The 56,784-nt window shown below is 38.1% G+C and carries 61 protein-coding genes and 2 riboswitches (1 of these 63 only partly in view); of the genes, 40 read left to right on the plus strand and 21 right to left on the minus strand.

Annotated elements, in window-relative coordinates; genetic code table 11:
- Positions 1 to 128: 128 nt before the first annotated feature.
- Complete coding sequence (locus tag ACFQZ9_RS23825; RefSeq protein WP_198308785.1) at positions 129 to 569, plus strand: cell wall hydrolase; 441 nt, start codon at positions 129 to 131, stop codon at positions 567 to 569.
- A 179-nt stretch (positions 570 to 748) separates the two neighbouring features.
- Here the strand turns inward: ACFQZ9_RS23825 and ACFQZ9_RS23830 are convergent, their stop codons facing one another.
- Both ACFQZ9_RS23830 and ACFQZ9_RS23835 read right to left on the minus strand, forming a co-directional pair.
- On the minus strand, positions 749 to 2,215 hold the full coding sequence (locus ACFQZ9_RS23830) for a cbb3-type cytochrome c oxidase subunit I (protein ID WP_498945849.1): 1,467 nt from the start codon (positions 2,213 to 2,215) through the stop codon (positions 749 to 751).
- The gene (locus tag ACFQZ9_RS23835) at positions 2,205 to 2,753 is read right to left on the minus strand and encodes a cupredoxin domain-containing protein (RefSeq protein WP_498945851.1); all 549 of its coding nucleotides are present in this window, start codon (positions 2,751 to 2,753) and stop codon (positions 2,205 to 2,207) included. The genes ACFQZ9_RS23830 and ACFQZ9_RS23835 overlap by 11 nt, the downstream gene beginning before the upstream one ends.
- A gap of 279 nt (positions 2,754 to 3,032) precedes the next feature.
- On the opposite strand from ACFQZ9_RS23835, the gene ACFQZ9_RS23840 reads away from it, so the two are divergent.
- The 11 genes from ACFQZ9_RS23840 (at position 3,033) to ACFQZ9_RS23890 (ending at position 13,743) form a co-directional block, all read left to right on the plus strand.
- Positions 3,033 to 3,161, plus strand: coding sequence for a hypothetical protein (locus ACFQZ9_RS23840; protein ID WP_269320962.1), 129 nt, complete (start codon positions 3,033 to 3,035; stop codon positions 3,159 to 3,161).
- Positions 3,162 to 3,433: 272 nt separating this feature from the next.
- Positions 3,434 to 4,432, plus strand: coding sequence for an ABC transporter substrate-binding protein (locus tag ACFQZ9_RS23845; RefSeq protein WP_198308782.1), 999 nt, complete (start codon positions 3,434 to 3,436; stop codon positions 4,430 to 4,432).
- A 116-nt stretch (positions 4,433 to 4,548) separates the two neighbouring features.
- Positions 4,549 to 5,580, plus strand: coding sequence for an ABC transporter permease (locus ACFQZ9_RS23850; protein WP_498945852.1), 1,032 nt, complete (start codon positions 4,549 to 4,551; stop codon positions 5,578 to 5,580).
- The gene (locus ACFQZ9_RS23855; protein WP_198308780.1) at positions 5,555 to 6,349 is read left to right on the plus strand and encodes an ABC transporter ATP-binding protein; all 795 of its coding nucleotides are present in this window, start codon (positions 5,555 to 5,557) and stop codon (positions 6,347 to 6,349) included. The genes ACFQZ9_RS23850 and ACFQZ9_RS23855 overlap by 26 nt, the downstream gene beginning before the upstream one ends.
- Positions 6,350 to 6,580: 231 nt before the next feature.
- Positions 6,581 to 7,696 (plus strand): 4-hydroxyphenylpyruvate dioxygenase, encoded by a 1,116-nt coding sequence (hppD, locus tag ACFQZ9_RS23860; RefSeq protein ID WP_498945854.1) that lies wholly within the window; start codon positions 6,581 to 6,583, stop codon positions 7,694 to 7,696.
- Between the two features lie 117 nt (positions 7,697 to 7,813).
- Positions 7,814 to 8,437 (plus strand): flavin reductase family protein, encoded by a 624-nt coding sequence (locus ACFQZ9_RS23865; protein ID WP_498946036.1) that lies wholly within the window; start codon positions 7,814 to 7,816, stop codon positions 8,435 to 8,437.
- A complete protein-coding gene (locus tag ACFQZ9_RS23870; RefSeq protein ID WP_498945856.1) occupies positions 8,434 to 9,357 on the plus strand; it encodes a fumarylacetoacetate hydrolase family protein in 924 nt (307 codons plus the stop codon). Before ACFQZ9_RS23865 ends, ACFQZ9_RS23870 begins: the two co-directional genes overlap by 4 nt.
- Positions 9,358 to 9,372: 15 nt before the next feature.
- Entirely contained in the window at positions 9,373 to 10,533 is a 1,161-nt protein-coding gene (locus tag ACFQZ9_RS23875; protein ID WP_498945858.1) for a homogentisate 1,2-dioxygenase, read from the plus strand.
- Between the two features lie 103 nt (positions 10,534 to 10,636).
- A riboswitch (SAM riboswitch) is annotated at positions 10,637 to 10,745 on the plus strand.
- A gap of 122 nt (positions 10,746 to 10,867) precedes the next feature.
- A complete protein-coding gene (locus tag ACFQZ9_RS23880) occupies positions 10,868 to 11,449 on the plus strand; it encodes an O-methyltransferase (RefSeq protein ID WP_198308776.1) in 582 nt (193 codons plus the stop codon).
- A gap of 135 nt (positions 11,450 to 11,584) precedes the next feature.
- A complete protein-coding gene (locus ACFQZ9_RS23885) occupies positions 11,585 to 12,199 on the plus strand; it encodes an NUDIX hydrolase (protein WP_498945860.1) in 615 nt (204 codons plus the stop codon).
- 182 nt (positions 12,200 to 12,381) lie between these two features.
- Complete coding sequence (locus tag ACFQZ9_RS23890; RefSeq protein ID WP_498945862.1) at positions 12,382 to 13,743, plus strand: aspartate kinase; 1,362 nt, start codon at positions 12,382 to 12,384, stop codon at positions 13,741 to 13,743.
- A gap of 54 nt (positions 13,744 to 13,797) precedes the next feature.
- Here ACFQZ9_RS23890 and ACFQZ9_RS23895 read toward each other — a convergent pair whose 3' ends face one another.
- Together ACFQZ9_RS23895 and ACFQZ9_RS23900 are read right to left on the minus strand one after the other, a co-directional pair.
- Positions 13,798 to 14,373, minus strand: a complete 576-nt coding sequence (locus tag ACFQZ9_RS23895) for a DUF2238 domain-containing protein (protein ID WP_498945864.1) — start codon at positions 14,371 to 14,373, stop codon at positions 13,798 to 13,800.
- 17 nt (positions 14,374 to 14,390) lie between these two features.
- Positions 14,391 to 14,957 (minus strand): DUF2238 domain-containing protein, encoded by a 567-nt coding sequence (locus tag ACFQZ9_RS23900; protein WP_498945866.1) that lies wholly within the window; start codon positions 14,955 to 14,957, stop codon positions 14,391 to 14,393.
- Between the two features lie 167 nt (positions 14,958 to 15,124).
- Between ACFQZ9_RS23900 and ACFQZ9_RS23905 the strand changes: the two genes are divergently transcribed.
- A complete protein-coding gene (locus tag ACFQZ9_RS23905; RefSeq protein WP_498945868.1) occupies positions 15,125 to 15,742 on the plus strand; it encodes a GntR family transcriptional regulator in 618 nt (205 codons plus the stop codon).
- Between the two features lie 38 nt (positions 15,743 to 15,780).
- Here the strand turns inward: ACFQZ9_RS23905 and ACFQZ9_RS23910 are convergent, their stop codons facing one another.
- Both ACFQZ9_RS23910 and ACFQZ9_RS23915 read right to left on the minus strand, forming a co-directional pair.
- On the minus strand, positions 15,781 to 17,343 hold the full coding sequence (locus tag ACFQZ9_RS23910; RefSeq protein WP_498945870.1) for an ABC transporter permease/substrate-binding protein: 1,563 nt from the start codon (positions 17,341 to 17,343) through the stop codon (positions 15,781 to 15,783).
- Positions 17,343 to 18,467 carry an ABC transporter ATP-binding protein gene (locus tag ACFQZ9_RS23915; RefSeq protein WP_198308769.1) on the minus strand — a complete coding sequence of 375 codons (1,125 nt, stop codon included), beginning with the start codon at positions 18,465 to 18,467 and terminating at the stop codon, positions 17,343 to 17,345. The genes ACFQZ9_RS23910 and ACFQZ9_RS23915 overlap by 1 nt, the downstream gene beginning before the upstream one ends.
- Before the next feature lie 193 nt (positions 18,468 to 18,660).
- On the opposite strand from ACFQZ9_RS23915, the gene ACFQZ9_RS23920 reads away from it, so the two are divergent.
- The 3 genes from ACFQZ9_RS23920 to ACFQZ9_RS23930 all read left to right on the plus strand — a co-directional run bounded on the left by ACFQZ9_RS23920 (position 18,661) and on the right by ACFQZ9_RS23930 (position 21,274).
- Entirely contained in the window at positions 18,661 to 19,332 is a 672-nt protein-coding gene (locus ACFQZ9_RS23920; protein WP_498945872.1) for a response regulator transcription factor, read from the plus strand.
- Positions 19,333 to 20,712, plus strand: coding sequence for a sensor histidine kinase (locus ACFQZ9_RS23925; protein WP_498945874.1), 1,380 nt, complete (start codon positions 19,333 to 19,335; stop codon positions 20,710 to 20,712).
- 157 nt (positions 20,713 to 20,869) lie between these two features.
- Positions 20,870 to 21,274: a hypothetical protein gene (locus tag ACFQZ9_RS23930; RefSeq protein WP_498945875.1), complete on the plus strand. Its 405-nt coding sequence runs from the start codon at positions 20,870 to 20,872 to the stop codon at positions 21,272 to 21,274.
- A gap of 64 nt (positions 21,275 to 21,338) precedes the next feature.
- Here the strand turns inward: ACFQZ9_RS23930 and ACFQZ9_RS23935 are convergent, their stop codons facing one another.
- A complete protein-coding gene (locus ACFQZ9_RS23935) occupies positions 21,339 to 21,467 on the minus strand; it encodes a hypothetical protein (protein WP_327834216.1) in 129 nt (42 codons plus the stop codon).
- Positions 21,468 to 21,627: 160 nt separating this feature from the next.
- Between ACFQZ9_RS23935 and ACFQZ9_RS23940 the strand changes: the two genes are divergently transcribed.
- From ACFQZ9_RS23940 to ACFQZ9_RS23985, 10 genes are all read left to right on the plus strand, one after another.
- On the plus strand, positions 21,628 to 22,113 hold the full coding sequence (locus tag ACFQZ9_RS23940; protein ID WP_198308766.1) for a nitroreductase family protein: 486 nt from the start codon (positions 21,628 to 21,630) through the stop codon (positions 22,111 to 22,113).
- Positions 22,114 to 22,231: 118 nt separating this feature from the next.
- Entirely contained in the window at positions 22,232 to 23,479 is a 1,248-nt protein-coding gene (locus ACFQZ9_RS23945; RefSeq protein ID WP_498945877.1) for a DHH family phosphoesterase, read from the plus strand.
- Positions 23,480 to 23,643: 164 nt separating this feature from the next.
- Positions 23,644 to 24,423, plus strand: coding sequence for a sugar phosphate isomerase/epimerase family protein (locus ACFQZ9_RS23950; protein WP_498945878.1), 780 nt, complete (start codon positions 23,644 to 23,646; stop codon positions 24,421 to 24,423).
- Positions 24,411 to 25,370 carry a sugar kinase gene (locus tag ACFQZ9_RS23955; RefSeq protein WP_498945879.1) on the plus strand — a complete coding sequence of 320 codons (960 nt, stop codon included), beginning with the start codon at positions 24,411 to 24,413 and terminating at the stop codon, positions 25,368 to 25,370. Before ACFQZ9_RS23950 ends, ACFQZ9_RS23955 begins: the two co-directional genes overlap by 13 nt.
- A 1-nt stretch (position 25,371) precedes the next feature.
- Complete coding sequence (locus ACFQZ9_RS23960; RefSeq protein WP_498945880.1) at positions 25,372 to 26,652, plus strand: MFS transporter; 1,281 nt, start codon at positions 25,372 to 25,374, stop codon at positions 26,650 to 26,652.
- A gap of 117 nt (positions 26,653 to 26,769) precedes the next feature.
- Positions 26,770 to 27,408: a bifunctional 4-hydroxy-2-oxoglutarate aldolase/2-dehydro-3-deoxy-phosphogluconate aldolase gene (locus ACFQZ9_RS23965; RefSeq protein ID WP_498945882.1), complete on the plus strand. Its 639-nt coding sequence runs from the start codon at positions 26,770 to 26,772 to the stop codon at positions 27,406 to 27,408.
- Positions 27,409 to 27,588: 180 nt separating this feature from the next.
- On the plus strand, positions 27,589 to 28,572 hold the full coding sequence (locus tag ACFQZ9_RS23970) for a LacI family DNA-binding transcriptional regulator (RefSeq protein WP_498945884.1): 984 nt from the start codon (positions 27,589 to 27,591) through the stop codon (positions 28,570 to 28,572).
- A gap of 157 nt (positions 28,573 to 28,729) precedes the next feature.
- A complete protein-coding gene (gene hxlA, locus ACFQZ9_RS23975; RefSeq protein ID WP_498945886.1) occupies positions 28,730 to 29,383 on the plus strand; it encodes a 3-hexulose-6-phosphate synthase in 654 nt (217 codons plus the stop codon).
- Entirely contained in the window at positions 29,376 to 29,924 is a 549-nt protein-coding gene (hxlB, locus tag ACFQZ9_RS23980; protein ID WP_498945887.1) for a 6-phospho-3-hexuloisomerase, read from the plus strand. Before hxlA ends, hxlB begins: the two co-directional genes overlap by 8 nt.
- A gap of 328 nt (positions 29,925 to 30,252) precedes the next feature.
- Positions 30,253 to 31,272 (plus strand): acyltransferase family protein, encoded by a 1,020-nt coding sequence (locus tag ACFQZ9_RS23985; RefSeq protein WP_198308757.1) that lies wholly within the window; start codon positions 30,253 to 30,255, stop codon positions 31,270 to 31,272.
- A 52-nt stretch (positions 31,273 to 31,324) separates the two neighbouring features.
- Here ACFQZ9_RS23985 and ACFQZ9_RS23990 read toward each other — a convergent pair whose 3' ends face one another.
- Both ACFQZ9_RS23990 and ACFQZ9_RS23995 read right to left on the minus strand, forming a co-directional pair.
- Complete coding sequence (locus ACFQZ9_RS23990; protein ID WP_198308756.1) at positions 31,325 to 31,837, minus strand: MerR family transcriptional regulator; 513 nt, start codon at positions 31,835 to 31,837, stop codon at positions 31,325 to 31,327.
- A 54-nt stretch (positions 31,838 to 31,891) separates the two neighbouring features.
- The gene (locus ACFQZ9_RS23995; protein ID WP_498945888.1) at positions 31,892 to 32,857 is read right to left on the minus strand and encodes a MerR family transcriptional regulator; all 966 of its coding nucleotides are present in this window, start codon (positions 32,855 to 32,857) and stop codon (positions 31,892 to 31,894) included.
- 242 nt (positions 32,858 to 33,099) lie between these two features.
- Between ACFQZ9_RS23995 and ACFQZ9_RS24000 the strand changes: the two genes are divergently transcribed.
- A complete protein-coding gene (locus ACFQZ9_RS24000) occupies positions 33,100 to 33,936 on the plus strand; it encodes an EamA family transporter (protein ID WP_498945890.1) in 837 nt (278 codons plus the stop codon).
- 48 nt (positions 33,937 to 33,984) lie between these two features.
- Here ACFQZ9_RS24000 and ACFQZ9_RS24005 read toward each other — a convergent pair whose 3' ends face one another.
- The gene (locus ACFQZ9_RS24005; RefSeq protein ID WP_498945891.1) at positions 33,985 to 34,773 is read right to left on the minus strand and encodes an HAD family hydrolase; all 789 of its coding nucleotides are present in this window, start codon (positions 34,771 to 34,773) and stop codon (positions 33,985 to 33,987) included.
- Between the two features lie 170 nt (positions 34,774 to 34,943).
- Between ACFQZ9_RS24005 and ACFQZ9_RS24010 the strand changes: the two genes are divergently transcribed.
- The 4 genes from ACFQZ9_RS24010 (at position 34,944) to ACFQZ9_RS24025 (ending at position 38,125) form a co-directional block, all read left to right on the plus strand.
- Positions 34,944 to 35,585 (plus strand): VC0807 family protein, encoded by a 642-nt coding sequence (locus ACFQZ9_RS24010; RefSeq protein WP_198308752.1) that lies wholly within the window; start codon positions 34,944 to 34,946, stop codon positions 35,583 to 35,585.
- A gap of 22 nt (positions 35,586 to 35,607) precedes the next feature.
- Positions 35,608 to 36,204 carry a TetR/AcrR family transcriptional regulator gene (locus ACFQZ9_RS24015; protein ID WP_198308751.1) on the plus strand — a complete coding sequence of 199 codons (597 nt, stop codon included), beginning with the start codon at positions 35,608 to 35,610 and terminating at the stop codon, positions 36,202 to 36,204.
- Between the two features lie 275 nt (positions 36,205 to 36,479).
- Entirely contained in the window at positions 36,480 to 37,214 is a 735-nt protein-coding gene (locus ACFQZ9_RS24020; RefSeq protein ID WP_498945892.1) for a polysaccharide deacetylase family protein, read from the plus strand.
- An 86-nt stretch (positions 37,215 to 37,300) separates the two neighbouring features.
- Positions 37,301 to 38,125: a DUF2935 domain-containing protein gene (locus ACFQZ9_RS24025; RefSeq protein WP_498945893.1), complete on the plus strand. Its 825-nt coding sequence runs from the start codon at positions 37,301 to 37,303 to the stop codon at positions 38,123 to 38,125.
- A gap of 111 nt (positions 38,126 to 38,236) precedes the next feature.
- Here the strand turns inward: ACFQZ9_RS24025 and ACFQZ9_RS24030 are convergent, their stop codons facing one another.
- On the minus strand, positions 38,237 to 39,598 hold the full coding sequence (locus ACFQZ9_RS24030; RefSeq protein WP_498945895.1) for a PFL family protein: 1,362 nt from the start codon (positions 39,596 to 39,598) through the stop codon (positions 38,237 to 38,239).
- A gap of 18 nt (positions 39,599 to 39,616) precedes the next feature.
- On the minus strand, positions 39,617 to 39,892 hold the full coding sequence (locus ACFQZ9_RS24035) for an ACT domain-containing protein (protein ID WP_498945896.1): 276 nt from the start codon (positions 39,890 to 39,892) through the stop codon (positions 39,617 to 39,619).
- Positions 39,893 to 39,977: 85 nt separating this feature from the next.
- A riboswitch (glycine riboswitch) is annotated at positions 39,978 to 40,055 on the minus strand.
- A 361-nt stretch (positions 40,056 to 40,416) separates the two neighbouring features.
- Between ACFQZ9_RS24035 and ACFQZ9_RS24040 the strand changes: the two genes are divergently transcribed.
- Both ACFQZ9_RS24040 and ACFQZ9_RS24045 read left to right on the plus strand, forming a co-directional pair.
- Complete coding sequence (locus ACFQZ9_RS24040) at positions 40,417 to 40,764, plus strand: hypothetical protein (protein WP_498945898.1); 348 nt, start codon at positions 40,417 to 40,419, stop codon at positions 40,762 to 40,764.
- 127 nt (positions 40,765 to 40,891) lie between these two features.
- Complete coding sequence (locus tag ACFQZ9_RS24045; RefSeq protein ID WP_198308746.1) at positions 40,892 to 42,397, plus strand: aminotransferase class V-fold PLP-dependent enzyme; 1,506 nt, start codon at positions 40,892 to 40,894, stop codon at positions 42,395 to 42,397.
- A gap of 45 nt (positions 42,398 to 42,442) precedes the next feature.
- Here ACFQZ9_RS24045 and ACFQZ9_RS24050 read toward each other — a convergent pair whose 3' ends face one another.
- The 3 genes from ACFQZ9_RS24050 to ACFQZ9_RS24060 all read right to left on the minus strand — a co-directional run bounded on the left by ACFQZ9_RS24050 (position 42,443) and on the right by ACFQZ9_RS24060 (position 44,500).
- The gene (locus ACFQZ9_RS24050) at positions 42,443 to 43,138 is read right to left on the minus strand and encodes an LrgB family protein (RefSeq protein WP_198308745.1); all 696 of its coding nucleotides are present in this window, start codon (positions 43,136 to 43,138) and stop codon (positions 42,443 to 42,445) included.
- A complete protein-coding gene (locus tag ACFQZ9_RS24055; protein WP_198308744.1) occupies positions 43,135 to 43,503 on the minus strand; it encodes a CidA/LrgA family protein in 369 nt (122 codons plus the stop codon). The genes ACFQZ9_RS24050 and ACFQZ9_RS24055 overlap by 4 nt, the downstream gene beginning before the upstream one ends.
- A 103-nt stretch (positions 43,504 to 43,606) precedes the next feature.
- Positions 43,607 to 44,500: a LysR family transcriptional regulator gene (locus tag ACFQZ9_RS24060; RefSeq protein WP_198308743.1), complete on the minus strand. Its 894-nt coding sequence runs from the start codon at positions 44,498 to 44,500 to the stop codon at positions 43,607 to 43,609.
- Between the two features lie 205 nt (positions 44,501 to 44,705).
- Here ACFQZ9_RS24060 and ACFQZ9_RS24065 point away from each other — a divergent pair, with 205 nt between their 5' ends.
- On the plus strand, positions 44,706 to 45,194 hold the full coding sequence (locus ACFQZ9_RS24065; RefSeq protein ID WP_498945900.1) for a L,D-transpeptidase family protein: 489 nt from the start codon (positions 44,706 to 44,708) through the stop codon (positions 45,192 to 45,194).
- A 49-nt stretch (positions 45,195 to 45,243) separates the two neighbouring features.
- On the opposite strand, the gene ACFQZ9_RS24070 is transcribed toward ACFQZ9_RS24065, so the two are convergent.
- Positions 45,244 to 47,643 (minus strand): immune inhibitor A domain-containing protein, encoded by a 2,400-nt coding sequence (locus ACFQZ9_RS24070; protein WP_498945901.1) that lies wholly within the window; start codon positions 47,641 to 47,643, stop codon positions 45,244 to 45,246.
- A gap of 362 nt (positions 47,644 to 48,005) precedes the next feature.
- Between ACFQZ9_RS24070 and ACFQZ9_RS24075 the strand changes: the two genes are divergently transcribed.
- Positions 48,006 to 48,947 carry an ATP-grasp domain-containing protein gene (locus tag ACFQZ9_RS24075; RefSeq protein WP_498945902.1) on the plus strand — a complete coding sequence of 314 codons (942 nt, stop codon included), beginning with the start codon at positions 48,006 to 48,008 and terminating at the stop codon, positions 48,945 to 48,947.
- A 91-nt stretch (positions 48,948 to 49,038) separates the two neighbouring features.
- Here ACFQZ9_RS24075 and ACFQZ9_RS24080 read toward each other — a convergent pair whose 3' ends face one another.
- Positions 49,039 to 49,569: a YceI family protein gene (locus ACFQZ9_RS24080; protein WP_133337822.1), complete on the minus strand. Its 531-nt coding sequence runs from the start codon at positions 49,567 to 49,569 to the stop codon at positions 49,039 to 49,041.
- 156 nt (positions 49,570 to 49,725) lie between these two features.
- On the opposite strand from ACFQZ9_RS24080, the gene ACFQZ9_RS24085 reads away from it, so the two are divergent.
- Together ACFQZ9_RS24085 and helD are read left to right on the plus strand one after the other, a co-directional pair.
- Positions 49,726 to 49,872, plus strand: coding sequence for a hypothetical protein (locus tag ACFQZ9_RS24085; protein WP_498945904.1), 147 nt, complete (start codon positions 49,726 to 49,728; stop codon positions 49,870 to 49,872).
- Between the two features lie 77 nt (positions 49,873 to 49,949).
- Positions 49,950 to 52,268, plus strand: a complete 2,319-nt coding sequence (gene helD / locus ACFQZ9_RS24090) for a HelD family protein (protein ID WP_498945906.1) — start codon at positions 49,950 to 49,952, stop codon at positions 52,266 to 52,268.
- A 37-nt stretch (positions 52,269 to 52,305) separates the two neighbouring features.
- Here the strand turns inward: helD and ACFQZ9_RS24095 are convergent, their stop codons facing one another.
- The gene (locus tag ACFQZ9_RS24095; protein ID WP_498945908.1) at positions 52,306 to 52,449 is read right to left on the minus strand and encodes a BA3454 family stress response protein; all 144 of its coding nucleotides are present in this window, start codon (positions 52,447 to 52,449) and stop codon (positions 52,306 to 52,308) included.
- 142 nt (positions 52,450 to 52,591) lie between these two features.
- Here ACFQZ9_RS24095 and ACFQZ9_RS24100 point away from each other — a divergent pair, with 142 nt between their 5' ends.
- A complete protein-coding gene (locus ACFQZ9_RS24100; RefSeq protein WP_498945910.1) occupies positions 52,592 to 53,065 on the plus strand; it encodes a GNAT family N-acetyltransferase in 474 nt (157 codons plus the stop codon).
- 6 nt (positions 53,066 to 53,071) lie between these two features.
- On the opposite strand, the gene ACFQZ9_RS24105 is transcribed toward ACFQZ9_RS24100, so the two are convergent.
- Positions 53,072 to 53,302 carry a hypothetical protein gene (locus ACFQZ9_RS24105; protein ID WP_498945912.1) on the minus strand — a complete coding sequence of 77 codons (231 nt, stop codon included), beginning with the start codon at positions 53,300 to 53,302 and terminating at the stop codon, positions 53,072 to 53,074.
- 237 nt (positions 53,303 to 53,539) lie between these two features.
- Between ACFQZ9_RS24105 and asnS the strand changes: the two genes are divergently transcribed.
- Positions 53,540 to 54,931, plus strand: a complete 1,392-nt coding sequence (gene asnS, locus ACFQZ9_RS24110) for an asparagine--tRNA ligase (RefSeq protein ID WP_498945913.1) — start codon at positions 53,540 to 53,542, stop codon at positions 54,929 to 54,931.
- Between the two features lie 64 nt (positions 54,932 to 54,995).
- On the opposite strand, the gene ACFQZ9_RS24115 is transcribed toward asnS, so the two are convergent.
- Positions 54,996 to 55,169, minus strand: a complete 174-nt coding sequence (locus ACFQZ9_RS24115) for a hypothetical protein (protein ID WP_498945914.1) — start codon at positions 55,167 to 55,169, stop codon at positions 54,996 to 54,998.
- Positions 55,170 to 55,336: 167 nt separating this feature from the next.
- Between ACFQZ9_RS24115 and ACFQZ9_RS24120 the strand changes: the two genes are divergently transcribed.
- Positions 55,337 to 55,555, plus strand: coding sequence for a helix-turn-helix domain-containing protein (locus ACFQZ9_RS24120; protein WP_327834184.1), 219 nt, complete (start codon positions 55,337 to 55,339; stop codon positions 55,553 to 55,555).
- A 134-nt stretch (positions 55,556 to 55,689) separates the two neighbouring features.
- Here the strand turns inward: ACFQZ9_RS24120 and ACFQZ9_RS24125 are convergent, their stop codons facing one another.
- Positions 55,690 to 56,784, minus strand: partial view of an amino acid permease gene (locus ACFQZ9_RS24125; protein ID WP_498945916.1) — the 3' portion only. Its footprint extends 387 nt past the window's final position; only the last 1,095 of its 1,482 coding nucleotides appear in the window; its start codon lies beyond the right edge, outside the window; the stop codon is at positions 55,690 to 55,692.

Here is a 56,784-nt window from a genome sequence, read left to right on the forward strand (position 1 = left end):
AAAAGACCTAAGTCCGGTAGAATACCGAGCTCAGGTCCTCAAAGTAGCCTAAAATATTTGTCTAACTTTATTGGGTCAGATCACATGAATGTAGGCTTTTTTTCATACTATGTTCTTGGGGTGATAAAATGCCAAGAGTAAATTATCGAAGTTATGAAGTAGATGAAATGGCAAGAATGATGAGAGCAGAAGCCGAGGGTGAAGGAAAACAAGGAATGTTGTATGTTGGAAATGTAATTGTAAATCGGTGTGTAGCAACCTGTTTAGACTTCGAAGATGTAAAAACTATACATGATGTAATATTTCAAGTACAAGGAGGAAATTATTCTTTTGAAGCAGTTCAAAAAGGGAATGTTTTTTATCAAAGATCGAGAACTGCTGAAAGAAGATTAGCAAAACAAAATTTGGATTATTGGAGAGACCACCCAGCGAAATATGCCCTTTGGTATTTTAATCCGCATGCTCCATGCCCTCCAACATGGTACGGTCAACCTCAATCCGGTCAATTTAAGCAACATTGTTTTTATGAACCAAAAGCTGGAACATGTGATAGTGTTTATAGCGGTTAATCTAATACAGCATAAAAAAAATCCGGCCAAATTTTAGCCGGATGTCAAAGGGGGGAAGTGATTGTCCTACAAAAAATATCTTACAAAACAAAAATGAATAAATTATGAATAAAAGATTACTAGTCTATTAATTTTATAAAAAAATCCAGTCATATCTCACTGACTGGATTTTTCGCATGCTATGAAACTTTTTTAAATGACTTTGTTGGTGTATTTTTACCAACATTTCTTAAGCCAATGAAAAATCTAGTTGTAAAAATAATTGCAGCAATTATGATAAAGACTCCGCAAAGTGCACCTACTTGGTCAGAGCCGGTCCATTGCGGCAGATGTTCAGCCCATCTTCTTGGCGCACTAATTTTTCCAGCATAGAGGAATGAGCCGGTTAAACCGGAAAAGAAAACGAAATAAGTGAAAATTGCATACTTATCAATACCTTTTTGTTTCTGGGTTCCTTCCATTTTATTGAAATAGTACATGAAACCGAAAATCATTGCGACTACTCCCATCCCCATATAAGTATGGAAGTGACCGGGAACCCATTTTGTATTATGCATTACATGGTTAACAACGATTGTTGCGTCAATAATCGCTGGAACGGCACCTGCAACCCAGCCAAACATGGAAAGGAAAAACATACTTGAAGCAAAATCCCATTTCATGCCTGAGCGGAAAACAATCATTAAGGCACCATATGCGGTTACAACCATAACTGGAAGACCGTTAGCATAGGAGAAAATTTGCCCGATAATTAACATCCATTCTGGAACGGCAAAGTCCATTAATAAATGGTGAGTATAAATCATTAAAGTAAACAAGGTCGAAAAGTTCCAAGCGATTAAAAATACTTTATTTGATTTCCAAGGGCGCCCTGTATACTCAGAAAGAACTTCGTAAACAGCAATAACCGCCATATAAATTGTACAGTTAGCAAAAATATGACCAAAAGCATAGGTTAAGTGTTTCGCCATCATTGGGTCGAAAGCAAAATTCGGATTAAGAATGTTTAAAATCGATTCTACTAATGCAGTTGCACCAGCTAGAATTCCGACAGAGTTAGCGATAATCACCATGGTTGTAGCAACGACTGCAGCTGGTGGACCATAGCCCTTTTTACCTCGGAAAATATAGTCCCACCCAAGTGATTTACCTAGACCTCCGTATTCTTTAATAAGTCTTGCTGCTAAATAAAAATACATCACTAGATAACCAACGCCTAGTAATAATAAACCAAACAAGAATAATAGTGCACCTGTTAAACCGTTCAGTTTAGCTGAAAAAGATGGCAACGGGTAAAGAAAAGTCCATCCATCAGAAAAATTAAATCCAAAAATCGCTACAAGAATCATGACTACTCCGATAAGCGAAAAAATTAAATTAGCAAAAAGAATCTTTGGATTTAAATGGATATACTTTGATAGGAAGTACCAAAGGATAGCGCTTCCACCTAAAGACGCAATTCCAACCATTCCAGTTCCATGAATCGTCATCACCTTATAAAAGGTTTGGGCGGAAATTTTAATAACATTCCCTTGATTTAACAGCATCATAACACCGAAAATCATCATTAGAACAAGAACAACCGAGGTAACCATGAGGTAAATAGAAACACCCTTTTTGATGGCATTCCGTGCATTAGTTTCCATTGCTGCTTCCTCCTTTAGGCTCCACAACGATGTCCTTCATCATTAAATGATGTCCGGTGCTGCAATATTCTAAGCATAGGACTTTATAGGTTCCAGGTTTTTTAAAGGTAACCTGAAGCATGTTTGTATATCCAGGCATTGCCTGTGTTTGGCCTATAAGATGAAGATTTTCATCATACAACCCGAACCCATGTGTAACATCTTTACTTGTGACATGAAACATGACCGGCTCCCCAACCGTAAAATGATCGTCACTTAATTCCCATGAAAACTGCATTCCGGTAACTTTAACTACTTTCCCCATTTCTTTTGCCTGCGCATGTTGAGCATGATAAGGCAGTCTGCTTAGCGATATGGCAGATGCAAATCCTAAAATGGCGATTAAACCTAGAAAATAAAATTTACGAATTTTGTAGCCTTTCTCTTGGATTGGCCCATAATCTTTGAGTTTTCTCGATTCCCCATACACGAAGGAAAATGCCAGTGCAATTAGGAAAACGAAAAAGAGTGTAGCGTACCATGCAATCGATTGGTACATAATAACCCCTCCCATTAATTTTTCATCAAGCAAGGAGTCCCCCAACTTCTTACTTGATTTCCCATTATCATTTTAATGAACAAATTGTGAAATAAAAGTGAAATAAATCATACCTTACTAGTGCATTATTATAAGGGCTAATACTTTAGTACTGATTATCTGTCGGGATAAAGAAAAACAATTATTTTAGAAAAAACACCCCCATAACAATCCAAGAAGTTTCGAAACGTTTAGCAAGATAAAAATTTCCTAATTAAATTAAAACTTGGAGGTTAGATAATGGGAATCATTTTGATTGATATTGACAAATTACTAGAATCTACATCAGATCTAACATCTGAAAAGAACAGTTATAAGATAAAGCCAATAGAAATTGATCAATTACTAGAAAAAACAAGAGAATGGTAGAATCTTTGGTTCTGAAATTTACCCATTAATATACATTTCTGTAAAAACCTTCTTTATTAAAAGAAGGTTTTTTGGTTTTAAAAAAGAGAATAATGACGGTTTTCTAAAATATTTTTCAATTCAAAGTAATTTTGGTGGAAATTGCCGCTTTAAAGCAGAAAAATATTTTTCAATTTTCTATTGATTTTAACTCAAAGAAATACTAGAATAATTTTTAATATAAGAATTTTTTGAATATTGGTTTTAGAGAAATTTAAGGGGGATTTTTACTTATGAAGAAGTCAGTTCGATCGCTATCCTTTGTGTTAGCGGGAATGCTGATGCTTGCAGGCTGCGGCAGCAAGGATTCAGCTGGAAGTGGAAAAAAAGAAGAGGGTCAAAAGGAATATACAATTGGTATTACCCAATTTGCCGTACACCCATCATTAGATGCAGCAACTGAAGGTTTTAAAAAGGCACTTGCTGATAGAGGTCTAAAGGTTAAGTACGATGACCAAAATGCGCAGGCGGATATGAATAATACCCAGACAATTGCACAGAATTTTGTCGGCAACAAGGTAGATTTGATTTTTGCTAATGCAACTCCAAGTGCAACAGCAGCATTAAATGCAACAAAGGATATTCCGATTGTTTTTACATCTGTTACCGATCCAGTTGGGGCTAAATTGGTAAAATCCTTCGATCAACCAGGACCAAACATCACCGGTACGACGGATAACCACCCAGATGCTACCAAAAAAACAATCAGCTTTATTACAGATGAAGTGAAAGCAAAGAAAATCGGTGTTATCTATAATTCCGGTGAGCAAAATTCAGAAGTCCAGGTAAAAGCAGTAAAAGATTTGGTAGAGTCAAAAGGTGCTAAGTTAGTTGAAGTTTCTGTTTCTACCTCTGCAGAAGTAAAACAAGCTGCTGAATCATTAGTTGGACGTGTCGATGCAATCTATGTTCCAACAGATAATACCGTTGTATCCGCACTTGAGTCGGTTATTTCAGTTGCAAACAGCAAGAAAATACCGTTATTCGTTGGTGAACTTGATTCAATGAAGCGCGGAGCTGTGGCGGCAAGCGGATTTAACTACTACGACATTGGCTATCAATCGGGTGAAATGGCTGCTGACATTTTAACCGGTAAGAAAAAGCCTTCTGAAATTCCTGTGGAGCTTCCTAAATCTTTGAAACTTGTTATCAATAAAAAAGCGGCAGAAGCTCAGGGATTAACTGTAAAAGATGAATGGAGTAAGCTTGGAGAGTTTTACGAAGGAAAATAATTATTTTCAAAATTGTACGATTGGAGGAGGCCTTATTAGGTCTTCTCCCAAAATTTTTTACATATAGGTTTCTATACCTATTCTTTTAGGACTTAGATAAAGAAAGGATGAACTCAATGTTTACAGCCATATTTGGATCATTCGAAGCAGGTATCATCTATGCGATTATGGCACTGGGCGTCTATCTTTCCTTTCGAATTCTGGATTTCCCAGATTTAACGGTGGATGGGAGTTTTGTTACAGGGGCAGCGATTTCAGCGGTAATGATTGCAGGTGGAGCCAATCCGTTTTTTGCTACAATCATGGCCTTATTCGCGGGTTTTATTGCAGGTTGTTTGACCGGATTGATCCATACTGTTGGGAAGATAAATAATTTACTTTCAGGAATTTTAATGATGATTGCTCTTTATTCCATTAACTTGCGAATCATGGGCAGATCAAACATACCATTATTAAATTCGGACACATCATTCACAAAAATAAGCAGTCTGTTTGAAAAAACAGGAATCGATTCCTTTTTCAACAAATTATTATCACTTGTCGGTTTAGGAGACAGCCTTCCTTCTACATGGGGAATTCTGATTTCTATGATCATCATTACCTTCATCATTAAAGGGTTTACTGATTGGTTTTTACAAACGGAAATTGGTCTTGCAATCAGGGCGACAGGAAATAATAAGCGAATGATTCGCAGTCTTTCAGCCAATACGAACCTTCTTGTTGTACTTGGTTTGGGGATTTCTAACGCATTAGTGGCTTTTTCCGGGGCATTAATTGCACAGCAGGGCGGATTTGCAGATGTTGGTATGGGAATTGGGATGATTGTCATCGGGCTTGCTTCGGTTATCATTGGTGAAGCACTGTTTGGAACCAAAACCATTGCCAGAACAACACTTGCAGTGATTGGCGGATCCATCGTATATCGTATTGTGGTTACGCTTGCACTACGAATTGAGTTTTTGGATCCGGGAGATATGAAATTGATTACGGCCGTAATTGTGTTGATTGCTTTAATCGCTCCAAAAATTATTGACAGTACCAAAGAGAAAAAGCGAAAAGCGCGCAAAAAAGCAGAAAGAATGAACATCTTAAAGGCTTCAGGTGATCAAAGGGGTGAAAGTCATGCTGCAATTAAATCAGATTCATAAGATATTTAACGAAGGGACACCTGATGAAAAAATTGCAATTGACCAAATCAATTTACATTTAAAAAAGGGAGACTTTGTCACGATCATTGGAAGTAATGGTGCCGGTAAGTCAACCTTAATGAATATCATATCTGGTGTGATTACGCCGGATATAGGCGATATTTATATTGCCGATAAAAATGTTACATCCATGACGGAATATAACCGTTCAAAGATGATAGGCCGGGTTTTTCAGGACCCTATGGCAGGCACTGCTCCTAGTATGACCATTGAAGAAAATCTTGCTATGGCCTATTCACGGAATAAAACAAGAACACTTAGAAGTGGAGTTACAAAAAAGCGCCGGGAATATTTTCGTGAGGTGCTTGAAACATTACATTTAGGTTTGGAAAACCGCCTAAGTGCAAAGGTTGGTTTACTATCCGGCGGGGAGCGGCAGGCGCTATCTCTGTTGATGGCTACATTTACTGAACCATCCATTCTTCTTCTCGATGAACATACTGCTGCTCTCGACCCGTCAAGAGCTGAACTGATTACAAATCTAACAAAGGAAATTGTCGATCGATACAAGCTCACGACCTTAATGGTTACACATAATATGCAGCAGGCGATCGACCTTGGCAACCGTTTAATCATGATGGATAAGGGCCAAATCATCCTTGAAGTAGATGAGGAAAATAAGAAGAATTTAACCATCGAGGGCTTATTACTAGAATTTAAACGCATTCGCGGCGAACAAATGGCAAGTGACAGAGCCATCCTGGCTTAATGAAATTCAAGCGAGATTTTGTCGATAAAAAAATATTTTGTTAGTTGGAAAAGGAACAGCCGGCAACAGGCTGTTCCTCTTTTGATTTATAAAGGATTTATCACTATAGGTGTGTTGTTTTCTTTACTGCCTAAAAGCGTTATTGCTTTACACCCTATTCTTGAGAGGACGAAAAACCTTCAGATAAAATAAAATCAGAAAAGCTTAAATTTTCCATTTGGAGGTTTTCGTATGAAAGAACAAAGAATGAGAGCTGAACAGCTGGCGGATGACTTCTTTCCAGTACGTGATGTTGACTATATTGAAATTTACACAGGTAATGCTAAGCAAGCCTGTCATTATTTTTGTACGGCATTTGGGTTTAAGCCAGTGGCTTATTCTGGTCTAGAAACGGGAAATCGGGAGTCAGTATCTTACGTCCTTAAGCAGCGAAATATTCGTTTAATTATCACAGGCTCCTATACGGAAGATAGCAGGATTGCCCAATTTGTAAAGAAACACGGTGATGGTGTCAGGGATGTGGCCTTACTGGTAGATGATGTTGAAAAGGCTTACAGCGCTGCAGTCGAAAGAGGGTCGATAGCCATTATTGCACCTTTTGAAATGAAGGATGAAAAGGGAGTTTTAAAAAAGGCCGTTCTTGGTACATATGGGGATACCATCCATACGTTAATAGAACGGAAAAATTATCAAGGCGTATTCATGCCGGGCTTTGACCCTTATTCAACCGATTTGCCAATCGAGGATGCCGGATTAATAGGTTTCGACCATGTTGTCGGCAATGTGGAACGGATGGAGGAATGGGTGGAATACTATTCGAAGGTCATGGGATTTAAGGAAATGAAGCATTTTACGGATAAAGATATTACGACGGAATATTCTGCTCTCATGTCTAAGGTCATGCACAATGGCGGCCGGATTAAATTCCCGATAAATGAACCTGCAGAAGGAAAACGGAAATCACAAATTCAAGAATATCTGGAATTTTATAATGGCCCTGGTGTTCAGCATTTGGCGATTTTAACAGAAGATATTGTATCGACTGTAACAACATTGAAAAAGCATGGTGTTGAGTTTTTAAAAACCCCGGGATCCTATTATGAAGCATTAGGCGGGCGGATTGGAAAAATTGATGAAGAAATAGAAAAGCTCCGTGAGCTGAATATTTTAGTCGATCGGGATGATGAAGGATATTTACTGCAAATCTTTACGAAACCGATTGTGGATCGCCCGACTTTGTTTGTGGAAATTATCCAGCGTAAAGGTGCAAGAGGTTTTGGGGAAGGGAATTTCAAGGCTTTATTTGAGTCGATTGAACGTGAGCAGGCTAAACGGGGAAATTTATAATGACTAGATAAAGAGTGTAATATTTTTAATGGGATCACCATATGGTCGGTAAAAAGGGAGGAAGGACTTTCTCCCTTTTTTCAAAGTTTATGTTGATAAGGAAGAGTGGTGGATGCAGTGGAAATCACCCCAGAGACACTTGAATGGAAAGAAGCCTATAAACTATTAGTTGGGTCTATTTTGCCTAGGCCGATCGCATTTGTATCAACCTTGGCGGAGAATGGAACAGCGAATGCGGCGCCGTTTAGTTTTTTTACCGCTATTTGTGCCAGTCCAATGCTGGTCTGTTTCTCCCCAATGCGGAGAGGGAAGGACGGGGCGAAAAAGGATACACTTGTTAATATTGAAAATACCCAACAGTTTGTTATTAATATTGTCAGTGAGGGAATAGCATTACAAATGAATGACTGTGCGATTGAATTCTCCCCTGAAATTGATGAAATTAATGAGACAGGTTTAACGAAAGAACCTAGTAAAAAGATCAATGTCCCACGAATAAAGGAATCGCTTGTCCATTTAGAATGTGAGTTGTACCAAGTACTGGATTTTGGTGATCAGCCAGGGGCCGGAAGCCTTGTTATTGGCAAAGTGGTCCATGTACATGTGAACGATGACCTTTATAACAATAACCGGATTGATTCTGAAAAACTAAAGCCGCTTGGCAGGATGGCGGGAAACACCTTTACGGATCCGTTAGTGCGGACCTTTGATATGGTAAGAAAAACGGAGGCTGGAAAATGAAATTTGTAACTTTTGAAAAAAGTAATAAAACGGTTCGGGCCGGCCTCTTGTTAAACGAAGAGTATGTTGTTGATCTGATTGAAGCAACAGGCGATGAACTTCCTGCTAACTTACTAGACTTTATCATTTCCCATGAGCAATATATGAAAAAGGCTGCTGAGCTTATTTCGATTTCAGTTGAAGATTCCGCAGTATATCGAATAGCAGATATTCGCTTAAAAGCTCCATTACCCGTACCGAAGAGTTTCCGAGATTTTTATGCATTTGAGGAGCATGTAAAAACGGCAAGAGAAAACAGGGGACTTGAAATGATTCCGGAATGGTATGAGATACCTGTATTTTATTTTTCCAATCATTTAGCCATAAATGGACCAGAAGAGGAAATTATCAAGCCGGAAGAATCAGATTGGCTGGATTATGAGCTAGAAGTTGCTTGTGTCATCGGCAAAGAGGGCAGAAATATTCCTGCAGCTGAAGCAGACAAGTATATTTTCGGCTATTGTATATTAAATGATTGGAGTGCAAGAGATCTTCAGCGTAAGGAAATGAAGGTAGGACTTGGCCCTGCAAAGGGGAAGGATTTTGCCACTTCTATAGGACCGTGGATTGTAACGAAGGATGAATTGGAACCATTGAAGGCGGGAAAAGGCTTTAATCTAGCCATGAAGGCGCGTGTAAATGGGGTTCTTCTATCGGAAGGGAATATGAAAGACATTTACTACTCTTTTGCTGAAATGATTGAAAAGGCCTCCAAAGGAGTGACACTATACCCCGGGGAAATCATCGGGTCTGGGACTGTTGGGACAGGGTGTATTCTTGAGCTTGGCCCTAAGGTGCACCGCTGGTTAAAGCCCGGAGATCGTGTAGAGCTTGAGATTGAAAAATTAGGGGTTTTAAAGAATACGATTAAAGAGGGATAGAAATGAGGTGGCCGGATGTTTTATCGTCAGATGGGCAAGATTCCCCATAAACGTCATACAATCCATAAGAAGGAAGATGGCAGCCTTTACCGCGAGCAGGTGATGGGGACACGCGGGTTTTCGGGAACTCAGTCGATTTTATATCATGAATACATGCCTACCGAAGTAGTGAAATCGGAATTAGTTACGAGTTTTTTGCCGGAATATGAAGACCAGCCAAGTTTACGGCACCGTCATTTTTTTACCGGCAACGTATCCAAGCATGGAAATGCGCTAACAGGAAGACAGTACATTTTAGGTAATCAGGATTTGCTGATTGGAACTGCAAATGTGACGGAAGGAATGCCTAGCTTTTATCGAAACGGCGATGGCGATGAAATGCTCTTTATTCACCATGGTTCCGGAAAGCTTGAGACGATGTTTGGAACGATTTCTTACCGGCCGGGGGATTATTTAGTAATCCCAATTGGAACAATTCATCGAGTGATTCCAAATGGAAATGAAACGACTAAAATGCTGTTTGTAGAATCCTTTAGCCAAATTACAACACCAAAAAGGTATCGTAATGAATACGGGCAGCTTTTGGAACATAGTCCGTTTTGCGAGCGGGATATCCGTGGTCCGGAGTCGTTACAGACGTTTAATCAAAAGGGCGAGTTTGAGGTCTTAACGAAATCAAGAGGAAATATCCATTCACATATCCTTGGCCATCATCCGCTCGATGTGGTTGGCTGGGATGGGTACCTCTATCCTTGGGCGTTTAATATAGAGGATTTCGAACCGATTACGGGAAGGGTCCATCAGCCGCCGCCTGTTCACCAGACCTTCGAAGGAAATAATTTTGTGGTATGTTCCTTTGTGCCAAGATTATATGATTATCATCCGCAGTCAATACCGGCACCATATTACCATAGCAATGTGAATAGTGATGAGCTCCTCTATTATGTTGACGGTAATTTTATGAGTAGAAAGGGGATTCAAGAGGGCTCGATAACGCTTCACCCAAGTGGCATCCCGCATGGGCCTCATCCTGGGAAAACAGAAGCAAGCATTGGCAAAAAAGAAACATTGGAACTAGCTGTTATGATTGACACGTTTCATCCATTGAAGGTTGTAAAAGCCGCAGCTGCAGTTGAAGATCTTGATTATATGTACTCTTGGGTGGAAAAAAAGTAATAAATATTTTAAACTCTCAGAATTATTATGGTGTAAAAGTATTGTCTTTTTGTAAAAACTGTGCGATACTTATTGGCAAATGAAATAAATTCCATAAAATTTATTCTTATCCAGAGAGGTGGAGGGACTGGCCCTGCGAAACCTCAGCAACCCCTGATTATTTCAGGAAGGTGCTAATTCCAACAGAGTAGACATACTCTGGGAGATAAGAGGTCGGTATCGTTTATCCAAAGGCCTCTTATGACAAGAGGCCTTTTTATTTTTTATTTTGTAAAGTTATTGTCGTATTCAATGAAACAATCAGAATACATCTATTATAAAAGGGGGGATCGTCATGGAGGAAAGCAAAGTTTTGCAAGCACCAGTTGCTTACGCGAAAATATTACAAGACTCTAAGGGGATTGGCTTTGAACAGTCCTGTGACAGAAAAACAGGGTTTTTGCTAAAAGGATTGGCTTCCTCAAAATCTAAAGGAAATTTCTTAGAGCTGGGAACGGGAGCAGGGGCATCTGCTTCATGGATTATTGAGGGAATGGATAGTGACAGCAGGCTTACGACGGTTGACATAGATGCGAGTGTGCAATCTATTGCTAAGAGGTACCTCGGGCAAGACAGGAGAGTGTCATTCCGTTGCGAGGACGGAGCGGCTTTTATTCAAAAAATGTCGGAGCAATTTGATTTTATTTTTGCTGACACCTGGCCGGGGAAATTCGAGCTACTTGATAAAACCTTAGATCATTTAAATGTGGGAGGGTTTTATGTGATTCATGATTTGCTTCCCGATGGAAGAGTGCCGGAAGAATATAGAATCAAAGCCCCTAAACTGGTTGATACACTCCGAAAACGAGATGATTTGGTGATAACAGAAATGGATTGGTCGACCGGGCTGTTACTGGCAATCAAGACCAATATATGAGTTTATTAAGAAATTTGAACTGAAAGAGTAATTTCTACCATGAATCTTGTCTAAAATTAAAATAACAATATCTCTATGACAGGGAATACTTGATAGCAGTATATCAAGTTGAGTGAAACAAAAGAGGTGAAATTTATGGATTTGGAATTTATTCATCATAAATTAAAAACACATACTCCGACCATACTGGGAAGTGAAAAATTTTCCAAGTATGCAGTACTTTTACCTCTTATTCAAAAAGAGGATGGAATCCATATCCTGTTTGAAGTCCGGTCAATGGAGCTCAGGAGACAGCCGGGAGAAATTTGTTTCCCAGGCGGAAGGATTGATTCTGACGATTCTGATGAGAAAGGAGCGGCAATACGGGAAACCCTTGAGGAACTTGGAATAAAAAGAGAAAATATCTCGAAAGTATTTCCTTTGGATTATATGGTTTCACAGTTTGGTATGATTATTTATCCCTTCGCTGGATTTATTGATTGTCCTGAATCGATACAACCTAATCCAGCTGAAGTGGGGGATGTTTTTTCGGTACCCATTTCCTTTTTCTTAAATAATAATCCTGAAGTTTACAATTTGAATTTTAAAGTTGAACCGGAGAAAAACTTTCCGTTGGAGTTAATTCCGGGGGGAGAAAATTATAAATGGCGGACAAGAGGATTGGACGAATATTTCTATATTTATGAAGAAAAGGTTATATGGGGATTAACTGCCAAGATTCTTTTTCATTTTATTGAACTCATTCGTTAAATTTTATTTATAGGAAAACAGTGGGCTTTAATAGTTGAAATTTTACTACTTTTTTGGTCTAATTGTATTAATGTCCACTGCAAATAAACAAATGTCCTCAATGGGAGGAAAAAAACTATTGATTATTTTCAGAATTAGAATAAAATTAAGATTATATTTTTAAAGATTAGGAGTTGTAAGAAATGAAGGTCGTTAAATTTGGAGGATCGTCTTTAGCATCAGGAAAACAATTAGAGAAGGTTTTCCAGATTGTTGTTTCAGACCCTGCCCGGAAGGTAGTAGTCGTTTCGGCACCAGGAAAAAGATTTTCTGAAGATGAGAAGGTAACGGATTTATTGATTGAGTGTGCTGAACTTTCCTTGCAGAATCAGGATCCAAAAGAAAAATTAGCTGCTGTAGTTGCAAGATATGCGTTAATTGCTGAAGAATTAGCCATTTCTTCAGATGTCATTCATGAAATTGAGAATGACCTAAAAAGAAGAGTTTCCTCGGATAAGAGTAATCCTGAACGGTTTATGGATTTAATGAAGGCTAGCGGAGAGGATAACAACGCAAAATTAGTTGCTGCCTATTTCCAATCGCAAGGTGTCGATGCCTCTTATGTTGATCCTAAGGATGCAGGACTTCTTGTCAGTGATGAGCCAGGAAATGCCCAAACTCTACCGGAATCATATTCAAAATTAGCCTCACTTCATGATCGACGAGGAATTTTAGTATTCCCAGGATTTTTTGGCTATAGCAAGGAAGGGGATGTATTTACCTTTTCACGAAGCGGATCAGATATTACCGGTTCAATCCTTGCCAATGCTTTAAAGGCCGATCTTTATGAAAACTTTACCGATGTGGATGCCGTTTATTCCGTTAATCCGTCATTAGTGAGCCACCCAAAGGAGATCAAAGAATTGACATATCGTGAAATGCGTGAGCTTTCCTATGCAGGATTTTCTGTTCTTCATGATGAAGCGCTTGTTCCGGCCTTCCGTGCAGGAATCCCAGTGAATATCAAAAATACAAATAATCCATCTGCACCCGGTACAAGAATTGTTTATGAACGCGATAATACAAACGGTCCAGTTATCGGAATTGCCAGTGATGAAGGCTTCTGCAGTATTTATGTAAGTAAGTATTTAATGAATCGAGAGGTTGGGTTTGGCCGCAAGCTTCTTGGTATTCTAGAGGAGTTTGGCCTATCCTATGAACACACTCCTTCCGGTATTGATGATATCTCGGTGATTTTAAGAGAGAATCAGCTTGCTCCAGGGATGGAGGAAGAAATTAAAAGACGTATTGAAACAGACCTTAATGCTGATTTAGTTAAATTTGAACACAGCCTGGCCCTGATTATGGTGGTTGGTGAGGGCATGCGCAGGAATGTGGGAACAATGGCCAGGGCATCAAAAGCTTTAGCAAAGGCAAAAATTAATATCGAAATGATTAACCAAGGATCATCCGAAGTAAGTATGATGTTTGGGGTAAAAGAAGTCGAAGAAAAAAGAGCCGTTCAAGCACTTTATGATGAATTCTTTGTAGCCGTGATGGTTTAAAAGTTACATACATCACATGGAGAGAAAAAGCAGATCTATTTTAGGTCTGCTTTTTCATTTCTTGTTTAATTTTATTTTTGTTCGAATTCCAGCCCAAATGGCGATGGCGAGCCCTCCCGCAGTATCGGCAATCAAATCTGTCATCGTGTCTGTATTTCCGCCGCCTTGCAGGGTCATGCCCAAAAATTGATCACAGCTGAATTCATAAACTTCCCATAGGACTCCGCCGAGGGCAGCAAAAGATAGGGTATACAAAAAGACAAACCAAGGGGAAATCGCATCTCCTGCATTTCGATGAATAAGTCGCTCATATAAAGCAATCGCTGCAAATGCAAGGATTCCGCCGCTGATAAAATGCATAAAGGTGTCCCACCAGCCAAGGCCATACCATCCCCGTATCGACCCTAAATATTGCGAACCAATCAAGAAGATTAAATAGGAAAATACGATGGGTAAATTAAATTGGAGCTTTGTAAATAAGGCTAAAAGAAGCGGAATCGCACCACAGACAATACCGCCAATCGCTACGGTAGATTTAAATGTTGCACCGGTTGAATGATAATAAAAAGCCAAAATGGCCATAAATAGCACATAGGCTGCACTTATGAGAATGACAAGTTTCCGATTCATTGATTTATTTCCTCCAATTAAACCTGTTGTTTGCGGACTAAGGAGTATAGTGCAATCAGGAGTCCCCCGGCTAAACCACATAATAAATCATACATGGTATCAGTGTTGCCGCCCCTTTGCATCGTGTGTGTAAACGTTAAATCCCCTAAAAATTCATAGATTTCCCAAAACACACTGGCCGATGCACCAAGAGAAAGCACAAATAGAAAGAGAACCCACCCTGATACATCCTTGCGAATCTGAGAAGGCACTAGTATCTTAAAAAGTGTGATGGCGATCACACCAACGTAAGCTCCCTTGTATAAATGAAGAGTGGAATCCCACCATTTATAATGAAGATAAAAAAGGGCAATGGAGCCTAAATACGTAGAACAAAACAGAAATAAGAAATAACCTAAAACTTGTGGAATGTTAAAAGGATTATTTTTTAAACGCAATAAAATCAATGGTAAAGCACTGACAATAATTCCGCCTAATGCTACCTGCCATTTAGAGGTGTCATCCTTAACGAGGTAATAAACAAAAAGTATAGTCATAAAAACCATAAAGGCGATACTTAAATAAAGGATTATTTTACGTTTCAAGTCTCCACCCCATTTCCACTTCCTTTTACAATTATGTCCAAAATCTCCTGAATAAAGTCTTTAACATTTCACTCGCTTGCAAACATCTAAAAGAGTATAGTGGAAGAGTATTAGATACAAAAATTAAGACGAGACTTTTTTATTATAGTGGTGTCGGAGGTTTTGCTATGGAAAGGACACAAATACCTACATATGAACGGATCGCAATTGATTTAGCCAATCGAATCTATGATGGAAAATTTAAGGTGGGAGAAAAAATTCATGGTAGATCCACATTGGCCAGTGAATACAAGGTTTCTCCTGAAACCGTCCGCAGAGCAATAAAAATTTTAGAAGATGTGGAAATTGTTCATTCTACCAAAGGCAGTGGAATCGTAATCTCCTCAAGGGAAAATGCCTTCAAGTATATTCATCGATTTTCGAATCTTGCCAGTGTAAAAGACCTAAAGAAGCAAATGAACCATCTCATTGAAGAGCGCGAAAAACTTGACGAACAGTTGTATGAAACGTTAACGAAAATTATGGATTATTCAGACAAACTGCGTCATACGAATCCATTAGCCCCACTTGAGATTGAAATTTTCCCTGGCTGCATCCATATTGGCAAGACGATTTCTGATATGAAGTTTTGGCAAAACACTGGAGGGACAGTGATTGGGATGAAAAGGAAAGGGGAGACGATTATCTCACCCGGACCCTATGCATTAATCCAAGAAGGAGATATTCTCCTTGTCATAGGAGATGAAAAAACGTACGAAAGAGTTCAGCATTTTTTAGAGGAATAAAAAGGAGACCGGTCCATAGTATAGACCGGTCTTTAGAATTATTTTATAATTCCTTCTTTTTGTAAAAACTCTTTTGCAACTTTTGCCGGAGACTGCTTCAAGCTGTCTACTTTATAATTTAATTCACGCATTTTCTCATCAGTTATTTTACCCGAGAGCGCATTTAATGCCTTTTTCAGTTCCGGATGTTTTTTTAAGGTTTCCTCTTTTACGATTGGTACGGCATAGTATGGAGGGAAAAAGTTTTTATCGTCCTTTAATACTTTTAAATGGAAGGCTTCAAGTAATCCATCAGTAGAAAATGCATCAATGGCATCACTCTTATGATGATCTAAAGCAGTATAGCGCAGGCCGCCATCAACAGCCTTCACATCTTTAAATTTTATTCCATATGTTTTTGTAAGACCGATTAACCCATCCTCGCGATTCGGAAATTCAATGGTTGGTCCAAAGGTTAAACCGTCACTCACTTTTGCCAAGTCAGAAATAGTGTTTAATCCATATTGTTTTGCCGTATCTTGACGAACGGCCAATGCATACGTGTTGTTAAAGCCAAGTGGTTTTAATAGATCAATACCATATTTTTTCTTAAATTCCTTTTGAACATAATGATAGACTTTATCAGGGTCGCTCTCAGGCGGTTGGTTTAAAATATTAACTAAACCAGTACCTGTGTATTCAACATAGGCATCAATATTCCCATTCTTAAGTGCACTAAAAGCCACTTGTGAACCACCGAGGTTTAATTTTCGTTCGACTTGCAAATCTGTTTTATCTTCAATTACATCAGCAAGCATATTACTTAAAATTAATTGTTCACTAAAATTTTTAGAACCTATGACAATTTTATCTTTGGAGTCGCCAGTTGCTTTTGCGTAAACACTAAATCCTCCTGCAGCAAGAACCACAATGGCGCTTGTTGCAATTAACCATTTCTTTGCTGGTTTCTTCTTCATTTTCGAGGATTTGATTTTACTAGTATAAGAGATGGAAGACTCAAGTTTTCCAACAATAAAGTCAATTAGCAGTGCCAGGATACATGCAGGAATCGCACCGGCTAAGATCATGTTGTTGTCAACCGTTTGAACACCTGAGAATACCAGATAACCAAGCCCGCCAGCCCCGACAAAGGCAGCGATTGTCATCAGACCGACAGCGGTAACCGCTGAAATTCTGATTCCCGCCATAATCATCGGGAAAGCTAACGGCAACTGAACCTTTCTCATTGTTTGGCTCTTGGTTAAACCGATACCTTTGGCGGCTTCCAGAATGTCTGCATCAATATTCGTTAAACCTGTATAGGTATTTTTTACAATTGGAAGTAAAGAGTAAAGAACAACCATTACAATAGCAGGTGCACTGCCAATCCCGATAAACGGAATTAAAAACCCGAGTAAAGCCAAACTTGGAACCGCTTGGATGACATTTGTTGTTCCAATAATCGGCTTTGATAATTTCGGTTCTCTGGAAATCAAGATTCCGAGCGGGATACCGACAACAATAGCAATCACAACTGAAATGACACTTAAATATAAATGTTCCCCGATTAAACCAAAAATTTGGTCAGAGTTTGATTGTAGATAGTTCCAGAAATCCTTCATTAAAAAGCCACCTCCAAGTCAATTAGTTGACTGCTTAATGCTGATAAAATACTGCTTCTCGTAATTAGACCTGTTAATTGATTCATGTAATTTACAACAGGTACATAGCCAATCTTGTGTTCATTCATCGTTGTAAGAACAGAAATCAAATTTGCATCTTGGGAGACGGATAGAACATTTTGCTCCATCACATCCTCGATTGCATCATTACGGTTCAGCAATTGAATTCCTTTCAATGTCACTAAACCGATGAGAAGATTATTCTTATTCGTTACCATTAAGCTGTCAACCTTATGATCCTTCATGATTTCAATGGCCTGAAGAACATTACGTTTCCCGGTAATTTTAACGGGATGAGGGATCATAATATCCTCGGCCAATAGTAATTCAGGGTTATTCCATACCCTTCTTTTTCCAATAAAGTCTTCAACAAAATGGTTAGCCGGATTTTTTAAGATATTTTCCGGTGAATCATATTGAAGAATATCACCATCTTTTAAAATACAAATCTTGTCAGCTATTTTAATAGCTTCATCCATATCATGCGTTACAAAGATAATCGTCTTGTTAAATTCTTTTTGCATTTGGAATAGTTCATCCTGCAGAGAGCTTCTAGTCACGGGGTCTAAGGCACTGAATGGTTCGTCCATTAAGATGATATCGGAGTTAGTGGAGAAAGCACGAGCTACGCCAACCCTTTGCTGCTGCCCGCCGCTCAGTTCATTTGGATAGCGGTGAAGATATTCCTTTGGATTTAATCCAACCGTCTCCAATAATTCCTCCGTTTTTTGGGCAATTGCCTCGGGATCTTCTCCTTTAAGCTTCGGAATCAGCTCCAAATTTTCCTTGATCGACATATGTGGGAATAAACCCGTATTTTGGATAACATAGCCAATGTTTCGGCGAAGTTCAATCGTATTCATCGTCGAGATATCTTTCCCATTTACAAAGATTTTTCCCGATGTTGGTTGAATTAATTTATTAATCATTTTCAGCAGTGTTGTTTTTCCGCATCCGCTAGGACCGATGAATACGACTAATTGACCTGCTTCGATATCTAACGAAAATGAATTGATGATCGTTTTTGTCCGATACTTTTTAACAATATTTTTAAATTCGATCATATTTTGCATCCTCCTTTTTGTGTAGTAAAAATAATACCTGTGCTAATGCAACAACCTAAGTATAACATAAAAGTTGTTTCTTTGTCGAATCAACGCTGAAATCCTTGAGTTAATGGCTTAATCTTTCCTTATTCTTATGGATTGATTACAATTGTAAGGGAGTTAATAATGTAAATTAGTAGAAGGTGTGTAGATGAAAACCATTTTAGCAGCTGACGACGATGTGAATATTCTTAATCTGATTAAAGGGTTGTTAACGAAAGAGGGATTTAAGGTTATTGCCGCAGAGAACGGTGCAAAAGCATTAAAGCTTCTTGAAACAGACCTATGCGATTTGGCCATTGTCGATATTATGATGCCCGTTATGGATGGATATAGTTTAACAAGAGAAATAAGGAAGCAGTATGACATCCCAGTTATTTTATTAACAGCCAAAAGCCAAATTGAGGATAAAGAGAAAGGGTTTGAGTCGGGAACGGATGATTATTTAGTTAAGCCATTTGAACCCCGCGAATTAATTTTCCGCGTGAACGCACTGTTAAGAAGATATGGAAAAACAAGTGAAGCCAATATAAGTCTCGGCTCCCTCTTTATTAATAAAAAGGGCTATGAAGTTAAAATCAATCAGAAAACCTATATGCTTCCATTAAAAGAATTTGAATTGCTTTCCTTCCTAGCCGAACACCAAAACCAAGTATTTAGCCGCGGCCATTTAATTGAAAAGATTTGGGGACTGGATTTTGATGGGGATGAACGAACCGTTGATGTCCATATTAAGCGTCTCAGAGAACGATTCAATATGATTGAAAAGGATTTTTCCATCAAGACAATCAGAGGGGTTGGCTATTCGCTGGAGGTTCAATAAATGAAATCTCTCTATAGTAAGTTCGCGATTACGACGATTTTAATAATGATTTTAAGCGGGGTTCTTTCATTTATTGTTTCCAATCATTATTACCAGGTGACATTGAAAAAACAGAATGATGATAAAATCACCGGTTTTGCCCTGAAAATTGCTGATTTTGCCAGTAAGCAAAAAACGATCAGTTTGAAGGATTATTTCACCCATATTGGCGGAATCGGCTACCAAATCCTTTTGGTCGATTCAACGGGGCATCAACAATCTTTTGGGTCAGCCTTTCGAAAAAAAAATCTCCCTGATGAAGTGAAGGAAAAGGTGCTTAATGGTGAAGTGTACCATGGGATTCGTCAATTTCCGAAGCAAACCTTTGTTACTGGTTTTTTTGCAAATGAATTAGAGAACTCAATCGGTGTTCCGTTTACATACCAGAAAAAATCATATGCTATTTTTATTCGCCCTGATATTAAGTTAATGTTTAATGAAATGCATATTTTATTTGGCTGGCTCTTGCTGCTCTCGATTTTGCTAAGTGTTATTTTGGTCCTAGTCAGTACAAATTATTTGGTGAAACCGATTAGAAAGTTAAACGCAGCAACAAAGGAAATTTCAGAAGGGAATTTTTCGGTTAAATTGGACATTGACCGGAGTGACGAATTAGGGGATTTGGCAGTCAGCTTTACGAATATGTCACAGAAATTAGCAAAAGTGGAACAATTAAGAAGAGAATTGATTTCAAATATTTCTCATGATATACAGTCCCCGCTAACCAATATAAAAGGCTATTTAAATTTACTTGATGATCAAAATCTTGAGGAAAAAGAAAAAACTCAATATATCCAAGTTGTTCAATCGGAAGTGGAGCGGTTATCAACGATTACAAAGCAGTTACTCCTTCTTGCCTCGATTGAAAGCAAGAAGGACTTAATGAAGATCAGCCGCTTTAATCTCGCTGAGCAATTAAAAGGCGTGCTTCATCAATATCATTGGAGTATTGGAGATAAAGGAATTATGATGAGCTATTCACTCCCTGATACGTGGATTAATGGGGACTCCTCTTTGCTTTATTCTGTTTGGGAAAACCTGCTGACAAATGCGATTAAGTATAATAATGAAAATGGAAATATTGAAATTGATTTAATTGATTCTGGTTCGTCCATTGAAGTGACAGTTAAGGATAGTGGAATTGGTTTGGAACAAGAGCAATTGAAAAGAATATTTGACCGTTTTTATCGGGCGGATACTTCCAGGACACGATCTGTTGAAGGAACCGGCCTTGGGCTGTCGATTGTCCAATCAATTGTGCAGTTGCATCATGGAAAAGTGGAGGCATTAAGTCAAAAAGGCAAAGGAACATCCATTAAAGTGACACTTCCGAACATGTAAACTTACGTTCATCTTCCGTTCATATTCGTAACGTATTCTATTTACGAAATGAAACAAGGAAGGTGATTTTTTTATGTACTTATTACCGTTTAAAGAGATGACAGGGTCTTTGTGATGAAAGATGATCAGTTGGTTGAACAAGAAAGGAATGCTAAATATGAAAAGGTACAGTAATTTATTGTTAAAGATTTCCTCTGTTTTTGCTTTGGCAGGAGCTGCAATTGGCGGTCATATGGCAGGGTCAAATGATTATGCCTTCCGTCCAATTCACGCTCATATTTTAGTGGTTGGCTGGCTGACGATGTTTTCATGGGCGGTTTATTATCGATTATTTCAACCGAAGAGTCGTATTTTAACAGGGCTGCATGTTTATAGTGCCATTATTGGTGTAGTCGGATTAACTGTTGGTATGGCCTTGTACAATTTTAAACCGGCATTTCTGCCAGCGGCTGTTGAGACTGGCCTTTATATTGGCGGTGGGGCTGTGCTCCTCATTAGTTTTATTCTCTTTTGCATTCTTACCTTTACACAAGGTAATGAGGATGAAATGAAGGATTATTAGAGTAATTGAATTCGTTCATAAAAGAAAGAAACTCTCCTCCAGGATTGAGTTTCTTTTCTTTTGATTATTTATTTTGCATATCTTTTTTGGTGATTTCACTGCGGATGCTTGTTTCTTTAGCGAATTCGCTGTCCTGTTTTTTGTTATTAGGATATTTGTTTTTACGTTCACGATTATCATTGCGATTGGTCACTGTTTTCACCCCTTTTCTTTAACCTCGACGATTATTTTGCACAGGCGGATGATTTTTATAACCAACTTCCTAAAAAGAAAAGAATCTGGAAAATACATCCTACATATGATAGTATAACGTGTATTCGTTAACTGTATTTTGTATGGGAGGAAGAAATCCATTGAGTATTTTGGAAACGATTAAGTCACGCCGCACGATAAAAAAATTCAAAACTGATCCGGTTCATTCCGCGCAACTCATGACCTGGCTTGAGGCGGCGGCCATGGCCCCCAATCATCGGATGACGGAGCCTTGGGAAGTATATATTATTGGACAAGAAACTCGAGCAAAACTGAACCATAAAACCAATTTTGGAAATGCTCCTGTCTTAATGGCTGTTTTATCAAAACATGGGGCAACAGCTCTTGAAACAGAGGAAAATGCTCTTGCAACGGCATGTTTTGTTCAAAATTTTAGTTTAGCTGCATGGGAAGAAGGAATCGGGACATTTTGGTCCTCTATTGCAGCAGCAGCAAACAAACGGGAGATTCTGGGGGTACCGGAAGGATATGACGTGATTGGGGTATTTGGCGTTGGTTACCCTGAAGAAATCAGTGAACCAAAACCACGGACACCAATGCAAAATAAACTAAAGGAACTGCCATAGACTAGAAAAGCCAATTGCTAATTTGCAGTTGGCTCCACTTTTTTGACAATCGTATAAGATGATTGTTTCAGCAACAAACTAACCCTTATGGAAAAAATGAAGAATGGTGGTAAGGAAGATGGTAAAATTATTTACCGATATTGATTTGGATGGGCTTGGCTGCGGAATCATCGCCAAAATTGCTTTTGGTGAAAATGCCGATGTCTCATATTGCTCTTATCGGACTTTGAACCAGCAGGTAGAAACATATATCGAAAATCCCGAAAATCATGGTTCACAAATCTATATTACGGATTTAGCCGTCAATGAAACGAACGAGAAAAAGCTGGCAGCCCGATATAAACAAGGAAAACATATTAGAATGATTGACCATCATGTTACAGCCCTGCATTTCAATGAATATAAGTGGGCATTTGTTCACCCGGAATATGATACAGGAAAGAAAACCTGCGCAACATCCTTATTTTATGATTATTTAATGGAACAGGGTTTAATACAGCGGAATCAAGCACTTGAGGAATTTATCGAATTAGTCCGCCAATATGATACATGGGAATGGGACGAAAATAATAATATTCATGCCAAACGCCTGAATGATTTGTTCTATATTTTAAATCGTGAACAATTTGAAGAAGCGATTCTCAAGCGTTTTTCTGAAAATCCGCAGAATTTCTATTTAACCGAAACTGAAAATATGCTGCTGGATATGGAAGAAGCGAAAATTAACCGCTACATTCATTCGAAAAGCAGACAGACTGTACAAGCCTTTATTGATGAATATTGCATTGGAATCATTCATGCGGAACAGTATTTATCTGAGCTTGGAAACGCGTTAAATAAACTTTATCCTCATTTAGATATGATTCTTCTTCTAAATGTAAGTGGCAAGAAAGTTGGGTATCGAACCATACATGACGAAGTGAATGTCGCTGAATATGCAAAACGTTTTGGAGGCGGTGGACATCCGAAAGCTTCCGGTTCAGAAATGTCAGCCGAAGCATTTGACAAATTTGTAATAAAGGTATTTAGTTTGCCAACTCTAAAACCGGATCCGGACAAAAATGAATTCAATTTAAAAGAAGCAAAAACTGGTACAAGCTATAAAAGTGTAAAAGGAGAAATTTCCTTTATCCGTCCGGTAAATGAAAATGCCTATGCGGTCATACATAATGGTAAGAGATATGCTTCCTTATTTGAAACCTATGAGGAAGCAGAACGGTATATTAAACGAACATACGGATCTTGGCTTCGTTATGATCAGGAGTGTATCCAACAATTGGCTGAAGCCTTTTCAATCAAAATAGATGAGGTCAAAGAAAAGTATCAACCATTAGTAAAAAAATTAATCGATAAATTTGATAAATAAGAAAAAAATCAACTCGGATCTGAAAATTGGTCCGAGTTATTTTTTTATAATTTTTTTAAAAATTAATATTGAAAAGCGCTTACATTACGTTTATACTTTAGATAAATCGATTTACTAAATCGGTTTAGTAAACAATTTATCAAAAGGGAAAGGAGTGTGTTCAAATGGAAAAAGTAATCGTTCCTTTAAATGCATTTGATAGTATAGAAGTTTTAAAGAAAGGTCAAGCCGCATTTATTGAGTTGATTGCGAACTCCGGGGCATTTGGGGTAGAAATTCGCAGAGAACTGTTCCACGGCGATGACTTTCAATTAGAAAAGCTTAAAAATGAAACCGAAAAATATCAACTTTTCACTGTCTACTCAGCTCCGATTGAATTATGGAAGCCGGATCACTCCTTGAATACAAAGGAATTAATGATGGTGACTGAAGAAGGCCTGGCCCTTGGTGCAAACTGGATCAAAGTATCATTAGGTCATTTTGAAAAATTCAAATCTAATATTCAAGAATTAAATCGATTCCTGATCCCATTTCCTGATTTTCAGTTCTTAGTTGAGAATGACCAAACCTTATATGGCGGAAATGTAAAACAATTAAAATTATTTTTTGAAAGCGCTCATCATTTCCATGTTCCGATTAAAATGACGTTTGATGTTGGAAACTGGACCTATACGAATGAAGATGTTGAATCTGCTTTACATGAACTTGCCCCATTTGTTCAGTACGTTCATTTAAAACAGGTTGAAAATATGAATGGAGAATTTATCACGGTGCCGCTTGATACAGAGGGAAAACTTGGTTGGATGAAAGTAATAAATCAATTTCCAAACTATCTTGTGAAAGCGCTTGAATTCCCGATTCAACCAAAAGAAAAGACAAAAGAATTTGTAGAGTTGGTGAAAAACTTTACAAATGAAAGGAAGAAAGAATTATGCAACAGCTAGATGTCATTACTTTTGGAGAGGCTATGGCCATGTTTATTGCAAACCAGCCAGGCCCTTTACATGAAATTAATCAATATACACTCGAATTGGCAGGGGCTGAAACGAATGTGGCCATTGGGCTCACTCGTCTTGGAGTTCAATCTGGGTGGGTAAGTAAAGTTGGAAATGATGCCTTCGGGAAGTTCATCATAAACAGACTTAAAGAGGAAAAGGTTGATATTCAACAAGTTATAGTGGATACAAATTATCCAACTGGTTTTCAATTAAAATCAAAGGTTACTTTTGGAGATCCTGAAGTTCAATATTTTCGTAAAGGCTCTGCTGCCAGCAACCTAGGTATCGATGGTTTTAATGAAGAATATTTCTTATCAGCTCGGCACATGCATATGACGGGTATCCCATTGGCTCTATCAAGTCATACAAGGGCATTTGCTAATCATGCGCTGGCTCTTATGAAAAGGAATGGCCGAAGCATATCCTTTGATCCAAATTTACGCGCGAATTTATGGAATTCAAAGGAAGAAATGATTCAGGCAACCAATGAGATTGCCTTTCAAGTGAATCATGTTTTTCCTGGGATAAAAGAGGGTGAAATTTTAACGGGTTACCAGGAACCTTATGATATCGCATCCTTTTATCTTGATAAAGGTGTTGAGCTTGTCATTATTAAACTTGGTGAAGAAGGGGCGTTTTATAAGACGCAAATGGAAGAAGGAATGGTTCCTGGGTACGAAGTACAAAAGGTAATAGATACGGTGGGAGCAGGAGATGGTTTTGCAGTAGGAGTCATAAGTGGCTTATTACAAGGTCTTCCGGCCCATGAGACAGTATTAAGAGGAAACGCAATAGGTGCTTTAGCTGTTCAATCGCCCGGGGATCATTCAGGGTACCCGACAAGCAGTCAATTAAATGATTATATGGCAAATCATTTTCAAGGAGTGAAATAATATGAAACAGACAATTGCAAAACAAAGATGGTTTTTCTTAATTCCAATTGCTTTTATTACGTATAGTCTTGCTTACCTTGACCGTGCCAACTATGGATTTGGAGCAGCTGCTGGATTAGCGAAGGATCTCCATATAACCCCGGGAACTTCATCCTTATTGGGTTCACTTTTCTTTTTAGGCTATTTCTTTTTCCAAATACCTGGAGCGCATTACGCCGAGAATAAAAGTGCGAAAAAACTTATTTTCTGGTCACTTATTTCATGGGGAGTATTAGCTTCCGCAACAGGTCTTATTACCAATATTAAATTATTATTTGTCATTCGGTTCGCCCTTGGAGTGGTTGAAAGTGCTGTTATGCCGGCGATGCTTGTATTCCTAAGCCATTGGTTTACCAAGACAGAACGCTCACGTGCCAATACCTTCCTCATCTTAGGGAACCCCGCAACCGTATTATGGATGTCAATTGTATCAGGATACTTATTACAATCTTTTGGCTGGAGATGGATGTTTATTATTGAAGGTCTGCCGGCAGTCATCTGGGCATTTATTTGGTGGAAACTAGTAAATGATAAACCGAAGGATGCAAAATGGTTGTCACAGCAAGAAAAATTAGATTTGGAAGAGCAGTTACGTAAAGAACAAGAAGGATTAAAGCCGGTTAAAAATTATCGCGAAGCATTTAAGTCAAAACCTGTTATTCTATTAAGCTTACAATATGCATTATGGAGTATTGGGGTTTATGGATTCGTTATGTGGTTGCCTTCAATTATTAAAGCTGCGCCAAATATGAATATTGTAAAAACGGGTTGGTTGTCGTCTGTCCCTTACATTTTAGCCGTTGTATTAATGTTAGCAGCCTCTTATTTCTCAGATAAAACATTAAACCGTAAAGCATTTGTTTGGCCTTTTCTATTGATTGGAGCAATAGCTTTCTACATTTCCTATGCGATCGGAACCCATCATTTCTGGCTCTCCTTTATTTTATTAGTGATTGCTGGAGGTGCCATGTATGCTCCATATGGACCGTTTTTCGCGATTATTCCCGAGATTCTGCCACGTAATGTTGCCGGGGGTGCGATGGCACTGATAAATAGTATGGGCGCATTAGGCTCGTTTGTTGGATCATATGTGGTTGGTTACCTGAACGGAGCTACTGGAGGTTTTGGAGCGTCTTATATTTTTATGGCAGGTTCATTGTTCCTTTCCGCAATATTAACGATTTGGGCAGTTAATGCAGCAAAAAAGCCTAATAAAGCAACGGATATGGATGTTAGTGCATAAAAAAATTCAACAGCTAAAAAGGACAATTTGTTATTTAGCTGTTGACTAAGAAAAAACATACATGAACCATTATAGAAAAAAATGAAATAAATGAAAAGAAAAAGGGAGTCCTTAAAAATGGGCGTAGAGGAAATAAAAAATCGCGCGGTTGTTGCAGTCATTCGCGGTGCCACATTGCAAACAATCGTACCAATTGCAGAAGCATTAAAAAACGGTGGCGTAACTGCCTTGGAAATCACGATGGAAACACCGAATGCTTTATCCATTATTGAAAAAGTGGGGAATGAATTTGGTGACGAGGTATTAGTAGGTGCCGGAACGGTTCTTGATTCAGAGACAGCTAGAGCAGCAATCCTAGCCGGATCAAAATTTATTTTTTCTCCGATAGTGAATAAGGAAACAATTAAAATGACAAAAAGGTACGGGATCATCAGTGTACCAGGTGCATTTACGCCAACCGAAATTCAAACTGCATTTGAAAATGGTGCTGATCTAGTAAAATTATTCCCGGCAGGGTGTTTGGGACCGGATTATTTAAAAAATATCTCTGGTCCATTGCCGCACATCCCCCTTATGCCAACCGGTGGAATTCATTTGGAAAATGTGAAGGAATTTTTCAAGGCAGGTGCAGTTGCAGTTGGGATTGGCAGCACATTAATCAATCCGAACCGGGAATTAACTGCCGATTATCTTGCTGAAGTCCAGTTGAACGCTAAAAAATTTATGGAAGCGGCAAATTCTTCACGAATTTCATAGAGTATAAATTAGAGGATGACTTAGATTCAGGTTTAAGAACACATGTCCAAGTAAGAATTTTTCTTATGGATGTGTGGTATTTAGACAGAATCGTCATCCTCTTTTTGTTTCTAAACTGGATAATAAACCGATTTAGGGCTACAATGAAGTCATTGAAATAGGATGAAAGAGGAAGATAGAATGGAAAAAGTCACCATGGCCGACGTAGCAAAAGAAGCGGGTGTATCGAAAAGCACCGTTTCACAATTTTTAAATAATCGCTTTGAATATATGGGGGAAAAAACAAAATTAAAAATTGAAGAAGCGATAAAAAATTTAGGCTACCAGCCAAATTATATTGCAAGAAGTTTAAAGCAAAAACGAACCTCCATGGTAGGAGTCATTGTGGCCAATATTATGCATCGGTTTTCTACGGAGGTAAGCCGTGCAATAGAGGATTTCTTTCATGAACATGGAATTCACGCGATTGTTTGCAATGCCGATGATAATCCGCAAAAGGAAAAGAACTATATTGATATGTTGCGGGCAAAGCAGGTAGATGGACTGATTATTTTTCCTACCGGTCAAAATCATGATTTATACAAGAATATGATTGTGGAAGACTATCCAGTTGTATTCATGGATCGGAAGGTAGAGAACCTTAAGGCGCTTTCGATTGTGACAGATAATATGCAGTCTACGTATAATGCGATTGTCTATTTTTTAAAAAAGGGACACCGGAAAATTGCTTTTGCTGTCCAGCCACTGACCATTAGTACACGTAAGGACAGGCTAGAAGGCTATAAAAAAGCGATGAAGGATGAAGGTATTAATATTAATTCTAATTATATAATTGAAGCCGATATTTCGGATATGAAAGCGAATTTGGAAAAATTATTTTCCCTAAGTGAACCGCCAACCGCATTATTTGCCGGAAATGACCGAGTTTTTTTAGAAGTTTTAGAATTTCTTAAAGAAACAAACCGAGCATTAGGGAAGGATATCGATTTGATTGTGTTCGATAATATTCCATTTGCCCACTTGGTTGAACCGCCTATTACAGTAATTACACAACCTGCATTTGAAATGGGGAAAAAGGCGGCAGAATTACTATTTGCGAAAATTAACAAAACCGAAATAAAACCGGAAGAGATTGTTTTCCCAAGTAAAATAATGAGCCATTGAAAAACTTTATGTAAAAACAGCAAACGGTCACAGTACTATTGCTGTTTTTTTATTAATAACCTTTTTATGATTGGGATTGTATATTAAAATAAAGTAGTTTATAATTTTAATAAATCGATTTAGTAAACCGATTTATTAAATAAGAGGAGCTTGCTTGATGAAAATACAATTAGCGCTTGATCGATTAGAAATTCAAGAAGCCATTCAATTAACAAAACTAGTAGAGCATTCCATCGACTGGATCGAAGTGGGAACATCCTTAATTAAAGAATTTGGAATGACAAGTATAAAAGAACTTAAGAATGCCTTCCCTAATAAAAAAATTATTGCTGATATCAAGACAATTGATAATGCACGTTATGAATTTGAAATGTGTTTTAATGCAGGGGCAGATGTGGCTACAGTTATGGGAGTCTCACCATTGGTAACCATTGATACATGTTTTGAAGTCGCCAGTCAGCATAACAAGCAAGTTATGATTGATTTATTAAATACATCTGAAGAGCAGAAAAGCTATTTAATGAAATATAAAGATGCAATCTTTTGTGACCATGTCAGCAAGGATGAACAAGAAGAAAATGGTAAATCCCAAAGTGGAATACGTCAAACCGGGATGTTTAAAAAACATTTTCTTAAAACCGCTGTGGCAGGAGGGATTACAACGGATACATTAAAGTCTCTCAAAGCAAGGTTGAATCCTGATGTGGTCATTATCGGGTCGGCGATCACAAAGGCTGGTAATCCAAAAGAAGCGGCAGAAAAATTCAAAGATTTAATTGTGAAATTGGAGGGTGAACACGTCTATGAATAAGGTTTTTACTATTTTAAAAGAGATAGAAGCAGTGCTTGGACAAATAGAGGAACAGCATCTTCATGACTTTGCAGATCATCTTATAAAGGCAAACAGAATTTTCGTTGTGGGAGAAGGCCGTTCAGGTTTAATGGCAAAGTCTTTTGCAATGAGATTAATGCATCTCGGTGCGAATGTTTACGTTGTAGGGGAAACAATTACGCCTTCCATTAAGGAAGGGGATGTTCTGGTAGCTGTTTCGGGTTCGGGCACAACCAAAAGCGTTACATGGACATCAGATAAAGCGAAATCAATCGGCGCTACGATTATTGCGATGACAACGAATACCGGTTCACCGTTAGCTGCTGTTGCAGACCAATTTCTTCATGTTCCGGCTGCAACAAAATACCGTCGTGAAAATGAACGGGAAACCATTCAGCCGCTAGGTTCCTTATTTGACCAATGTGCTCATATTCTTTTTGATACGATTTGTCTTTTTTACAGTGAACTAAATCAGGTAAACCATCAAATAGCGTTTAAACAACATAGCAATTTAGAATAAATGAATAGATGAACAGGAAAAAGGGTCAGGTTCAATTTTTTGAACTTGACCCTTTTTATTGCACCTGGAGCGCAAATTAGCAGGTAAGATTATCCAAAGCCTGCGAAAAAAAATTCTGCTAATATTAAGCTTGGGTTAAGATTTATATGGTAAATTAATCGTGGGTATTTTTGATTATTATTGTAAAATTGTAAAAAGGATGAAACAGAAAGAAAACTCAGTTACATATCCCTGTAATATAAAAAGGGTATAATGGTTTTATATCTCCACTTTTAAAATCTTGAATAATTTTAAATACCTTTTTTGAAATAATATTTGAGGTGATAAAATGGCTTCAGCTTCAAAAAGGAGTATGTTTTTTGATAATGCGAAATTTGTATTAATTTTTCTTGTTGTTTTTGGTCATGTGATCAGTCCGTTAAAAGAGGATGATGGATTCTTATTCACGTTATATACAGTCATATTTCTGTTTCATATGCCGGCATTTATTTTGATTTCGGGGTATTTTGCCAAAGGCTACCGAAAAAAAGGCTACTTATTAAAAACAGTAAAGAAAGTATTATTACCTTATTTTATTTTTCAAATTATCTATTCCATCTTTTACTTTGTAAGCGGTCAGGAAAAATCATTTGAAATTGATTTTCTTCATCCCCATTGGTCGTTATGGTTTTTACTCAGTATGTTTTGTTGGAATATAATGCTTTATTTATTTGCGAAATACAGATGGTATGGATTTTTGGTTTCCGTCATCTTGGGAATCGCAATTGGTTATATTGATTCAATCGGCAGTTTTTTAAGCCTTTCGAGAACCTTTGTATTTTTTCCTTATTTCTTATTAGGGTATTTGTTGGATAAGGAAATGCTTAGTGGACTTATTCGCTCAAAAATTTCACGTCCTCTTGGAGTGGTGGTCCTTCTTGCGATAATGGTATTGTTTGCGATTGGCTTTCCGAAGGATGCGGTCCCATGGCTGTTAGGTGATACATCTTATGCACATATGGGGAAAGAGCAGTTTATCGATGGATTACTTCGTGCCGGTCAATATGTCCTTACACTTGTTGTGGTATTTGGCTTTTTGGCATTAATTCCTTCAAATAAGTTTAAAGTAACAAAAATAGGGGAGAGAACCCTTTATGTCTATTTATTTCATGGGTTTATTTTAAAATCGATTCAATCGTTTTTACCGAATGATCGTTTAGATATGGTATCGAATAATTATGTTTTACTGATTATTTTTTCATTTATCATTTGTATAGGCCTTGGAAGTTATCTTATAAAGAAGTATACAAGTCCATTGGTTGAATTAGATATTTTATCTGGTCATAGGCAGAAGGGGTTGACCAGATAATCTTTACTAAAAAAGGGTCGAATGTGATTTCCCACATTCGACCCTCTTTTTATTAAAACAATCCGAATAACATGCTTACAATGTTCTTCTTTTTAGGTTTTTTCTTATGAAAATGAACGGTTTCTGTTTGAACAGGGGTGGATAACTCTGCAACCTGCTTTTGAAGTGTTTCGAGCTGGAGATTTAATGCCTTTACCTGGGACTGCAACTCCTCAATTTCTCTACGGTGCTGCAGGAGTTGATACGAGGCCACGGAGTCCGCTTTATCGTTCAGACTGATTTCCAACTCACGTACCTTTGCATACAGTTTTTCCATTGCCTGATCGTTTTCTACTGCCTTAACGGTCCCTCTACGTGGCTTTTTCTCCTGGATTGGAGCAATATCTTGTATGAGCGCTCCGTTTTGGATTTGTTCCTGAATTTTTTTTAGTAACTCAATGTCCCCATCTTTAAAAAAATAATGTCCCCGTTCATTTCTTTCCATTGGAAGTTCGAGTTGTTTTACCCAGCGTTGGATGGTACTTGAGGATACTCCTAATAATTTTGAAACCTCACTTGTATTCATCAATAACACCCTCCTAAAATTATTTAGACCCTTGGCGCTAAGTGATCAATAATCTTAAGACCAGAATTTCCACCATTTCTTCTCTTTTGTGGCAGCAACATCACGGAAACTGGTTAACATGTTTTGAAAGGCAGCCTCTCTTTTAATAATTTCACGTGATAGATATTCCCGTTCTTCTAGGAGAACTTCTCGTTCCTTTGTAATGGCTTCTGTTAAATTGGAAATTTCCTCATTGGTGATATCCATATAGTGAGAGAGTCCCTCTGATGTTTCGGCAACTTGCTTTGATAGGGAGTAAATCTCCTCCGTGGTTTCAATCGTTACATTCGCGATACTGTTCGATAGGTATTTAAGTGAATCCGTTGTTTGTTCGGAATTTTTTTCGATTGCAGCGGATAGCTCTTTAATTTCTTCCTTTGTGTTTTCTGTCGATTTATATATGGAGTTCGAAAGGGATTTAACTGTTAACATAGCCCCGTTGGAAATTTCCTTTTTTACTTCATCCAGAACTTCCTTGCGAACAACACTGCGGATTTCATCTTTTACTTCACTTAAGAAGGTTTGCTTATACGTATCCATTGCTTCGAAGAATAATTCAGCATTTTTTATTAGTTCTTGAGTAGCGATAGTAGCCTCCGGCTCAGGGCTGGAAACAAGCTCTAAGGAGATTTCTTGATTTTCGGGGCTTTCACTTTCATCCGGGTTTGACACCGGATTGAGGTTATTGTCCAATGGATTAGAATCCATTGGAACGGTTACTTCCTCTGGTTCAGATATTGTTTCAATGACAGGTTCATGTCTAATTAGTAGCCATTCACGTACAGATTCTTTGCTTTCTTTATTTGCAAACCTCTGCTTAATCTCTTGAAAGAGCTCTATTTCTGCCTCGGTATAAATTCTTGCTCCTTGCTTTGTTCTTGGAATGTCTAAGAGTCCATCAAATTCTTTTACCCACTTCCGAATAATTCCATGAGATATATTAATTTCCTTAGCGGCTTCTTTAATTGTGTATGCTTTCATAAAAAATTCATTCCTTCCCCTATTATCTACGAATGTTTCTCTTAATCTTATAATTCACCAAGAAGTACCTGCTTTTCCTGCTAGGTGACAAAAGCTATCAAAACAAGACGGAAATCTCAAAATACCTACAGCTTTCTGCAAAAAGAGCGTAAATATCGAAAATTGACAAAAAAGGGATTGAGAAATTTCGAAAAAAGGAATAAAATTTTAAGAGAATTTGATAGACAGAAAGAAGGTTCATCATGTGGATCGCAGCTGCATTTATAACCATGATTAGCTTTGGAACGAATAACACGATTTTTAAGTGGAGTACCGGAAATGGACTATCAAAACTTCATATCCAATTTTTCTTTTATTTTGTTGCCTTTGTCGTATCATTTGGATATGGAGTGATGAATGGAATCCTTCACTTTAACCTATTCACCATTTTTCTAGGTTCTTTAATTGGTATTTTAAATGCAAACGGCAATATCCAAATGTCTAAAGCCTTTGAAAAGGGACCAGCAAGTCTCACTTCACCACTAATCGGCACGAATGCACTCTTTCCAATTTTAAGTGCTGGACTTATTTTTCACGAGAAAATAAGTTTATTACAATGGCTGGGTATTGTATTTATGTTAGGGTCAGCGATGGTGATTCAGTATTCACCGTCTTCAAAACGAAATACAAGTTATCTTCCGTGGATTCTAAGGGTTGCACTTGCCATTTTGTCTTTTGGTATTTTGGGAATATTGATGAAAACTTCCACCTATTTACACATTAATTCTGTAAATCTCCTTATTTCGATGTATGGCGGGGGCAGTGTGTATTTAGCGATTTGCAGCCTGTTGCAGAAAGAAAAATGGCGCCGGAATGAGGCGGGTGTAGGGGCAATGGTGGGAATCATTAGTGTTTTTGGTTATGCTGCTTATTTCTTTGCCTTACAGTTTGGAGCAGCCAGCATCGTTTTCCCAATTGTTAGTTTAAATTGTTTAATCGTCGTTTTGGCGGGTTGCTGGATTTATAAAGAAAAATTAAAGTTATATCAAATTATTGGTGTGTTCTCAGCAGTGCTGGGGATCCTATTAACAAAAATATAATTATGAAGTTAAAAGAGCAGTGGAAAATTTATTCCACTGCTTCTTGCATTAACCCACTAAACCAAGTTTTTTCAAGCCATTATAAATCCCTGAGTTTGTTACCTCTGTCGTCCTATGTTTCGCGTATTGAAAGAGATCGGGGTGGCCATTTCCCATCGCAAAACCTTCGCCCACACTCATTAGCATTTCCTTATCATTCATTCCATCACCAAAAGCAATCGAGCTCTCCTTGTCAATTCCAAGATGTTTTAAAACCATTTGGATCCCGATTCCCTTGTTTACTTTGTCCCTGATGACATCATAACAGTGCTTTAAGCCTTCCAGATGAACTTGGGATAAATGAATCCCATCTTCATTTTGATAAAGATCAGCATCGCCTTCCTTTAGATTCATCAGCGTTATTCCTAAAATCTGATTATCCAATGAGGCAGTGTAGCTGCTATTTTTGTGTATGTGGAATTTTTCAATAAACTGTGCAGCAATAGGAGATTCCAGATGGGTAAAGGCATTACTCTCGTTTGTATAAAGGACGGCTTCATGTTGATTTGCTTCAGCTATTTGCAGAAACTGTTTCACATTTTCCTCACTCATATACTCTTTAAAAAGATCTTTCTGATTGTAGACGGCATAGGCACCGTTGTAGCCAATAAAAGAATGAATTTTTAATTCCTCCGCAATTTTATCAAGCTCATGCAGTGGTCTCCCGGTTGCTAAAAAGACTTCAATTCCCTTTTCTTGGACAGTGGCAATTGCCTCCTTGGTTGAGTCTTCAATAGTATCATCCGGTCTGAGGATGGTTCCATCAACATCAAGAAATAAAACTTTGTAATTCGGCATGATTGGTACTCCTTTTTTTTGAATATGACATTAGTCTACCACTTTCGAATTAAAGAAGTCACATATGTAGAACATCGAAAAAATGGTTTATATTGGAAAAAAAGACCATTGACAAACCGACGGTCGGTTTGTATGATGATCTTATAAATTGGTAAAGGGAGGAAAAAGCTGTGAAGATTTCATCCAAAAAGAAATTGATTTTAAGTATTGCTTTCAGTATCGTCATAAATGGGGCTATTCCAGTATTGGTTTACAATCTGCTTTTAGATCATTTTTCAAGCTTTGTTTCATTACTTATAGCGACATTGATACCACTAGGGGATAATCTTTATCATCTTGTAAAGTATCGTAAAGCTGATGCTTTTGGTTTATTTATGTTAATTGGTTTTCTGCTAAGTTTAGCAGCATTTGTTTTAGGCGGAAATGAGCGGCTTATTTTATTACGGGAGTCAATGGTCACTGGTTTATTAGGACTCATTTTTATTGGGTCGTTATTTTTGGGGAAGCCATTGATCTATCATTTTGCGATTCGATTTAGTGCAAGTGACGAATCCGTAAAAAAGGGACAGTTTACAAAAAACTGGGAAGTACCGTATTTCCGTTTTGTACTTCGTGTCATGACTGCAATTTGGGGTATTGCTTTACTTGGTGATGCAGTGTTGAGGGTCATTTTGGTATTTGAACTTTCAATTTCTACTTTTTTAGCTGTTTCTCAAATTGTCTTTTATTGCGTCATTGGGGCAGCGATTCTTTTTACCATTATTTATCGCAGGTATGCCAAAAAACGGTTAGACCTAATCATTCATAATTAAACAAGCAGGGAAGGTAGTAATCATGACGAATTCAACAATTTACGATAATCCGAGCTTTCAGCATATTTTATCCACTACAGAAGAAATCATTTTAGAAAAGGGCTGTAGAAATACTACCTTAAAGGATATCATTGAAAAATCCGGACTTTCTAAAGGTGCCATTTATCATTATGTAGATAGCAAAGACGAATTATTTGGACTGATATTGAAATCGAAAATAACCGAAATGAATGAAAAATTTCATAAGACAATTACACGCTCGATTGAGGAAGCACATGATGGCAGCCGATTTGGAGTGGTTGGTCAATTTTTCCACTCGCGTCAAAATACGAAAGATATTGGCAATCTCATCTTTATTTATCTGCTAAGTCAGGAGAATGAAAAGGTAAAAAAAATTCTTAATGATCTTTTTAATTACAGTAAAGAGACGGGAACCCAATGGATCAAAATGGGTCAGGAAAATGGTGTGATTCCTCCAAATATTGATGCAGCGAAAATGTCAATATTGTTGATGACTTTTTCCTATGGGTTACGGGTAACGCAAATATTAACGTCTTCAGAAGAGGATAAAGTTGATATGAGTGATATTTTTCAACTTATTATGAAGACATTGTCTTAAAGAGTCTTCCTATGGGGGGATTTAGGTGCTATTTTCCATAAGGTTGCTGAATGAGGGCCTAAACTCACTGAGGTTACCTTAGAAAAGGCCATCATCCGGCATATGTAACTCTCATCATTTTTAATTTACTATATATATCTTTTTAATGTTTTTATACCATTGGGTAGGCATACACCAATCGCAAAAGCCTCTATAAATCCTGTATGACATCGTTCATAGAACGACCTCTCTATAGAAATAATATAAGTAAGCTATTAGAAGAAGAGAGGAATTCTATGTATAAATTATTAGTTCTTATCCTTGGATTTCTGCTTATCAGTTGTCCGGCAGAAGTGTTTGCACAAAAGAAGGTACCCATCTTAGTCTATCATTCCATTGCAGAATTTACAGGACACGGTCAAAAGGAATTATATGTAACCCCAGAGAATTTTGAAAAGCAAATTGGATATTTGCGGGACCATGGATTTACCTTATTAACGTTTGAGCAATGGCAGAATATTGATCTTGTTAAGAAGCCGATTTTCCTCACATTTGATGATGGCTATAAAAATAATTTGACTGCCTTAAAAGTCTTTCAAAAACTTCAAACCAATCAGTTTAAACCAGCTGGTACCTTTTTTATCATCACGGATTTTATTGGCCGCACGAACCGTTTATCGTCAAATGATTTAAAAACGCTCTCTAAATCCGGTTTGATTTCTATCCAGTCTCATACCGCGACCCATCCAGATTTGACTAAAACAGAAAAGCTGGACTCAGAATTAAGAGATTCGAAAAGGGCATTAGAAAAAATAACTGATAAAGAAGTGATCGCGATTTCCTATCCTTTCGGGAATTTTAATCCTAGGGTTGTGACGGAGACAAAAAATTATTATCTTTTTGGATTAACTACAAGTCCTGGTCCTTATATCAAACAAGGAATTGAAAACGAACACTATCTTCTTCCAAGGACATATATCAAATATTCCACATCATTAGACGATTTTGCAAAAATTGTAAATATGGATTAAGGCGGTTACGAAAATCGTAATCGTTTTTTTAGGGTTTTAATGGGACAAACGCGGAATATGCTTTAGATAGGGGAGGGATTGTGTTTATGGCTGCTACAATCAGTGTGTGGGAAGAACATTTATTTTGGACTGAAATTCTTTATGATCATGCGATTTTTGTACGGGACCATTTATCAGTGGAACAAGTACAGGAAGTTTCGATAGCAAAAAGGTTTATTCAATCATTTGCTAATTTAGAAACGAGTCTTGGAAAAATTAATCCGGCGTTGGATTATCGTTCTAGTGAGTTAATTTCGTTTGCTAAACAAGCCTATCCAGTCGCATATGAGTATTACCGTTTTGAAGGCCATTTGCAAAATTTGCGGATAAAAAACGAGATCAATCTTAATTTATCTCCTACTTATTTGAACGGCACGCTAAATGAAAATCAAGAGTATTTGCGGTTGCTATCCTTTTATGTAAATGGACAGGAGCCGGTTTCGCTGCGTTTAGACCAATTATTGGATTTATGGCTGGAGGATCAGCTTGGCCATATTATTTTATTAAGAAATGTCACAGATCCAATAGAGTTAGCGGTTGATCGGCAAACAGACCTATATGCACAGAGATTTCAAATGTTTATTTTACAAAACCATCATGTAAAAGGGTTTTTAAGATTTACAGAGCAAGGGTTTCCTAGACAGAGAGAATTGGCATTGGAGGTAGGAAAGACGGTTATTGAAATGAATGGGTATATAAGGTCGGTGGTTGAAAAATATCAAGGAGACCGGATCTTAAATAAAACGACTTTACGGTTTTTGGAGCATCATTTTCCGGAGACCTGCTATTTCGTGAAAAAATTAGCGGAATTCGCTCCTGAGCTTCAAGCCGAAAGCACAAATTGCTCTTTGAGGAAGCCATCGTTTAATTAGATTTTTAGGAGAGGTATCCGACAATGGGTGAGAGTTATCCGACAATAGGAGAGGGTCAAACGACAATAGGAGAACATCTCCAACAATTGTCGGACCCTCATCCATTTTGTTTTAATTAATCAGTGCCTGCAGCGGAGCTGGGATTCTTCCTCCGCGATTAATCAGTTTTTGGGAGCTAAATGGGTTCACTCCGATGACAGGTGCTCTGCCAAGGAGGCCGCCGAATTCGACCATTTCGCCTTCCTTTTTTCCCGGAACCGGAATTACCCGGACGGCGGTCGTTTTCTTATTGATCATCCCGATGGCAGCTTCATCCGCAATCATTGCTGAAAGAGTTGAAGGAGCTGCATCGCCTGTTATCGCAATCATGTCTAGACCAACAGAACATACGCAAGTCATCGCTTCAAGCTTCGATAAATTTAGTGCGCCATCGATAATACCGCGAATCATCCCGTTATCTTCGCTGACGGGGATAAAAGCGCCGCTTAATCCACCTACATAAGAGCTCGCCATGGCACCACCCTTTTTCACAGCATCATTCATTAGTGCAAGTGCTGCAATCGTCCCGTGCGTTCCCACTCGTTCGAGTCCAATCTCTTCAAGAATTTCGGCAACACTATCATTTAAAGCATTTGTTGGGGCCAATGACAAATCCATAATCCCAAACGGAATACCAAGCCGGTTGGCTACCACTCTGCCTATCAGCTCACCGGCACGAGTAATTTTAAAGGCTGTCTTCTTGATAATTTCAGAAACCTCGCCTAGGTCAGCATCTGGGTAGCGTTTCAATGCGCTCAAAACAACCCCTGGACCGCTTACACCAACATTGATGACTGCTTCGCCTTCCCCTGCTCCATGAAAAGCTCCAGCCATGAAAGGGTTATCCTCTACGGGATTACAAAAGACAACAAGCTTCGCACAGGCAATCCCGTTTTGATCCTTCGTTCTTTCAGCCGCCTCTTTAATAATAAAACCCATTTCTCTAACGGCATCCATATTAATCCCTGTCCGGGTGGTTGCAACCGAAACAGAAGAGCAAACACGCTCCGTTACACTCAGTGCTTCCGGAAGGGCTTTTAACAATGTTTCGTCACCCTTTGAGGTTCCTTTATGAACAAGTGCAGAAAAGCCGCCGATAAAATCAATTCCTAATTGTTTTGCCGCTTTGTCAAGCGTTTTCGCGAGCTCTACAGTTTGTTCCGCTGTTGCATTGCCGAGAATTTCAGCAATCGGTGTAATGGAAATTCTTTTATTTATAATTGGAATTCCAAATTCCTTCTCGGTTTCCTCGGCCACTTCTCTTAAGTTTTGTGCGTATTTCGTGATTTTTTCATAGACTCGCATATTCATTTTTTCAAAATCAGAATCGGCACAATCCCGGAGGCTGATGCCCATCGTTACCGTACGAATATCAAGATTTTCCATTTGAACCATGCGAATCGTCTGTAGGATTTCATCCATTGCAATTGTCATAATAACGATCTCTCCCTTTTACACGCGGTGCATCGCTTGGAAAATTTCCTCAAGCTGAATGTTGATTTTTAATCCCATATCTTCACCGGCAAGGGTCAATTCATTCCTTAATCTATTTAAATTTACCTTTCCGGTAACATCAATAATCATCATCATGGTGAAAAAATCCTGTAGAATCGTTTGGCTGATATCAAGAATGTTCATGTTGTTGTTTGCAAGAATGGTTGTTACCTTTGAAATAATTCCTACCTGATCCTTTCCAATTACACTTACAACTGCTCGTCTTCGCTCCATTTCTTCCACCTCTATGAATAAAATAAAAAAAAGATTGGATAGATCCAATCTCACGGTAAAAGAAGAGTGTGTAGTTTTATGTACAACTTTCTCTTCTGTCCTTTTGCCTGAGATTGTGAATCCTTCGGCGCCGCAAATGCGCGGTCTCTCCAGAAGCTGCTCCGGTTATAGTGTGATCCACAACCATCATAGCCTGCTATATTGAATTAAACAAATCTTATCAAGGAAAAAGATTTCAGTCAATAAGAAAAATATGTAGAATTTGTGTGGCCGTTGTTCGAGCTTAGCATCATAGCCAAAAACTCACTCCAACATGTGAACTCCTAACCAGAGTATTTTAAGCCCGGACAACTTTGACCTACAATAAAGATAATAACCGGAAACGATTAAAAACGGATGAAAAAAATGTTAACAATTTGTTAAGTCTTTGTTGATTTAAAAATAATTATATTGTAAACGGACAGAAATTATTATGTAAACAAACACCGCTATACTAAGATATAAGACTAAAAGGCGGTGGTTTTATGGAAGAGACACTAGTAAAATCATATTTACAAAAATCATTGGAAGAGTGGAAAGAGGATATATCCAATTTCCTTGGTGAAATCGACAAAGAATATGAAGAGGTAGCGCAGGAGTTAAAGGTATATTCATATAAATATAACATTACGAAACAAGTGATTCAATCAACGGTAAATGAGGAGATCATCGAAAGTATTCGGCAAATGTACCATAAACCTTTTGAGGAAAGTTATAACCAACTAAAGGTGTACATACGAGATCTTGAAGAGAAACGAAAGGTTTTTCAAATGTTTATCCAAAAAATTGATGAAGTCACTCGGAAAGAATCAGCTAAATTGAATGTTTCATAGGTAAGAAGATATCCCGATGGAAGCAGCTTTTACGATATAAAGCTGCTTTTTATGATGTATAAGAACTTGAACCCGCATTCCTTCACCTTGCATATATTGATTAACAGATAGAGGAGAGGTGAAGCAGATGATCACCGCCATGATCGGCAGTAAAACCTATACACTGCCAGAAAACCTGGAGGAATATTTTCAAAGATTTCGTTCTCAAGTGATCGGAATCAATCATGAATATGAAACGCCCTATGGAAAAAAGCAAATCATTTATACGGACTGGACGGCAAGCGGGCGTCTTTACCGTCCAATCGAACGGAAAATATCTGAGGTATTTGGACCATTTATGGCAAATACCCATACTGAGTCCAATACAACGAGTTTAATGATGACCGCTATCTATAAACAATCAAAAAAGATTATAAAAGAGCATGTAAATGCGGATGAACGGGATTCGCTTATTCTTGATGGCTTTGGGATGACCTCAGTTATGAATAAATTTCAGAGAATCTTAGGGTTGCGGGTCCCCGAACAGTTAAGAGGGTATTTGCAAATTCCTGAAAAAGAGCGCCCCGTTATTTTTATCACCCATATGGAGCATCATTCAAATCAGACTACGTGGCTTGAGACCATCGGGGAGGTTGTCATTTTAGAACCTAGCTCAACCGGAGAGATTGATGTTCCGCAATTGGAGGAGCTTCTCCAGAAATATCGTGAACGTCCATTGAAAATAGGGTCTTTTACGGCTTGTTCGAATGTTACGGGAATTCAAACCCCCTATCATCAATTAGCAAAAATCATGCATCAACATGGAGGATTATGTTTTATCGATTTTGCTGCATCTGCACCGTATGTCAAAATCGATATGCATCCGGAAGATCCTTTAGAAAAGTTAGATGCGATATTTTTCTCGCCGCATAAGTTTTTAGGAGGGCCGGGAACAAGCGGGGTATTAGTTTTTGATTCAAGGCTTTATTCAAATCAGGTACCGGACCATCCGGGGGGAGGAACTGTACTATGGACCAATCCCTGGGGGGAGCATCATTATTATCCAGATATTGAACTCAGAGAGGATGGAGGAACACCTGGAATTTTGCAAGCAATTCGCACAGCCCTTTGCGTGAATTTAAAAGATCAAATGGGCGTTGGAAATATATTAAAAAGAGAAAAAGAGCTGCTTGGAATCCTATTACCACAGCTTGAAAAAATTCCAACCTTTCACATATTAGACGGTCATTTAAAAAACCGTTTAGGAATTATTTCTTTTTACATTGAAAATATCCATTATAATTTAATTGTTCGTTTGCTGAATGATCGTTTTGGCTTTCAGGTCCGGGGTGGATGCTCATGTGCCGGAACATATGGTCATTATTTATATCAGATTGATCAACCTGCTTCAAAGCAAATAACAGATAAAATTAACCATGGAGATCTATCTACAAAACCTGGCTGGGTCCGATTTTCCTTGCATCCGATTATGACAAATGAGGAAATTTGGTTGTTTATTCATGCAATAAAAGAAATTATTGCGAATATCGAGGTTTGGAAAAAGGATTATGTTTACGATCCGGCGAGTAATGACTATTTCTATATACACCATATTCGCGAGGATATGGCACCACTGTTCCGGTTAAGTGATTGATTTAAATCGGAAAAACTGCCTTTCGACCATTTGAAAGGCAGTTTTTTATTGTAAATGGATAAAGTTCATTAATACAGGAATGAGGGAAAAGCCAAAAATCAGGGTAATCCAAGCAGCAAAAATCATTGCAAGCGTTGAAAAGGTTCCTTCTTGTTCACCATATTCCATCGCTTTATTCGTTCCAGCACCATGTGCAGCCATTCCAAGTGCAAGACCTTTGGCAATAGGCGTTTTTATCGATAATCCCTTCATCACCATCGGGCCCACAACACCACCAACTACTCCAGTCAATATGACAAAAACGGTTGTTAAAGTAGGCAGTCCGCCGATTTCCTTTGATACTTCAATGGCAATAGGTGTCGTAATGGATCTTGGCAGGATACTTACAACAAAATCTGAATTTAAATGAATAAGTTTAGAAAGCCCCAATGAAGAAAAAATGGCGATCAAACATCCGGTTGTAATACTGATTAAGATGTTTCCAATATATTTTTTTATCAAAGGATAATGCTTATAGATCGGGATTGCAAAAGCAACTGTTGCTGGTCCAAGCATATAAGTAAGAATATTCGTAGACGCTAAATAGGCATCTGCGGAAACATGCATGATTTTAATTAGTCCAATTAATGCAAGCGGCGCAATCAATAATGGATGGAATAATGGAAAAGTCCATTTCACGTAAGCCTTTTTAGAAAAGCAATAAAGTATATACGTAATCGCTGTGAAAAAAATAATTTTCATAGCGCATCACTTCTTCTATGATTATAGATTTTTTCAGAAACAAATGCGGTTGTTCCCATAACGATAATCGTACTAAAAATGATTAAAGCAATCGTTTCAATCCCTTCAATGCCCATGATTTCTTTATAATTCACTACTCCTACAGCAGATGGAACAAAAAAGAGCAGCAATTCGGCGAGCAGCCATTTTCCGCCTTGTTCAATCCACTCAAGTTTTATCACTTTTAGCTTTAATGCGATAAATAATAGGATTAAGCCAATCATGGATGCTGGAATGGGGCCGTGGATAACCGACTTGATTGCCATTCCAAGTATAAGAAATAAATAAATACATGCGATTTGTAAACAAATTTTCAGTAGTTTCATCCTAACAACCTTCCTTGAAAAAGCATCATTTGTTATTACTAGGTAATGTTACGATGAAGTTAGTTATTCGTAAAATACATATTTGGAATCAGATGCATTACTTTTAGTTATAATGAAACAGCTGCTTTGCACTGAGAATAAAATTTATAAAGGTTCGAGAGGCGTATGATATATAACGCCCTTTTTTCGTAATCACGGCTAGCTTCCACGGAATGACTGGGCGCAGTTTTATAATTTTAATTTCAGGATTAAGGACACGGTGACAAATAGAATCGGGAAGGGCGGTTACGCCTAAATTGGCCGCAACCATTTCCGACATAAAATCCCATTGAGAGCTTTTATATAATATTTTCGGTTCGAAGCCTTGATTAATACATTCATCACGGACGAATTGATGCAAAGCGAATTCCTCACTGTAAAAAATAAATTCCTCATCTTTTAATTCATGGAGGTGTACCATTTCACGATCTGCAAAGGGATGATCATAATGAACTAATAATTTCAATTCCTCCTCGACAATTGGATACAGATCAAAATCTTTTTCTGAAACAGGAAGGACTGCCACTCCTAATTCAAACTCTCCCTCTTCAATACTTTTTACGACTCTTGCTCCCCCATATTCAGTTATATTGATATGTACATTCGGGTAGGTTTTGTGGAATTTTGCCAAGACTTTTGGAAAAAAGAGACTGCCAATGATAGGAGGGATGCCGATGTGAATTTGCCCTCTTGATAGATTGGTCATATCATTAAGGGTTGTAGACATTTCATCCATTAACAGCAGCATTTTCTGAGCATACTCCATGACAATTAAGCCTGCGTCTGTGATATCACTTGTTTTATTTGAGCGAATGATGAGTGGAATGCCGAGCTCCTCTTCAAGGCCTTTCATCATTTTACTAAGGGCCGGCTGTGAAACATGGAGAGATTCTGCTGCCTTTGTAATACTTTTGTGTTTGGCAATTTCCAAAAAATATTTTAACTGACGTATATCCATTTTTAATACCTCCTCTGGACTTATTATATCGATTGAATAGTAAAGTTCATAATAGCTTCTGCCTCTAATGTTGGCAACGGCAAACTTGTCCGGGCATATGCTAATAAGAAAAGTGGAAGCGCCTTGTTCAGCTCCGGCAAGTGCTGGAGCTGGACAATTCTCAAAGTTCACATATAAGATTTATGAATTAAAAAGGTGGGAAGTCATGATTCATATCGTAAAACGCGGGGAAACACTTGCGTCGATTTCTGCTGATTATCGGGTGAATTTGCATCATCTTTACGCAGCAAACCCCGGAATTGGACATTTACAGGTAGGTCAAAAAGTACAAATTCCAGGACTGCCTGACCCATATACGATTCCTTATTCCATCGATGTTTCTGTTGGTAAAAGAAGACTTGCATTATATCACAATGGAAAGTTAGTGAAAATTTTTCCTATTGCCGTTGGGAAAATGCTGACGAATACTCCAACGGGTGAGTTCGTGATTGTCAACCGGCAAATGAACCCCGGGGGACCCTTTGGAGTCATGTGGCTTTCACTATCCAAACAAGGCTATGGAATCCATGGGACAAATAATCCAAGTTCGATTGGAAAGGCCGTCTCCCATGGCTGTGTAAGAATGTATAACAGGGATGTCCTCCAGCTTGCTGATACTGTTCCGAATGGAACGCGGGTGGTTATTCATCAATAATTTCTAAAGAAAAAGGTCGATTCACAAAGAATCGACCTTTTTCTTACAGTTATTTATAGATTACGATTGAGCCGACGGATTTGTCTTTGGATTCGCCATTAACTCGAACTTTTAGGCCATAGTTACCGATATTTCGACCGGCATCTGGCATAAATGTGTTTTCGAATGAGTTGCTGTCATTAAATAATGATACAGCTGGTTGACTTGGTTCATTCAATGTTTGTACACCTGGATAGTCAATATTTAGACCGGATGTTGGATCTAAACCAAAGGCAGCATCGGCAATATGGTAGCGAGTGCTTGCTTCGGCAGTTTTTCCAGTACTTAAGAGCCATTCTAGGTCATTACCTAAGTGGGCGTCAACTACACCTAAGAATCCATCTCCAGGATGGTCACCTGTCCAGTTATCGGTATAGCTATCATCAACATACCAAACTACTAAACCTCCATCATAGCTCATTAATGATTTACCTCGTGCAATATGGGCAAGACCTTCGTCAACACCTTTATGATTGCGCCATTCAAGTAGGTAGTAGTGATCAGTTAATTTGTTACCATCCATTTTGGTAAAACCGTTTAAGGTAAAAGGAGAAGTGGTATTTTCAGCACCCTCATCTACTATCGTTTGCCCGTCGGCAACAACTTTGATGTTATCTGCAAAGAAGCCAATATAAGAGCTTCCCCAGTCAGTTGCATAGCGAAGGCGAAGTTTGATATTTTGACCTTTATACTCAGATAAGTCGAATGACTGAGGCTGCCATCCATTCGATTTTCCAGTAAACCCAGGCATTGAATTTAAGATAGTTGGATAACCTTCAGGAACCACGTCGGAACGGGTATTAGCATTCCCTAATGATTTCCAAGTTGAACCGTTATCAGTAGAAACTTGAACGAAGGCAAAATCCCATTGTGGCTCGATGTCATACCAAGCATCAAAAGTTAAATTTGCCGAAGATTTTCCAGTTAGGTCAACATCGGTTACCATGTTGCTATCCATTTCGTCAGCTTGTCCACCCCAATATTCAAAGCTTCCAGCTGCGGGAGTATTTACAGGCGTTTTCTTTTTCGGGAGGTTAACGCGTACCGCTTGGTTATTTTGTCCAAGTGGTGAATTTGCTTGGTCAAGCAAGAATTGAGTTCCTTTTGTAGAAACTTCATCCCAATTTACAACTGTTGGTGCAGTCCATTTTCCACCAAGAGTGGATTGGAAGTACTGTTTGGCAAATGGAGAGAATCCTGTTGGTTCTGCGCCAGGAATTTTTCCAGCCCATGAGCCACTAGCCATGATGGACCAATAGCCAATCGCTTCACCAGTTCCAGTATACTGAGTATCATATTCATCAGGAAGACCTAAGTCATGACCATATTCATGGGCGAATACCCCAGTGGCACCGTCTTCAGGCATAACAGTGTAGTCATAGAATCCTGGTAAGCCTTTTCCTAATCCATCTGGGTCATAGAAAACAGCCGAACGGTGTGACCAAATCGCATTATCTCCCAAGGAACCGCCGCCAGCTTCTTGTCCCATTCCGGAATGAATAATTTGTAAGTGGTCTACTAATCCATCAGGCTCCCAGAAGTTACCGTCGCCATCTAAATCATGCGGGTCTTCTAAATCATAGTCTTGAAGAGGGACGCCTGCAGCTTTTGCAGCCTCAAGAGTATCTTTAACTAATTGCTTCGAACCACCAGGTGTTACGTTATCATGGCCTCCAGTAGATCTGTCAGCACCATAGTAAGCAGCAGTGCCAGGCACTTTTAACCAGCCATAGGCTTTACCTTCAATGGTATAAGTCCCACCTGATTGTTCTTCATAAAATTGCTTTTGTGATACTTGGTCTTCACCATGTGGACCTTTAAACTCTCCTTTATTTCCAAAAATCATTTTTTCGTAATGTTCAGGAGTATAGTCTGAATAGTAGTTATCTGTTTCTTCAGGCTTAAGGTTGTTGTGTTCAAAATCTGAATACTCTACCATTATGGTTAATAGTTTCCCTTTTTTCTGTACACCAGGTGAAGTTCCTTCCTCTACCGGATCCGGATTTCCCTTTAACTGCCCATATTTGTTCCCTTTACCTTTTAAGAGACCTTTATTAAAGTCTTTAAATTTGCGCTGTTTTTCTGCATCTGCTGCCTTGACCTTAGCAGCAAGAGGGTCAGCTTGCGTTACCTTGTCTTGTTTCCCTTTTAATTCTATATAGTTTTGCAAAGCTTTTTGCTTTTCCGCAGTGGAGGCACTTTTCGAAATCACTCCACGTTTGATCAGTGAATCTAGTAACTTGTCCTCATTTACTACAGATAAATCTAGTGAACCGTAAGAGTGTGAGACAGTAGGATTTTTATGTAGTATGTCCCCCCCAGTTGAGCTAGCGTAGTTGCCAGGAAAACCTGCAAATAAGGTTCCTGCAATTACGGCTGTTGATAGACCGGTTTTTAAAAACTTTTTCAACCAAATTCCCCCTAAACTGTTTTCTTTCGATACAATTCCATAATATTCCGAAAATTATGACAAGACAATGAGACTAATTCCTTAAAATTTCAAAAAAGTTCCGAAAATGTAGTAAAATGGAATTAAAATCATAATGGGTAATTTTTGCTATTTTGGATAAGTTATTAATTTTCAAGAATAATTTCAAAAAATGCTTTTTTGCTTTAAAGTGTATGAGGAATACAGAGTTAATAATAATATTTGTGATAAATTAATTTTGAAAAAAGCACAAAAACTATTTTATTATAGAAATAGGGTAGTTTTAAAAAAGTGTTTTCAAAACGGATTGATAAGTAAAATCAAAGCGAGAGGGGATTCTTCTTTTGAAAAAGGTATATATCATACACGAAAATAGCGAGTGGACTGTTCATTTAACAAAGCGTTTAGACGAACTGGAGGTACCATACGAAGAATGGCATTTAGACAACGGGAGACTTGATTTAGCGAAAGAACCGCCAGAAGGGATTTTCTATAACAGAATGAGTGCCTCCTCTCACACAAGAGGTCATCGCTTTGCGCCTGAATTGACTGCGCAGGTTCTTGCTTGGCTTGAAACACATGGCCGTAAAGTATTTAATGGCACGCGTGCTCTCCAGTTGGAGGTAAGTAAGGTTTCACAATACTTAGAGTTGAATAAACATGAAGTGCGTACACCAAGAACGATTGCGGCTGTTGGAAAAGAACAAATTATCGAAGCTGCCCGGGAATTTGTCGGTACACCGTTTATAACAAAGCATAACCGGGCTGGAAAAGGACTTGGGGTTCAGTTATTCCAATCCATTGAGGCCCTTCGTTCCTATGTGGAAAGTCCGGCATTTGAAGAATCGATTGATGGAGTTACGTTAATCCAGGAATATATTCAAGCTCCTGAAAGCTATATTACTCGCTGTGAGTTTGTCGGTGGAGAATTTGTGTATGCAGTTAAGGTAGACACATCGGAAGGCTTCCAGTTATGTCCTGCAGATGCATGTCAAATAGGTGACCTGTTCTGTCCTGTGGGGGAAGAGGTAGAGAATAAACCAAAGTTCCAAATTATTGATGGTTTTGCAGATCCAATAATTGAAAAATATCAGCAGGTGTTAGCGGATAATGGGATTCAGATAGCTGGAATCGAGTTTATCCGTAATGTTGATGGTGAAATTTTTACCTATGATATCAATACGAATACGAACTATAATTCAGATGCTGAAGCCAATGCTGGGAAGTTCGGTATGCTGGAACTTGCAAAATTTTTGAAAGCTGAACTTGCAAAATTAAATAACTAAGATTTATTTGAAAGCTCTCTATGTAAATTGGAGAGCTCTTTTTTTGAAAAAGGGCAGATTCTCAAAGAATCTGCCCCAATTTGCTATATTATTAAGCTTTTGCAGCTTGGATTTGTAAGTTGATTTTAACTTTATCGCCTACAAGCACGCCGCCAGTTTCTAGTGCTGCATTCCAAACTAAACCGTAGTCAGAACGGTTAATGGTACCTTGTGCACTAAAACCAACTTTTTCATTTCCCCATGGATCTTTACCTTGACCTTCAAATGTAACAGCGAAAGTTTCTGGTTTAGTTACGCCACGTAATGTTAAATCACCAGTAAGGTTGTATTCACCTTCATCTGTTTTTTCAATTTTTGTAGCACGGAAAGTCATGTTAGGATGATTTTCTGCATCAAAGAAATCGGCAGAAACCAAGTGACCGTCACGATCTTTATTGCGAGTGTCTACACTTGCAGTTTCGATTGAGAATTCGATAGCTGCAGTTGTTAAGTCAGCTGGATCAGCGTCAATTGTTGCGCTGAAATTATTGAAAGTACCTTTCACGTTTGCAATCATCATATGGCGAACAGAAAAATCTACACTGCTATGTGCAGTATCAAGAGCCCATTTAGTTTTTGTCATTTTATTTCTCCTCCAGTTTTGTTTTGAAATCATTTATCTTGAAATTAAAATAACTTAATTCAAGGTAAATTATAATTTGAATACAAGTAGATTGTCAATCAATTTTCGCAAATTTTTTTCGACTTATTTATTGAAAGGAATAACAGGGGAGAAGGGATGAATGGAGGCAGAAAACAAATACTAAAATGGGCAAAAAAAAAACGCCATATTGGCGTTTTGCGTTTGAAATATTGGTTGAATGTTAAAAATAGGCATGTTAAAATTAATATTGGTCTAATTGAGATTTTTAAAGGCTATATATAAATATCCTATAATAACATTATCACATTTTTTGGTGATTGTCAAAAAAATAGGCCGAATTTTTTCTGGGGAGTGGTTCGATGAGCGATTTACAAAACTTAGACTGGCGAGCAGAACAGGATCGTGTTGATTTCGTTGTAAAGGAAATTGAAAAAAAGACGAAAAAATTCGAGCAAGGTGCCGGTAATGTCAGCTCCGATGTTCTCGAGTTACGAAAAACTTTCTGGGAAGATGTAACGGTCAATATGGATGAACCAGATGACGTTATTGAGACTGCCGCAAGTATTAAACAGCAGGCTGAATTACTTTCAGAACGGGAGCGGACACATAAACAGATTGATAAGCAGCTAAACACTTTAGCAAGATTAAAATATTCGCCCTACTTTGGTCGAATTGATTTTTGGGAGAACGGGGAAAAGTCCGCTGATCAAGTATATCTTGGAATTGCCTCACTCATGGATGAGAAGGATGAGAACTTTTTAATTTATGATTGGCGTGCCCCTATATCAAGTCTTTATTATGACTATCCTCCGGGTCCGGCTGAATATGAAACGCTTGAAGGAACCATTAAAGGGGAAATGAAATTAAAGCGTCAATTTATTATTCGGGCATCGGAAATTAAAGGAATGTTTGATACTGGGGTTACCATTGGTGATGAAATGCTTCAAGAAGTGCTTGGGAATAACGCCAGCACACAAATGAAAAGTATCGTCGCAACCATTCAAAGGGAACAAAATCAGATTATCCGCGATGAGCGAAGCAATCTCCTGATTGTTCAGGGAGTGGCAGGGAGTGGAAAAACATCTGCAGCCTTGCAAAGAGTTGCCTATTTGCTTTACCGTTACCGCGGAACATTGAAGTCGGAAAATATTATGCTGTTTTCCCCGAATCCCTTATTTAATAGTTATGTAGCCACTGTCCTTCCCGAATTAGGGGAAGAAAATATGCAGCAGGTTACCTTTCAGGAGTACTTGAACCACCGGCTTGGAAAAGAATTTGATGTTGAAGACCCCTTTTCTCAAATGGAATATTTGTTAAATGGGAAAGAAGGGCAGGAATATCTGGCAAGGGTTGAAGGTATTCGCTACAAGGCTAGTTTAGCTTTTAAAGATGTGATGGATTTATATGCTTTGAACTTGTCTAAACAAGGTTTAATTTTTCGGGATTTAACCTTCAGAGGAGAGGTGCTTTTTTCAAAAGAAACGATTCATGATTACTTTTATTCTTTGGATGCATCTTACTCGATTCCGAACCGAATGCAGTTGGTAAAGGAATGGTTATTAAGGGAATTAAAAAGAAGGGTGCGAAAGGAGCGCTCAAAGAGCTGGGTCGAAGAAGAAACACAATTTTTAGAAAAAGAAGATTACCTGGAAGTATATAAAAAATTGCAAGAAAAGAACCGGTTCACGCATAACAGCTTTGATGATTTTGACAGTGAGCAAAAGCTGCTTGCGGAAATGGTTGTAAAAGAAAAGTTTAAACCAATTTTTGCGAAGGTCAAAAGATTGAAATTTGTGGATATGCCAGCTATATACGAGCAGCTTTTTGAAGATCATACTGTGGGGGCTTTTCCTGGAGGTTGGCCTCAAATTTGTGCACAAACTCTTCAAAAATTAAAAAAGTTGGAGATTGCATATGAAGATGCCACCCCATTTGTTTATTTGCAGGATCTTATTGAGGGGCGTACTTCCAATACTTCGATTCGGCATATTTTTATTGATGAGGCACAGGACTATTCACCATTTCAATTTGCTTTCCTTCAAATGTTATTTCCCTATAGTAAAATGACCTTGTTAGGTGATTTTAATCAAGCAATTTTCTCTGGTGCAACCGGTTCTGATACGGTTTTGACCGACCTTGAAATAAGCAGTGATAAGGTTGAAAGGATTGTTTTGACAAAAACCTATCGTTCGACAAAAGAGATTGTTGGGTTTACTCGTGCTTTGATTGAAGGCGGGGAGCAAATTGAACCCTTTAACCGGACAGGGAAGAAACCGACGGTCCAGAAAGTTGAAAAGGATCAGATTGATGAATGGATCCTAAATAAAATTAAGGAAATGCAAGGTGAAGGGCATCGGACGATTGCGGTGATTTGTAGAACAGAAAAGGAAAGTAAGGCAGCCTATGAGGTATTAAAGGGTAAAATCCCTCTTCATTTAATTGAAAAAGGGACGATATCGTATGAGAAAGGGATTCTAGTTATCCCTTCTTATTTGGCAAAAGGAATTGAATTTGACGCTGTCATTCTTTACGATAGCTCACAGTATAAGGATGAACATGAACGAAAACTATTTTATACGGTTTGTACCAGGGCGATGCATGAACTGCATCTGTTTACAACGGATGGGATTAGTCCGTTAATGGAAAATGTACCACAAACTGCCTATATTTTTGACTAACAAAAAAAGCTGTATGACTCATACAGCTTCTTCTTTTTTATATATTTTTTCTTTCGTATTGTTTTTGCACTTGTTCATATGCTAAGCGGAAAATTTCTTCTTCAGATGTATTTCGGTTTGTAATCACATTCGTTAGATAGTTTTTTCCTTGGTAGGTTACCATTACATTTACTTGCAACATTAAAATCACCTTTCTTTATGCCATCAAAATCAAAACGATTCATTTTATGCCAATAATGAAATTTTATGACTTGAGATTTCGAAATGTTTTTGACAGATTTGTTATAATGTTTGTTAAAGTATATAGGTTCGGAGGCAGGATTATGTCGATGTATTTTGAAGAAATTACCCAGGATACACTTTATATTGCTCTAGAGATTCTCAACTCAAATCCAGAGTATAATCAGCTTGAAAACGGCAATGTCACTAGAACGATTGACGATATGGAAAAAGAATTTCTAAATCCACAATCAACTAGTGTGTTTATTAAATTAGATGACACCTATATCGGGATCATGGATTACTTGCTGGAAAATCCAAAAGATCAGACTCCTTGGTTAGGACTATTAATCATTCACAGAGATTATCAAGGATATGGCTTCGGTGTTCAGGCGTATGAACTGTATGAAAATGAAATGGTAGATCGAGGATTAAAATGTATCCGAATTGGTGTGATAAAAGATAATCACAAGGCACATTCTTTTTGGGAATCATTAGGATTTAATTATTTTAAAACAGCACTATGGAAAGAAAAAATTGAGATTTCATGTTATGAAAAGAAGTTAGAACAAAACTAGACGAGGCTATACTTCGAGAACCATAAATTCCTCTGCAAAATGCTGTACCTGCATTTTGTCTATTTTATTCTTCTTTAATAAAGATTCTGCAATGACAAGATAATGCTGAACCTGAGCATCTTTTTTTAATTCCCGCAGTGATACATCGCCATTCAGTAATTGGATGGCTTTTTCTTTGATGTCTTGACTGTTTGAAGATTCATAAAGAAGGAAAGCAATACATGTAACTTTATCCACAAGAACCACTCCTCATATCAAGAATCGAATTATCTATACTAATTCGACTATCATCTAAAAAACTCCTCCAAATTTCCAGAAAAATCGCAAAAAGTGGTAGAAGGTTGTTTTTTAGAGCGGTTTTTTTATATAATATTGAAGGGATAAAAGAAAAACTTTTTGTCGTGGATTTACCTTTCATCCCGCTTGGGGTGAGAGGTTTTTTACATATATAAATGCTTTAGGAGGTCTATTGTAATGAAAAATTCCTTAATTAAGGATTTGTACAGAAATACAGAAAATTATATCGATCAAAAAGTTCAATTATCGGGTTGGATTCGGACCATTCGTGATTCGAAGACCTTTGGCTTTATTGAAATAAATGATGGAAGCTTTTTTAAAGGGGTTCAAATTGTTTTTGACGAACAATTGGATAATTTTAAAGAAATCGCTAAGCTCCCAATCAGCTCATCGATTAAGGTTGTCGGTGATTTTATTCATACGCCACAAGCAAAACAGCCTTTTGAAATTAAAGCAATTGAAATTTCCATTGAAGGGACTTCGAATGTCGATTACCCACTGCAAAAGAAAAAGCACTCATTTGAGTATTTAAGGACGATTGCTCATTTACGGCCAAGAACAAATACATTTTCAGCAGTATTCCGTATACGCTCACTGGCATCTTATGCGATCCATCAATTTTTCCAAGAAAAAGGCTTCGTGTATGTTCATTCGCCAATTATTACAGGAAGTGACACGGAGGGGGCGGGTGAAATGTTCAGGATCACAACACTGGACATGGACAATCTCCCTAAAAATGATGAAGGAAAAGTCGATAATACGAAGGATTTCTTCGGTAAAGAAACGAATCTTACGGTTAGCGGTCAGTTATCCGGTGAAGCCTTTGCCTTGGCATTCCGAAATGTATATACCTTTGGTCCGACATTTAGAGCAGAGAACTCCAATACGGCAAGGCATGCAGCTGAATTCTGGATGATTGAACCAGAGGTTGCTTTTGCAGAGCTTCCAGACATTATGGATCTTGCAGAGGAAATGGTGAAATACGTGATTGGCTACGTTCTTGAGCAGGCACCTGAAGAAATGAATTTCTTTAACAGCTTTATTGAAAAGGGCTTGTTAGATCGACTTAAAAACGCCCATACTTCAGATTTTGGCCGTGTAACCTATACGGAGGCAATTGAACTTTTAGAAAAGTCCGGAGAGCAGTTTGCTTACCCTGTTGAGTGGGGATTAGACCTACAAACCGAGCATGAACGCTACCTATGCGAAAAAGTCTTCCAGAAGCCAGTATTTGTTACGGATTACCCGAAAGAAATCAAAGCTTTCTATATGAGATTAAACCAAGATGGCAAGACCGTTGCTGCAACTGACTTACTTGTGCCTGGTATCGGTGAACTGATTGGCGGCAGTCAGCGTGAGGAGCGCGAAGAGATTCTTGCCTCAAAAATCAAAGATCTCGGAATGAGCGAGGAAGATTATTGGTGGTATCTGGAGTTAAGAAAGTACGGCGGTACAAAACACTCAGGATATGGTCTAGGTTTCGAACGCTTAATCATGTACTTAACAGGCATGTCTAATATTAGAGATGTTATTCCATTCCCAAGAACAACAGGAAACGCAGATTTTTAATGAAAAACAAAAATAAAAAGAAGGCCGGAATGGTCTTCTTTTTTTGGATTTGAGTAGCGAGGAATTACGGACGGTGTAATTCCTCTTCGAAGAAAAATGTTGATGGATGCTCTTTAACAACATAAGAATATCTTTTCATGTTTTTTACGTATTGCCATTTCAAAATCGTAACCATCTCTTCCGTTCCTTTAATATATACAACCTCTCCACTATTATAGCGGTTATTTGAACTTCCCAAATTAACACCCCATTTAATATTCTATCTCCATTATACTATAGTATGAAAAAATACTCCTTGTTATAGAAGAGGAACTTTATTATTTTTTGGAAAAATATGACTCATCTATCTATTACCTTCCAATTTTGAAATAGTATGTTATACTAAATAAAAAGTGAGGTGTCATTTTGACGAATTATAAGGCGAAAAAGAGTAACCTCAAAGAATTATTATCAAAAAACAGTATGGATTTAGACAGTTTGGAAAGGAATACGAATATTCCTAAAAGTCAGCTCAATGATTATTTATCCAAGAGGGTAATGAATTTGAACAATGCCATGACTATTTCCAAAGAATTGAATTGCCAGATAGAAGATCTGTATGTTTGGTCATCAGAAGATGAATAATATTTGTTAAAACAGGCCCAAGGTTTTGAGTCTGTTTTTCTATTTTGAAAGAAAGAAAAGATATATCGTTGTTTGAAGAAGGTTCCCGTTGTTTTAAGGCATAAAAAATAGCACGCCGAGGCGTGCTATTTTAGTTAGTTATTTAAATCACATTTATCTAAAGGGATTAATTTCGTCTTCTTTGTAAATTTATATCCTAACCATAAGATGATAAATAATGGCAATCCGATATAGGAGACTAATACACCATTCCAATCGATATGGTCTCCGGTAAATGCGGAGTAGTTTTGGCCTAAAACGACGAATCCGCACACAACAAAGGCAAAGATCGGACCAAATGGGAAAAGCTTAGATTTATATGGAAGCTTGCTTAAGTCCCTGCCTTGTGCAACATAGGCTCTACGGAAGCGGTAATGGCAAATTGCAATTCCAAGCCAAGCGATGAACCCTGACATACCTGAAGCATTCAATAACCAAATATATACAGTTCCATCACCGAAGAGGGAAGCAAGAAATGCAAGAGTACCGACTAAAGTAGTAACGATTAAGGCATTAACAGGTACACCATTTTTATTTAATTTGCCAAGGAATTTTGGTGCTTTACCTTGACGAGCTAAATCCCAAAGCATACGAGTTGAGGCATACATCCCTGAATTTCCTGCTGATAATACCGCAGTTAAAATAACAGCATTCATGACAGATGCAGCAAAGGCAATCCCTGCTTTTTGGAATACAAGTGTAAACGGACTGACCGTTACATCGCTGTTTGCTAAGTTACCGTTCGTGTATGGAATCAATAAACCAATTACTAAAATAGCTAAAACATAGAATAATAGAATGCGCCAGAATACTTGACGAACAGCACGAGGAATTGCTTTTTCTGGATTGTCTGTTTCACCGGCTGCCACACCAAGAAGCTCCGTTCCTTGGAAAGAAAATCCTGCTGCCATAAAGATTCCAAGCATGGTCATGAAACCACCATGGAACGGGGCATCACCAACAGTGAAATTCTTCAAACCAATAACATGTCCGCCCATAATACCAAAGATCATTAATGTTCCAGTAATAATAAAGATGACAACTGTAACAACTTTAATTAAGGAGAACCAATATTCTGCTTCACCAAAGCCTTTAACAGAAATAAAGTTTAGTAGAAACATAATCGCTAAAAAAATGGCACTCCACAAAATAGATGGCGTGTGCGGAAACCAAAATTTCATGATCATTGT

The organism is Neobacillus sp. GCM10027624, assembly GCF_042675345.1.
GTDB classification, from domain to species: domain Bacteria; phylum Bacillota; class Bacilli; order Bacillales; family Cytobacillaceae; genus Neobacillus; species Neobacillus cucumis_D.

Coding starts and splice junctions, on each gene's coding strand:
- ACFQZ9_RS23850 (WP_498945852.1), top strand. CDS start 4,549: ATGTTTACAGCCATATTTGGATCATTCGAAGCAGGTATCATCTATGCG.
- ACFQZ9_RS24040 (WP_498945898.1), top strand. CDS start 40,417: ATGGAAGAGACACTAGTAAAATCATATTTACAAAAATCATTGGAAGAG.
- ACFQZ9_RS24060 (WP_198308743.1), bottom strand. CDS start 44,500: ATGGATATACGTCAGTTAAAATATTTTTTGGAAATTGCCAAACACAAA.
- ACFQZ9_RS23950 (WP_498945878.1), top strand. CDS start 23,644: ATGGAAAAAGTAATCGTTCCTTTAAATGCATTTGATAGTATAGAAGTT.
- ACFQZ9_RS24065 (WP_498945900.1), top strand. CDS start 44,706: ATGATTCATATCGTAAAACGCGGGGAAACACTTGCGTCGATTTCTGCT.
- ACFQZ9_RS23895 (WP_498945864.1), bottom strand. CDS start 14,373: ATGAATCGGAAACTTGTCATTCTCATAAGTGCAGCCTATGTGCTATTT.
- ACFQZ9_RS23920 (WP_498945872.1), top strand. CDS start 18,661: ATGAAAACCATTTTAGCAGCTGACGACGATGTGAATATTCTTAATCTG.
- ACFQZ9_RS23910 (WP_498945870.1), bottom strand. CDS start 17,343: ATGAAGGATTTCTGGAACTATCTACAATCAAACTCTGACCAAATTTTT.
- ACFQZ9_RS24080 (WP_133337822.1), bottom strand. CDS start 49,569: ATGACAAAAACTAAATGGGCTCTTGATACTGCACATAGCAGTGTAGAT.
- ACFQZ9_RS24030 (WP_498945895.1), bottom strand. CDS start 39,598: ATGACAATTGCAATGGATGAAATCCTACAGACGATTCGCATGGTTCAA.
- ACFQZ9_RS23990 (WP_198308756.1), bottom strand. CDS start 31,837: ATGAATACAAGTGAGGTTTCAAAATTATTAGGAGTATCCTCAAGTACC.
- ACFQZ9_RS23960 (WP_498945880.1), top strand. CDS start 25,372: ATGAAACAGACAATTGCAAAACAAAGATGGTTTTTCTTAATTCCAATT.
- hxlB (WP_498945887.1), top strand. CDS start 29,376: ATGAATAAGGTTTTTACTATTTTAAAAGAGATAGAAGCAGTGCTTGGA.
- ACFQZ9_RS23925 (WP_498945874.1), top strand. CDS start 19,333: ATGAAATCTCTCTATAGTAAGTTCGCGATTACGACGATTTTAATAATG.
- ACFQZ9_RS24085 (WP_498945904.1), top strand. CDS start 49,726: ATGAATGGAGGCAGAAAACAAATACTAAAATGGGCAAAAAAAAAACGC.
- ACFQZ9_RS23830 (WP_498945849.1), bottom strand. CDS start 2,215: ATGGAAACTAATGCACGGAATGCCATCAAAAAGGGTGTTTCTATTTAC.
- ACFQZ9_RS24000 (WP_498945890.1), top strand. CDS start 33,100: ATGTGGATCGCAGCTGCATTTATAACCATGATTAGCTTTGGAACGAAT.
- helD (WP_498945906.1), top strand. CDS start 49,950: ATGAGCGATTTACAAAACTTAGACTGGCGAGCAGAACAGGATCGTGTT.
- ACFQZ9_RS23915 (WP_198308769.1), bottom strand. CDS start 18,467: ATGATCGAATTTAAAAATATTGTTAAAAAGTATCGGACAAAAACGATC.
- ACFQZ9_RS23835 (WP_498945851.1), bottom strand. CDS start 2,753: ATGTACCAATCGATTGCATGGTACGCTACACTCTTTTTCGTTTTCCTA.
- ACFQZ9_RS23875 (WP_498945858.1), top strand. CDS start 9,373: ATGTTTTATCGTCAGATGGGCAAGATTCCCCATAAACGTCATACAATC.
- ACFQZ9_RS23995 (WP_498945888.1), bottom strand. CDS start 32,857: ATGAAAGCATACACAATTAAAGAAGCCGCTAAGGAAATTAATATATCT.
- ACFQZ9_RS23825 (WP_198308785.1), top strand. CDS start 129: ATGCCAAGAGTAAATTATCGAAGTTATGAAGTAGATGAAATGGCAAGA.
- ACFQZ9_RS24025 (WP_498945893.1), top strand. CDS start 37,301: ATGGCTGCTACAATCAGTGTGTGGGAAGAACATTTATTTTGGACTGAA.
- ACFQZ9_RS23945 (WP_498945877.1), top strand. CDS start 22,232: ATGGTAAAATTATTTACCGATATTGATTTGGATGGGCTTGGCTGCGGA.
- ACFQZ9_RS24055 (WP_198308744.1), bottom strand. CDS start 43,503: ATGAAACTACTGAAAATTTGTTTACAAATCGCATGTATTTATTTATTT.
- ACFQZ9_RS24035 (WP_498945896.1), bottom strand. CDS start 39,892: ATGGAGCGAAGACGAGCAGTTGTAAGTGTAATTGGAAAGGATCAGGTA.
- ACFQZ9_RS23970 (WP_498945884.1), top strand. CDS start 27,589: ATGGAAAAAGTCACCATGGCCGACGTAGCAAAAGAAGCGGGTGTATCG.
- ACFQZ9_RS23905 (WP_498945868.1), top strand. CDS start 15,125: ATGGAAAGGACACAAATACCTACATATGAACGGATCGCAATTGATTTA.
- asnS (WP_498945913.1), top strand. CDS start 53,540: ATGAAAAATTCCTTAATTAAGGATTTGTACAGAAATACAGAAAATTAT.
- ACFQZ9_RS23880 (WP_198308776.1), top strand. CDS start 10,868: ATGGAGGAAAGCAAAGTTTTGCAAGCACCAGTTGCTTACGCGAAAATA.
- ACFQZ9_RS23965 (WP_498945882.1), top strand. CDS start 26,770: ATGGGCGTAGAGGAAATAAAAAATCGCGCGGTTGTTGCAGTCATTCGC.
- ACFQZ9_RS23955 (WP_498945879.1), top strand. CDS start 24,411: ATGCAACAGCTAGATGTCATTACTTTTGGAGAGGCTATGGCCATGTTT.
- hxlA (WP_498945886.1), top strand. CDS start 28,730: ATGAAAATACAATTAGCGCTTGATCGATTAGAAATTCAAGAAGCCATT.
- ACFQZ9_RS23985 (WP_198308757.1), top strand. CDS start 30,253: ATGGCTTCAGCTTCAAAAAGGAGTATGTTTTTTGATAATGCGAAATTT.
- ACFQZ9_RS24015 (WP_198308751.1), top strand. CDS start 35,608: ATGACGAATTCAACAATTTACGATAATCCGAGCTTTCAGCATATTTTA.
- ACFQZ9_RS23930 (WP_498945875.1), top strand. CDS start 20,870: ATGAAAAGGTACAGTAATTTATTGTTAAAGATTTCCTCTGTTTTTGCT.
- ACFQZ9_RS24050 (WP_198308745.1), bottom strand. CDS start 43,138: ATGAAAATTATTTTTTTCACAGCGATTACGTATATACTTTATTGCTTT.
- hppD (WP_498945854.1), top strand. CDS start 6,581: ATGAAAGAACAAAGAATGAGAGCTGAACAGCTGGCGGATGACTTCTTT.
- ACFQZ9_RS23840 (WP_269320962.1), top strand. CDS start 3,033: ATGGGAATCATTTTGATTGATATTGACAAATTACTAGAATCTACATCA.
- ACFQZ9_RS24020 (WP_498945892.1), top strand. CDS start 36,480: ATGTATAAATTATTAGTTCTTATCCTTGGATTTCTGCTTATCAGTTGT.
- ACFQZ9_RS23890 (WP_498945862.1), top strand. CDS start 12,382: ATGAAGGTCGTTAAATTTGGAGGATCGTCTTTAGCATCAGGAAAACAA.
- ACFQZ9_RS23870 (WP_498945856.1), top strand. CDS start 8,434: ATGAAATTTGTAACTTTTGAAAAAAGTAATAAAACGGTTCGGGCCGGC.
- ACFQZ9_RS23845 (WP_198308782.1), top strand. CDS start 3,434: ATGAAGAAGTCAGTTCGATCGCTATCCTTTGTGTTAGCGGGAATGCTG.
- ACFQZ9_RS24045 (WP_198308746.1), top strand. CDS start 40,892: ATGATCACCGCCATGATCGGCAGTAAAACCTATACACTGCCAGAAAAC.
- ACFQZ9_RS24100 (WP_498945910.1), top strand. CDS start 52,592: ATGTCGATGTATTTTGAAGAAATTACCCAGGATACACTTTATATTGCT.
- ACFQZ9_RS23855 (WP_198308780.1), top strand. CDS start 5,555: ATGCTGCAATTAAATCAGATTCATAAGATATTTAACGAAGGGACACCT.
- ACFQZ9_RS23885 (WP_498945860.1), top strand. CDS start 11,585: ATGGATTTGGAATTTATTCATCATAAATTAAAAACACATACTCCGACC.
- ACFQZ9_RS24095 (WP_498945908.1), bottom strand. CDS start 52,449: ATGTTGCAAGTAAATGTAATGGTAACCTACCAAGGAAAAAACTATCTA.
- ACFQZ9_RS24005 (WP_498945891.1), bottom strand. CDS start 34,773: ATGCCGAATTACAAAGTTTTATTTCTTGATGTTGATGGAACCATCCTC.